The sequence below is a fragment of the Algoriphagus marincola DSM 16067 genome, assembly GCF_000429405.1.
GTDB lineage: Bacteria > Bacteroidota > Bacteroidia > Cytophagales > Cyclobacteriaceae > Algoriphagus > Algoriphagus marincola.
This window is the reverse complement of sequence record NZ_AUBU01000002.1, coordinates 517714-571549: the sequence shown is the minus strand read 5'-3', so window position 1 is coordinate 571549 and position 53836 is coordinate 517714. Positions and strand designations below refer to the sequence as shown.

At 41.8% G+C, this 53836-nt stretch carries 47 protein-coding genes, 1 tRNA gene and 1 riboswitch (1 of these 49 cut by a window edge); of the genes, 18 read left to right on the top strand and 30 right to left on the bottom strand.

Annotation, left to right across the window (positions count from 1 at the left end):
- Positions 1-172 precede the first annotated feature (172 nt).
- From G457_RS0105610 to G457_RS0105585, 6 genes are all read right to left on the bottom strand, one after another.
- A complete protein-coding gene (locus G457_RS0105610) occupies positions 173-1192 on the bottom strand; it encodes a PorP/SprF family type IX secretion system membrane protein (protein ID WP_026945589.1) in 1020 nt (339 codons plus the stop codon).
- Positions 1189-3516, bottom strand: a complete 2328-nt coding sequence (locus G457_RS0105605) for a PKD domain-containing protein (RefSeq protein WP_026945588.1) — start codon at positions 3514-3516, stop codon at positions 1189-1191. Before G457_RS0105605 ends, G457_RS0105610 begins: the two co-directional genes overlap by 4 nt.
- 92 nt (positions 3517-3608) lie before the next feature.
- On the bottom strand, positions 3609-4880 hold the full coding sequence (locus G457_RS0105600; RefSeq protein WP_026945587.1) for an adenylosuccinate synthase: 1272 nt from the start codon (positions 4878-4880) through the stop codon (positions 3609-3611).
- Between the two features lie 121 nt (positions 4881-5001).
- The gene (locus tag G457_RS0105595; protein ID WP_024281579.1) at positions 5002-5343 is read right to left on the bottom strand and encodes an STAS domain-containing protein; all 342 of its coding nucleotides are present in this window, start codon (positions 5341-5343) and stop codon (positions 5002-5004) included.
- A 313-nt stretch (positions 5344-5656) separates the two neighbouring features.
- Positions 5657-6130: a Fur family transcriptional regulator gene (locus G457_RS0105590; RefSeq protein WP_026945586.1), complete on the bottom strand. Its 474-nt coding sequence runs from the start codon at positions 6128-6130 to the stop codon at positions 5657-5659.
- Positions 6131-6181: 51 nt separating this feature from the next.
- A complete protein-coding gene (locus G457_RS0105585; protein ID WP_026945585.1) occupies positions 6182-8401 on the bottom strand; it encodes a RelA/SpoT family protein in 2220 nt (739 codons plus the stop codon).
- Between the two features lie 150 nt (positions 8402-8551).
- Here G457_RS0105585 and G457_RS0105580 point away from each other — a divergent pair.
- The 4 genes from G457_RS0105580 (at position 8552) to clpX (ending at position 12028) form a co-directional block, all read left to right on the top strand.
- Positions 8552-8633 (top strand) — tRNA-Leu (locus G457_RS0105580).
- Between the two features lie 89 nt (positions 8634-8722).
- On the top strand, positions 8723-10051 hold the full coding sequence (gene tig / locus G457_RS0105575; protein ID WP_026945584.1) for a trigger factor: 1329 nt from the start codon (positions 8723-8725) through the stop codon (positions 10049-10051).
- 76 nt (positions 10052-10127) lie between these two features.
- The gene (locus G457_RS0105570; protein WP_026945583.1) at positions 10128-10802 is read left to right on the top strand and encodes an ATP-dependent Clp protease proteolytic subunit; all 675 of its coding nucleotides are present in this window, start codon (positions 10128-10130) and stop codon (positions 10800-10802) included.
- Entirely contained in the window at positions 10802-12028 is a 1227-nt protein-coding gene (gene clpX / locus G457_RS0105565) for an ATP-dependent Clp protease ATP-binding subunit ClpX (protein ID WP_026945582.1), read from the top strand. Before G457_RS0105570 ends, clpX begins: the two co-directional genes overlap by 1 nt.
- An 86-nt stretch (positions 12029-12114) precedes the next feature.
- On the opposite strand, the gene G457_RS0105560 is transcribed toward clpX, so the two are convergent.
- Both G457_RS0105560 and G457_RS0105555 read right to left on the bottom strand, forming a co-directional pair.
- Positions 12115-13620, bottom strand: coding sequence for a S1C family serine protease (locus tag G457_RS0105560; protein ID WP_026945581.1), 1506 nt, complete (start codon positions 13618-13620; stop codon positions 12115-12117).
- A gap of 141 nt (positions 13621-13761) precedes the next feature.
- Complete coding sequence (locus tag G457_RS0105555; protein ID WP_026945580.1) at positions 13762-14190, bottom strand: Hsp20/alpha crystallin family protein; 429 nt, start codon at positions 14188-14190, stop codon at positions 13762-13764.
- Between the two features lie 184 nt (positions 14191-14374).
- Here G457_RS0105555 and G457_RS0105550 point away from each other — a divergent pair, with 184 nt between their 5' ends.
- Positions 14375-16912, top strand: a complete 2538-nt coding sequence (locus G457_RS0105550; RefSeq protein ID WP_081701381.1) for a mechanosensitive ion channel family protein — start codon at positions 14375-14377, stop codon at positions 16910-16912.
- Between the two features lie 48 nt (positions 16913-16960).
- On the opposite strand, the gene G457_RS0105545 is transcribed toward G457_RS0105550, so the two are convergent.
- Positions 16961-17152, bottom strand: a complete 192-nt coding sequence (locus G457_RS0105545) for a cold-shock protein (protein WP_024281570.1) — start codon at positions 17150-17152, stop codon at positions 16961-16963.
- A gap of 90 nt (positions 17153-17242) precedes the next feature.
- Between G457_RS0105545 and G457_RS0105540 the strand changes: the two genes are divergently transcribed.
- Entirely contained in the window at positions 17243-17734 is a 492-nt protein-coding gene (locus tag G457_RS0105540; RefSeq protein WP_026945578.1) for a SixA phosphatase family protein, read from the top strand.
- On the opposite strand, the gene G457_RS0105535 is transcribed toward G457_RS0105540, so the two are convergent.
- The 5 genes from G457_RS0105535 to G457_RS0105515 all read right to left on the bottom strand — a co-directional run bounded on the left by G457_RS0105535 (position 17731) and on the right by G457_RS0105515 (position 25168).
- Positions 17731-18465, bottom strand: coding sequence for an SDR family NAD(P)-dependent oxidoreductase (locus tag G457_RS0105535; protein WP_026945577.1), 735 nt, complete (start codon positions 18463-18465; stop codon positions 17731-17733). The genes G457_RS0105540 and G457_RS0105535 overlap by 4 nt on opposite strands.
- Positions 18466-18590: 125 nt before the next feature.
- Positions 18591-19985, bottom strand: coding sequence for an ATP-dependent protease ATPase subunit HslU (gene hslU / locus G457_RS0105530; protein ID WP_026945576.1), 1395 nt, complete (start codon positions 19983-19985; stop codon positions 18591-18593).
- Between the two features lie 58 nt (positions 19986-20043).
- Positions 20044-22515: an endopeptidase La gene (lon, locus tag G457_RS0105525; RefSeq protein WP_026945575.1), complete on the bottom strand. Its 2472-nt coding sequence runs from the start codon at positions 22513-22515 to the stop codon at positions 20044-20046.
- Positions 22516-22682: 167 nt separating this feature from the next.
- Positions 22683-24002, bottom strand: a complete 1320-nt coding sequence (rseP, locus tag G457_RS0105520; RefSeq protein WP_026945574.1) for an RIP metalloprotease RseP — start codon at positions 24000-24002, stop codon at positions 22683-22685.
- On the bottom strand, positions 24002-25168 hold the full coding sequence (locus G457_RS0105515; protein ID WP_026945573.1) for a 1-deoxy-D-xylulose-5-phosphate reductoisomerase: 1167 nt from the start codon (positions 25166-25168) through the stop codon (positions 24002-24004). The genes rseP and G457_RS0105515 overlap by 1 nt, the downstream gene beginning before the upstream one ends.
- 200 nt (positions 25169-25368) lie before the next feature.
- Here G457_RS0105515 and G457_RS0105510 point away from each other — a divergent pair, with 200 nt between their 5' ends.
- On the top strand, positions 25369-26817 hold the full coding sequence (locus tag G457_RS0105510) for a S1C family serine protease (RefSeq protein ID WP_026945572.1): 1449 nt from the start codon (positions 25369-25371) through the stop codon (positions 26815-26817).
- Positions 26818-26933: 116 nt separating this feature from the next.
- Positions 26934-27347, top strand: coding sequence for a nucleotidyltransferase substrate binding protein (locus G457_RS0105505; protein ID WP_026945571.1), 414 nt, complete (start codon positions 26934-26936; stop codon positions 27345-27347).
- 4 nt (positions 27348-27351) lie between these two features.
- Here G457_RS0105505 and dnaA read toward each other — a convergent pair whose 3' ends face one another.
- A complete protein-coding gene (gene dnaA / locus G457_RS0105500) occupies positions 27352-28782 on the bottom strand; it encodes a chromosomal replication initiator protein DnaA (RefSeq protein WP_026945570.1) in 1431 nt (476 codons plus the stop codon).
- Positions 28783-29090: 308 nt separating this feature from the next.
- Between dnaA and G457_RS0105490 the strand changes: the two genes are divergently transcribed.
- The 4 genes from G457_RS0105490 to G457_RS0105470 all read left to right on the top strand — a co-directional run bounded on the left by G457_RS0105490 (position 29091) and on the right by G457_RS0105470 (position 34426).
- Complete coding sequence (locus G457_RS0105490; RefSeq protein WP_026945569.1) at positions 29091-30491, top strand: methylmalonyl-CoA mutase family protein; 1401 nt, start codon at positions 29091-29093, stop codon at positions 30489-30491.
- Positions 30488-32611, top strand: a complete 2124-nt coding sequence (gene scpA / locus G457_RS0105485) for a methylmalonyl-CoA mutase (protein ID WP_026945568.1) — start codon at positions 30488-30490, stop codon at positions 32609-32611. The genes G457_RS0105490 and scpA overlap by 4 nt, the downstream gene beginning before the upstream one ends.
- Positions 32608-32949, top strand: a complete 342-nt coding sequence (locus G457_RS0105480; RefSeq protein WP_026945567.1) for a hypothetical protein — start codon at positions 32608-32610, stop codon at positions 32947-32949. Before scpA ends, G457_RS0105480 begins: the two co-directional genes overlap by 4 nt.
- 913 nt (positions 32950-33862) lie before the next feature.
- A complete protein-coding gene (locus G457_RS0105470) occupies positions 33863-34426 on the top strand; it encodes a dTDP-4-dehydrorhamnose 3,5-epimerase family protein (protein WP_026945565.1) in 564 nt (187 codons plus the stop codon).
- Here the strand turns inward: G457_RS0105470 and G457_RS0105465 are convergent.
- Both G457_RS0105465 and G457_RS0105460 read right to left on the bottom strand, forming a co-directional pair.
- Positions 34404-35237, bottom strand: a complete 834-nt coding sequence (locus G457_RS0105465) for a glycosyltransferase family 2 protein (RefSeq protein WP_026945564.1) — start codon at positions 35235-35237, stop codon at positions 34404-34406. The two genes, G457_RS0105470 and G457_RS0105465, sit on opposite strands and share 23 nt — an antisense overlap.
- Positions 35234-36145, bottom strand: coding sequence for a Gfo/Idh/MocA family protein (locus G457_RS0105460; RefSeq protein WP_026945563.1), 912 nt, complete (start codon positions 36143-36145; stop codon positions 35234-35236). Before G457_RS0105460 ends, G457_RS0105465 begins: the two co-directional genes overlap by 4 nt.
- A gap of 256 nt (positions 36146-36401) precedes the next feature.
- Between G457_RS0105460 and G457_RS0105455 the strand changes: the two genes are divergently transcribed.
- The gene (locus G457_RS0105455) at positions 36402-38285 is read left to right on the top strand and encodes a TIGR00341 family protein (protein ID WP_026945562.1); all 1884 of its coding nucleotides are present in this window, start codon (positions 36402-36404) and stop codon (positions 38283-38285) included.
- Here the strand turns inward: G457_RS0105455 and G457_RS0105450 are convergent, their stop codons facing one another.
- The 11 genes from G457_RS0105450 to G457_RS0105400 all read right to left on the bottom strand — a co-directional run bounded on the left by G457_RS0105450 (position 38286) and on the right by G457_RS0105400 (position 47696).
- Entirely contained in the window at positions 38286-38588 is a 303-nt protein-coding gene (locus tag G457_RS0105450) for an AtuA-related protein (RefSeq protein ID WP_026945561.1), read from the bottom strand. It abuts the gene before it with no gap.
- 106 nt (positions 38589-38694) lie between these two features.
- Positions 38695-40017 carry an acyclic terpene utilization AtuA family protein gene (locus tag G457_RS0105445; RefSeq protein ID WP_026945560.1) on the bottom strand — a complete coding sequence of 441 codons (1323 nt, stop codon included), beginning with the start codon at positions 40015-40017 and terminating at the stop codon, positions 38695-38697.
- Between the two features lies 1 nt (position 40018).
- Positions 40019-41302 carry a CitMHS family transporter gene (locus G457_RS0105440; protein ID WP_026945559.1) on the bottom strand — a complete coding sequence of 428 codons (1284 nt, stop codon included), beginning with the start codon at positions 41300-41302 and terminating at the stop codon, positions 40019-40021.
- Between the two features lie 165 nt (positions 41303-41467).
- Positions 41468-41848 carry a hypothetical protein gene (locus tag G457_RS21095; protein ID WP_051260714.1) on the bottom strand — a complete coding sequence of 127 codons (381 nt, stop codon included), beginning with the start codon at positions 41846-41848 and terminating at the stop codon, positions 41468-41470.
- A 67-nt stretch (positions 41849-41915) separates the two neighbouring features.
- Entirely contained in the window at positions 41916-42650 is a 735-nt protein-coding gene (locus tag G457_RS0105430) for a hypothetical protein (protein WP_026945558.1), read from the bottom strand.
- 67 nt (positions 42651-42717) lie between these two features.
- Positions 42718-43041 (bottom strand): 2Fe-2S iron-sulfur cluster-binding protein, encoded by a 324-nt coding sequence (locus tag G457_RS0105425; protein WP_026945557.1) that lies wholly within the window; start codon positions 43039-43041, stop codon positions 42718-42720.
- Between the two features lie 15 nt (positions 43042-43056).
- A complete protein-coding gene (locus tag G457_RS0105420) occupies positions 43057-44061 on the bottom strand; it encodes an NAD(P)/FAD-dependent oxidoreductase (RefSeq protein ID WP_026945556.1) in 1005 nt (334 codons plus the stop codon).
- A gap of 72 nt (positions 44062-44133) precedes the next feature.
- A complete protein-coding gene (locus tag G457_RS0105415; protein WP_035483180.1) occupies positions 44134-44583 on the bottom strand; it encodes a MarR family winged helix-turn-helix transcriptional regulator in 450 nt (149 codons plus the stop codon).
- A 54-nt stretch (positions 44584-44637) separates the two neighbouring features.
- The gene (locus tag G457_RS0105410) at positions 44638-45615 is read right to left on the bottom strand and encodes an ABC transporter ATP-binding protein (RefSeq protein WP_026945554.1); all 978 of its coding nucleotides are present in this window, start codon (positions 45613-45615) and stop codon (positions 44638-44640) included.
- Between the two features lies 1 nt (position 45616).
- On the bottom strand, positions 45617-46642 hold the full coding sequence (locus G457_RS0105405) for an iron ABC transporter permease (protein ID WP_026945553.1): 1026 nt from the start codon (positions 46640-46642) through the stop codon (positions 45617-45619).
- On the bottom strand, positions 46632-47696 hold the full coding sequence (locus tag G457_RS0105400; RefSeq protein WP_248602820.1) for an ABC transporter substrate-binding protein: 1065 nt from the start codon (positions 47694-47696) through the stop codon (positions 46632-46634). Before G457_RS0105400 ends, G457_RS0105405 begins: the two co-directional genes overlap by 11 nt.
- Before the next feature lie 166 nt (positions 47697-47862).
- A riboswitch (cobalamin riboswitch) is annotated at positions 47863-48064 on the top strand.
- 124 nt (positions 48065-48188) lie between these two features.
- Here G457_RS0105400 and G457_RS0105390 point away from each other — a divergent pair.
- Both G457_RS0105390 and G457_RS0105385 read left to right on the top strand, forming a co-directional pair.
- Positions 48189-50027, top strand: a complete 1839-nt coding sequence (locus G457_RS0105390) for a TonB-dependent receptor (RefSeq protein ID WP_026945551.1) — start codon at positions 48189-48191, stop codon at positions 50025-50027.
- Positions 50024-51076 carry a YncE family protein gene (locus G457_RS0105385; protein ID WP_035483178.1) on the top strand — a complete coding sequence of 351 codons (1053 nt, stop codon included), beginning with the start codon at positions 50024-50026 and terminating at the stop codon, positions 51074-51076. The genes G457_RS0105390 and G457_RS0105385 overlap by 4 nt, the downstream gene beginning before the upstream one ends.
- A 72-nt stretch (positions 51077-51148) precedes the next feature.
- Here the strand turns inward: G457_RS0105385 and meaB are convergent, their stop codons facing one another.
- Positions 51149-52138 carry a methylmalonyl Co-A mutase-associated GTPase MeaB gene (gene meaB, locus G457_RS0105380; RefSeq protein WP_035483175.1) on the bottom strand — a complete coding sequence of 330 codons (990 nt, stop codon included), beginning with the start codon at positions 52136-52138 and terminating at the stop codon, positions 51149-51151.
- Complete coding sequence (locus G457_RS0105375; RefSeq protein WP_035483172.1) at positions 52131-52559, bottom strand: hypothetical protein; 429 nt, start codon at positions 52557-52559, stop codon at positions 52131-52133. Before G457_RS0105375 ends, meaB begins: the two co-directional genes overlap by 8 nt.
- A 30-nt stretch (positions 52560-52589) precedes the next feature.
- Between G457_RS0105375 and G457_RS0105370 the strand changes: the two genes are divergently transcribed.
- The 3 genes in view from G457_RS0105370 to G457_RS0105360 are tightly spaced (at most 4 nt apart) and all read left to right on the top strand, a layout consistent with a single transcriptional unit that may run on beyond the window.
- Positions 52590-53123 carry a CopD family protein gene (locus tag G457_RS0105370; RefSeq protein ID WP_026945547.1) on the top strand — a complete coding sequence of 178 codons (534 nt, stop codon included), beginning with the start codon at positions 52590-52592 and terminating at the stop codon, positions 53121-53123.
- Between the two features lie 4 nt (positions 53124-53127).
- Positions 53128-53784 (top strand): SCO family protein, encoded by a 657-nt coding sequence (locus G457_RS0105365; RefSeq protein WP_026945546.1) that lies wholly within the window; start codon positions 53128-53130, stop codon positions 53782-53784.
- Positions 53781-53836, top strand: the start of a protein-coding gene (locus G457_RS0105360) for a c-type cytochrome (protein ID WP_026945545.1). It continues 394 nt past the right edge of the window; 56 of the gene's 450 nt are visible here — the first part of the coding sequence; it begins with the start codon at positions 53781-53783; its stop codon lies beyond the right edge, outside the window. Before G457_RS0105365 ends, G457_RS0105360 begins: the two co-directional genes overlap by 4 nt.

The following is a 53836-nucleotide window of genomic DNA, read 5'->3' as shown; positions in this document are numbered from 1 at the left end:
CCCGCTTTTCAATTCCCCCCGCGCCTTCCGCGCTTTCGGGAGGACAAATATCGCAGGATTTTATTTCTTAACAAATCACAACCGCAACCTTTTTTTACTTTGTCAAGTAAGTGGTTGAGGATAAAGCAGGAATAGATCAAACTTTTTTTTACCCAAGCAAAAAATCTGAGGATTAAAATCGAAAACCCGGTGGGTTGGACATATTTCGCTTGGCTGGATTTGGGGAAAGCAGATAGCGAATCGATATCTCATGAGCTCCTCCAGTAGCAATTTGACCCAACTTTGAAATCAAAAAATCATAACTATATCCAATTTCAATTCCCGACTCAAGACTAATTCCAACCAAGGCTACAATGGACTCACTATTCGGAAGTTGATATTTTGTCGGAAGACCTCGATACCAAACACCAAGGATTAGCGGCTCGAAATAAAACTCTGTCCCTATGTCCAACTGAGAAAACGCACCCTGACTTTTATAATTAAATGCGAAAGCCAGACTACGTTCCTGATCCGTGTTGTTGAAAAAATCATTGATATCACCTGGAGCCAAATCAAATCGTATCCCACCATGGGCGTTAAACCTGATTGGTAGCGTATTACTCTCTACATCCAAATAACTGATGGGCGGTTCGAGCAAATGGAAAGCCGAAAAACCAAACCAATAACGCTCTCCATAAGCCAAAATACCCGCATGAGCATCAAAAGCCCGTAATCGACTATCCCCCTCAAATCCCTCTCCGGGAGCCCCGACAATTAGTCCCCGATCAATATCTAGCTGCGTTCCTAAAATGATATCATCAAAAAGAGCATCTCGGGAATAGAAACTACCCTGCATTCCAAATTGTATAAAGTCAGATTCGGATAGCCGCAAACGATATGAATAAACCAGCCCAGCCTCCATTACCTGACTTTGAAGGAAACTTTCTCTAGAACCAGTAAAGATCAATCCAAACCCGCTGTTAATTTCTTCTTTGAAAAAATCGGCGTAAGCAGTGTAGGAAATAAAGCTTTCGTCCAAACCGGGCCATTGATTCCTGAAGTTCGCTCCAAGGCGTGTTTGATCTGTGCTGCCTGCAAAGGCCGGATTCAAATACAAAGGATTTGCATAGAATTGTGAATACTGAACATCTTGGCCTTTTGCAAAAAAGCTAATGAAGATAAACGCAAGGAAAATCCAATCTCGATGTCTCATCTTATTAATCGGAATTTTCCTGTCTCAGTAATTGACTCTCCTTCTACCGTTTCAGCATTTATCCTAAAGATATAAAGGCCCGCATCCAAAAGCTTTCCCTCTAGGGTTCCATCCCAACCTGGCCCCTGCAATTCATCTGATCGGAAGAGCAACTCACCCCAACTATTAAAGATCATCAAATCGACAGCAACCAAGCCTTTGTACTTGGGAGTGAAAGTTTTGTTTTCATCCGCATTAGGTGTGAAGCCGGTGGGTGACATTATTCGGTAGCTTTTGGTAATCAAAACTGTCTTTTGGAAAGATTCTTGGCAACCATACTGGTCCGTAATTGTCAATACAACCTGAAACTCACCCTTTTTTCCAAAAACATGAATGGGATTCTGCTCCGTGGATGTACTTCCATCACCAAAGTCCCAAGACCATTCAACCGCTCTTTCATCAGCTAGCTCGGTAAAAGCAATCGGATCGTCAGCAAAAATACCCCCGCTCTCATCATCTCTGATATCCGTTCCCTCCACTACAAAGTCAAAATCTACGGTAAGGGGAATTAATTGGATAAATACCTCCACCTCTGTTGACTGACTATTGTAACATTCAAAACCCTTTGGTTTTGCAGTCAACTCGTAAATACCTCCTAACGGAACTTGCTCGATCTCTTCATTGAATAATTCTAGACCGTTTCCTGTCAGTCGATAATCATATTCATCTGGGTCATAATTCAACAAAAAATCAAAAACATTTACCGGCTCGTTAATTTCACATCCTATGACCGTCCCGGACATTTGCAAGGAAGGATATTCAGGGAAAAGCACTTGTACTTGATTAGACTTAGCAGGGCAATTCTTTCGATTATATGCCCAAATCTCATAAAGGCCAGGTTCAAAAACCTCCAAATTCGCAGCCGTCTCTCCTTCGAGCAAAGCTCCATCTTTGTACCATTCGTAGCGCTGATAGGCTTCATCTCCTTCGGAAACAAAAACGACACTTTCACCAGGACAAAGATTAAAAGACTCTTCAATTGGGCTTTCAACCCCTTCGGCAAAAATTCTGACCGGAGCTGGTGACTCCTGAATATTCAAAGTAATCTTATTTCCCGATGATGCTTTACCATAATTATCTGTGATCGTATAAAAGACTTCTACCTGTTGATCTCTTGTACCCGGATTGGGGAAAAAAGTATATGAGCCGGCCTCTCCTGCACGAATCGTCCCTTGCGGTAGTACCAAAACCTGATTTTCTTCTAGGCATTTTCCTTGATTGCACACATCAGAACTATTCTCCTGAATATCCTCCAGCTTTTCAAAAAACTGCAAACAACGAATCTGAGAATCCTGATTGGGAAGCACTACCTCTTCATCCGTAATGAAATACTGGTTTTCTTGACCTTCACAAGACGCCACATCTTCAAAGTCCACTCCTTGCGGATCAACAAGATCATCATCTGCTGATACTTCTACCACTAGATTTCTGATTTCATGGAAGTTGGTAAATCCACCTGTAGAAGCTGAAAATCCGATTTTCAATTCTTTTGGTGGTTGGAAAGCATAGGCTCGATCAAAAATCGCGACCATCCGGGGGTTATTTGTCTCTGTCGTGACCATCATGTCAACTTTAAATTGATAGCCAACACCTTGCTCTACAGGCTGTAAATCTATAAACACTTTCCGATACCCTACTTGATTGGGATCTGTGACCCGTTGTGTACCGGTTCCTCCTGAACTGATTTCAAAAGTTCTTTCCGGGCTTAAGCCTAAGTTGCCTGCGTCAAGTGTTCTTCTGCCTATAATGAAAGGATAACCTGACAATCCATTCCCAGGACCCCGCACCACGACTGTGTTTGGAACTAGTGCATCACCGACGCCGGGAAATCCTCCATTTTTTCCTTCAGCAGTATTTCCAAAGTTCCCAAACTCATCAAAGCCAATTCCCATATAGGCATTGGTAAGTCCAGGTTCATTGTTTCGTTGTGCATAGCCAAGGGACCCTCCAAATCCTCCTGGAGCAAAATTTTGAGTCGCAGCATCAAATAAAAAAACAGCTAGGCCATCTGCACGATTTGCAATATCTCCCCCGTAGCTAAAATATTCGAATTCAACCTTAATACCATAAACAGAAGGAAAAGGAACATCAATATAAACATAGCCTCGCTGATTCAGCTGATTGTTCGTAAGCCTTAAAACTCCATCGACCAAAACCGCATCACCGCCAAAAACTGTATTAGCTTGAGTAGAGCTCGTCTGAAAAGTCTCACAATAGGGGAAACCAAACTGCCCCTGAGCTTTAAGTGAAATTAAAAATAAAATAATGAATGCTATCCTTCTCAATCCTTCAACTTTCTGCTAAAATAAGAACCCCCTCGGTGAAAACTAAAAAAGCCCCGAAGTTTTCACCTCGAGGCCTTCATTTTTTTCTTAGATCAACGAAGAATCGTCTGCATTCTATCCGGCCCTACCGAAACTAATCGAATAGGAACCTGTAATTCTTTTTCCAAGTAAGACACATAGCCTTTCAGTTCGGCCGGAAAATCATCGTATGATCTCACCTCATCCAAGCCACAATTCCACCCAGGCAAAGTCTTGTAGATCGGTGTGGCCTCGATGTCTGAAATCTCGAAGGTCAATTTATCTACCACGCTACCATCCTTCAACTGATAATGGGTACAAACTTGGATTTCCTCAAAGATATTCAGCACGTCAGCTTTCATCATAAATAGCTGCGTAACGCCATTGATCATGATGGAGTATTTCAAGGCTGGAAGATCCAACCATCCACAGCGACGAGGCCTTCCAGTAGTGCTTCCAAATTCATTTCCCTCCTTACGCATAGCCTCTCCAGTATCATCAAAAAGCTCTGTAGGAAACGGTCCACTTCCTACGCGAGTGCAATAGGCTTTGAAAATACCGAAAACCTCACCAATCCGAGATGGAGCTACCCCCAAACCAGAACAAGCTCCTGCCGTCATGGTACTGCTACTAGTCACGAATGGATAGGAACCAAAATCTATATCAAGAAGCGAGCCTTGAGCTCCTTCTGCCAAAATTTTCTTGCCTCCTGAAAGCGCCTCATTAACCACATATTCACTGTCAATAAGATTCAGGCTTTTGACGAAAGCGATCGCCTCAAAAAAGCTTTTCTCCAATTCCTGCAATTCATCTAAAGGAAAATCATAGAAGGATAAAATAGTCCTATGTTTTTCGAGAAGCGTTTGGTATTTATCATTAAAATCGGGACTTAAAATATCCCCAATCCGAAGCGCAGATCGACCAATTTTATCTTGATAGGTTGGGCCGATTCCTTTAAGAGTAGACCCGATCTTTTTATCGCCCTTGGACTTCTCGTAGGCCGCATCTAATAATTTATGCGTGGGAACGATGATTGTTGCCTTTTTGGAGACAACCAGGTTTTTCATATAATCTATCGAAAACTTCCCAAGTCCTTCGATCTCTTTCTTTAGGATTACCGGGTCTAATACCACTCCATTTCCAATGATATTCAATATCTGCGAGCGGAAAATACCTGATGGAATCTGATGAAGAACGTGCTTGATCCCGTCAAACTCCAACGTATGCCCTGCATTGGGCCCACCTTGAAATCTAGCGACGATTTCATATTCAGGAGCCAAAACATCCACAATTTTACCTTTACCCTCATCTCCCCATTGGAGACCGAGCAATACATCCATCTTCATACTGATGCGGGGATTACTTTTCTATCAAAGATTTTTTAAAGGCCGAAATTTGCGATTCAAAGAATCAAAACCAAGTGAAACTTGGGAATAATCATCAAATCATTCAAAATTCCTTGTTAAACTAAAATGCAGCTCTAAAATCCTCAACCGAATCATAGACTGAAAAAATATTATTCAACTTAGTAATGATCAAAAGTTTTTTGACATGCTCTGAAGGCGCAGTCAGATAAACTTCTCCGCCGGCATTCCGCATTTTTGTTAGCATGGTTATCAGTAAGCCTATCCCTGACGAGCTGATGTAGCGCACCTCTTTGAGATTTACCACAAAAGTTTTAGCGCCTTCCTGTATCGCATCGGATACAATCTCTACGAGCTTAGGCCCCATCTCATCACCTATCAAATCTCCCTGAATGTGTAAATAATGAGCCTTATCGTCTTTTTCTGATTGATAGCTTAGTTTCATGTGTTTATAATTTGTCTTTAAGCGGTCACATAGCCTGTCCCGAGAATCGGGAGAATCGCGCAATTATAGTCATCCCTCTGTGCGACGGGTACGTCATGCCTGTCTGCCTCAGGCAGGCTCGATTTCATGTGTTTATAATTTGATTTTCAAGGCCACATGGAATTTCGCACAATTTACAATCATCCCAGTGAGTATCGCTCGCGTCATGCTCGATTTCATCTTTTTATTTTGGATAGTAATCGTTTAGAATATGAACCTCAAAAAAGAAAAGATCTCAAACTGTGTAAAAGAATGTTTGAGATCATCCTTGATTTCATGCTTCTGGACTTGGTCTATTTTCGCAATTCTCCTTAGTACAGTTACCATACAAAATTAATGAATGATGAAGCACCTTGAAGTTCAAGATATCTCCAACGGTATTTTGGATATTTTGGATGCGTGGATCGCAAAATTCCAGAACTTCATTGCAATCAATACAGATCAAATGATCGTGCTGCTTGTATCCGTAGGATTTTTCGAATTGCGCTAAATTCTTCCCAAACTGATGCTTGGTCACCAAATCACATTCAACCAGTAGATCTAAGGTATTATAAACCGTAGCCCGACTGACCCGATAATTTTTATTTTTCATGCTGATGTAGAGCCCTTCTACATCAAAATGACCGGACCGACTGTATATTTCCTCTAAAATCGCATATCGCTCGGGCGTTTTTCGAAGCTTTTGATTCTCCAGATAGGCCGTAAATATTCTCTTGACTTCCTCGAAATGTGCGGTATTCAAAGACATTTATTTATTTTTTTGTCAAATATAACCCATGAAGCGGAGAATTAATTCACTCTAATCAAATCGAGTTACCTTAATGATCCCTTCAACCTCTTTGAGATTTTTCACTAAGGTCTCCAAATGCTCCGTACTGTGAACGTAGAGCTTGATGGTACCCTCAAAAATCCCCGCATCTGAATCTACAGTAATAGATCGCATATTTACTTTCAATTCACTGGAAATAACTTTGGTTACATCATTAATCAATCCTACCCGATCTGTACCAACGATATGAAGCCCTGCCAAAAAGGCTATTTCTTTTTGGCTGGTCCACCTAGCTTTGATCACACGGTTTCCATGATTTGAAAGCAGCTCTAAGGCATTCGGACAGGATGTTCGGTGAATTTTGATTCCTTCATTTACCGTAACAAAGCCAAATACATCATCCCCGGGAATTGGATTGCAACACTTGGCCAAAATATAATCAACCACATCCATATCCTCCCCGATCAACAACTGGTCATGATCTGGTCCTTTAAGGCTCTTGATTTCCTTGGTGAAAGTTGATTCATCCCGAACTTTCTCCTGAATAGCTTTATGCTTTAACTTTTGATTTTCTCGGAAATCTTTGAAGGATTTGATCGTAGTTGGATCAATAATTCCCTTTCCAACCTTATAATAAAAGTCGTTGGCCGTCTTTAATTCAAAATAAGCGCGAAGTTTTTCCACTGTCTCGGAGCTAAACTCCATTTTCATTTGCTTCAGCTTTCGCTGCACAATCTCTCTTCCATCTACAATTGCAGATTTTTTCTCTTCTCGGAGTGCATCTTTAATTTTAGCTTTTGCTCGCGAGGTGACTACATGATTGAGCCAATCTTCGGAAGGCTTTTGCTTATTTGATGTAAGAATTTCGACCTGATCCCCATTTTTTAGTTTATGAGTGATCGGCACTAGCTTTTGGTTGACTTTTGCTCCGATACATCTGGCTCCCACCTCTGTGTGAATTTCAAATGCAAAGTCCAAAGCAGTAGAGCCAAAAGCCAGCACTTTCAAATCTCCCTTAGGGGTAAAAACAAAAACCTCTTCCTGGAAAAGATTCCCCCTGAAGTCATCCATAAACTCTATGGCATTCCCTTCATTGGATTCGAGCATGCTTCTCACTTGGGTAATCCATTCGTCCAAACCTGAGGTAGTCTTACCGGGTGCATCTTTTTCTTTGTATTTCCAATGAGCCGCATAACCTCGCTCAGCAATTTCATCCATTCTGCTAGTACGAATCTGCACTTCCACCCACTGACCGAGATTACTCATGACAGTTGTATGAAGGGATTCATATCCATTTGATCGAGGTGTAGAAATCCAATCTCGAAGACGGTCTGGATTTGGCCGGTAAAAATCTGTCACGATTGAATACACTTGCCAACAGTCGGCTTTTTCATTTTCCAACTCAGACTCCAAGATGATCCGCACTGCAAAAAGGTCGTATACCTCTTCGAAAGGTATATTTTGCTTTTTCATCTTGTTGTAGATAGAATAAACCGACTTAGGCCTTCCTTTGATGCTAAATTTGAATCCTTGCCGATTGAGCTCCTCCTCGATGGGCTGGATGAACTGCCGGATAAATTTATTTCGGTAGGACTTAGACTCATTGATTTTATGAACGATCGCCTTGTAGGTGGTGGTATCGGTAAATTTTAGATACAAATCCTCGAGTTCGGATTTGATCGCATAAAGCCCCAACCTATGTGCAAGCGGAGCGTAGAGATACATCGTCTCAGAGGCGATTTTCAATTGCTTGTGACGGGGCATGCTGCCCAGCGTACGCATATTGTTCAGACGATCCGCTATCTTGATCAAAATTACCCGGACGTCATCAGATAGCGTCAGGAGCATTTTTCGGAAATTCTCCGCCTGCTGAGAGCTCCCATATTCGAATACTCCTGCAATTTTGGTCAATCCATCGATAATGGTCATGACCTTATGACCAAATTCCCGCTCAATATCTTCTAGCTCCCAATAGGTATCTTCCACTACGTCGTGCAAAAGCGCAGCTACTATGGATGTTGTTCCCAAGCCAATCTCCTCCACACATACCAAGGCCACCTCCAATGGATGATAGATGTATGGCTCCCCTGATTTGCGGCGCATATCCTTGTGCGCCTCCAAAGACACATTAAAGGCCTTTTTGATGATTTTCGCATCTCCTGGCTTTAAGATTGGTTTGGCTTGTCGGAGGAGACGACGATACCTTTTTAGGATTTCTTTTCGCTCTTCTTCTATATCAACTTGGATCATGGACATATTAGAAATTTAACACAAAAATGGTAAGGATGATTTCTATTTCAGAATCTAAAATATTTTTTTCTCGGATGCTTGCAAATATTCAGGAAGTACCTACCTTTGCATCCACAATTGACAGCCGTACGAAAGTGATACGGTCGAAAAGCGGATGTGGCGAAATTGGTAGACGCACTAGACTTAGGATCTAGCGCCGCGAGGCATGGGGGTTCGAGTCCCTCCATCCGCACACAAATCGAACCCTCAATCACTCCCTGAAAACACTCAGGAAAGCGATTGGGGGTTTTTAGTTCGAAATCATCATAAATATTTTATACGTTGGAAATTACACTAGACAAGCATTCCGCAAATCAAGCCTCTATTAAAATTAAACTAACGGAGGCAGATTATCAACCCAAGGTAGACGCCAAGCTAAAAGACTACGCAAAAAAGGTCAGCATTAAGGGCTTTAGACCTGGCAAAGCGCCTGTTTCTATGGTAAAAAACATCTACGGAACTTCTATTCTAGTAGATGAGATCAACTCCATTCTTGGTGATTCACTAAACAACTACATCAAGGAGCAGTCCTTCAGAATTCTAGGAGATCCACTTCCTGTCGAAAAAGTTGAAGAACAAATCGACTGGAAAAAGCAGAAAGATTTTGATTTCGAATACAAAATTGGTTTTGTTGAAAACTTCGAACTTCCAATTGACGAAAGTCTAGAAGCTACCAAATATCAAATCCAAGTAGATGATAAGCTTGTGGACGAGACTATACAAAACCTTAAGTCTCAGTACGGCGAAAGTACTAACCCTGAATCCGTAGAAGCTGGCGATCATGTTTACGGTGATGTTAAAGCTAAAGAGGGTGATTTTGAGCATACCGTTTCTTTGGATCTATCTAAAATCACAAAAAAACTGGCTGAAAAATTCATCGGAAAAGGCAAGGAAGACCTAGTAGACTTCGATGCTAAGGATGTCAAGAAAGGTCAGTGGGAAGAAGCATTTGGATTGACAGAAGAAGATGCGAAGGATCTTTCAGGAGCGCTTTCTTTTTCCATTAAGAATGTAAACAGAAAGGCAGAAGCTGAAATGAATCAGGAATTTTTTGATAAAATCTTTGGTCCTGATCAAGTAAAAACCGAGGAGGAGTTTGTCGCCAAAGTAAAAGAGACCCTTCAGTCTAGCTATGATCGAGAATCTCAAGTTTTCACAGAGGAGGAATTGAAAAAGACCTTGGTGGAGAAAGCTAATCTTGACCTTCCAGAAGAATTCTTGAAGGAATGGTTGCTAAAAGCCAACGAAGGCAAAGTGACTGAGAAAGATGTGGAAAATGAATTCCCTGCTTATTCAAGACAGTTGATTTGGTCATTAATCTCGAATGAAATCGCCCGGGCAAACGACATCAAGGCTGAGCATGCAGATGTGATTGAGAAAACTAAGGAAATGATTCGTGAGCAATTTGCTTCATCTGGCCTTGGTTCATCTATGGAAGAGAGCATGGAAATGTTTGTTGACAATTACCTCCAAGGTAATGAAGGTCAAAACTATATGAATATGCTGACCTCAGCTCAGAATGATAAGGTTCTGGCTTATGTCCAAGAGAAAATAAAACTTGTCGAAAAGAACCTAAGCATCGATGACTTTAAGGAACTTTTGGAAAAGTAAATTGCTTTAAAGCTTAAAAAAGTCCTTATTTAAGGGCTTTTTTTATTTTTAAGCAACCATATTCAAAAAACCAATTATGATTAACAAAGAGGAATTCAGAAAATTTGCGATTCACAATCAGGGAGTCAGTGGATCGGCATTTGACCAGTACACCCAACATATCGAAAATATGACCCGCGCGGTCATCGAAGAGCGTCCTTCTAACTTCCGCGAAATCGACGTATTCTCTCGATTGATCATGGACCGGATCATCTTTTTGGGAACGCCTGTAGATGATCATATTGCCAATATTATCATTGCTCAATTACTTTTCTTGGAGTCAGTGGACGCTAAGAAAGACGTATTGCTTTACATCAACAGCCCGGGAGGTTCGGTAACAGCAGGTCTTGGTATTTATGACACTATGCAGTATATCGGACCTGATGTAGCCACTATCTGTACGGGAATCGCAGCATCCATGGGAGCTGTATTGCTAGCAGGTGGAGCTAAGAATAAGCGATCTGCCCTTCAGCATTCGCGAGTGATGATTCATCAGCCTTCAGGTGGTATGCAAGGGCAATCTAAGGACATGGAAATCTCCTTGAAACTAATCCTTTCTATGCGTCAGGAGCTTTATCAGATTTTGGCAAATCACACTGGCAAAACTTACGAAGAAATCGAACGCGACTCGGACCGTGACTATTGGCTAAAGGCACCTGAGGCTAAAGAATACGGACTTATCGACGAAGTTCTAGTTAAAAAATCAGTTTAATGGCACAAGTTACCTGCTCTTTCTGCGGTAGAAACAAAAAAGATGTGGATCTGATGGTCTCCGGAATTTCAGCCCATATCTGTAATTTTTGTATCGAACAAGCACATATGATCCTTGGCGAAGAGGAAAAGACAAAGAAGTCTGCCCCTTCTAAACCAAAGTTCAAACTCAAAAAACCGAAGGAGCTTACCGAATTCCTCGGGCAATATGTTATTGGTCAGGAGGATGCAAAAAAAGTACTCACAGTAGCGGTATACAACCACTACAAAAGGCTACAGCAACAAATAGACCCAGATGATATCAAGATTGAAAAATCCAATATCATCATGGTGGGCGATACCGGTACAGGAAAAACCTATCTCGCTAAAACTTTGGCAAGAATCCTTGAGGTACCATTCTGCATCGCAGATGCGACAGTGCTCACTGAGGCAGGATATGTAGGTGAAGATGTGGAAAGCATCTTGACCAGATTGCTTCAAGCAGCAGACTACAATGTGGAAGCTGCCGAGAGAGGTATTGTGTATATCGATGAGATTGACAAAATCGCTCGAAAGTCCGACAATCCTTCTATTACCAGAGACGTAAGTGGTGAGGGCGTTCAACAAGCCATGTTGAAGCTATTGGAGGGAACGGTTGTGAATGTACCGCCTCAGGGTGGCAGAAAGCACCCGGACCAGAAAATGATCGCTGTCAATACTGAAAACATCTTGTTTATCTGCGGGGGAGCTTTTGACGGAATAGCGAGACATATCGCCAAGCGTCTAAATACCCAGCCACTTGGCTTTAGCAAGTCTGCAGGAGCGGCCATGGCTGATAGAGAAAATTTACTCCAATATGTAACTGCCCAGGACCTAAAAGCTTTTGGATTGATTCCAGAACTTATCGGTAGACTTCCAGTATTGACTCATTTGGACCCTCTTCACAAAGAAGCGCTCAAGCAAATCCTAACCGAACCAAAGAATGCCCTTGTGAAGCAATACACCAAACTTCTGGAAATGGAGGGCGTGAAATTGGAATTTAAGGAAAGCGGATTGGATTTTATTGTAGACAAAGCGGTAGAATACAATCTTGGAGCAAGAGGACTGCGATCAATTTGCGAAGCTATTATTACCGATGCCATGTATGAATTACCCTCAGACGATAGCATCAAAAAGCTAGTAATCGATGAAACCTATGCCAAGTCTCAATTTGACAAATCAAAATTCAAGCGACTACAAGTAGCTTAATATTAAGCTTGGTCTTTTCTACAAACCATATCAAAAAAAATCCCACTACTCATCGTAGTGGGATTTTTTATTGCCTATTTTCTCTTTCAATCTAGCTCAACTTCGAAGTAATACTCGGTACCATCATTAAACATACCCAATACCACGATTTCTTGACCGCTTAAAGAGCTTAGTTCCTCGAGAAGATTCTCTGCGTCTGAGATTCTAGTACGCCCATCTTCGCTTATAATGGATGTAATGATAAACCCTGGTCTCGCTCCAGCAGACCTCCATGCAGATCGTCCAACTGTGGCAATCATTGCTCCTCCAGAAATCCGAAGTCGCTCTTTCTGCTCATCAGAAATATTTTCAAATATAACGCCATCATATTCGAAAGTTTTCTTGACTTCTTTCTCTACAATTTTGGTATTGCCATCAAAGTTTCGAAGAGTAGCCATTGCCTCCATTTTCTTACCATCTCGAAGATACTCCACCTTCACTTGATCACCTGGACGCTTTCTAGCCACCATTTCTTGAAGGATAGAAACAGATGTAGTCTCTCTACCATCCACGCCTACGATGATATCACCTGGCTGCAACCCTGCTTCTTCACCACCACTATTTGGATTTACTCCATTGATATATACGCCTTGATCAACTGGAAACTCCTTGTTCAATTCCTCCGCTAATTCTGGACTGACATCTCTGATGGTTACTCCTAATAAACCACGCTGAACAGTTCCATACTCAAGCAGATCATCGACTACTTTTCGAACGAGCGAACTAGGCACAGCAAAGGAATAACCATTGAAAGTACCCGTACGGGTAGCAATCGCTGTATTTATCCCTATCAATTCTCCTGCTAAGTTGACCAATGCACCTCCAGAATTACCCGGATTGACCACTGCATCAGTCTGAAGGAAGGATTCTATTTGAAGGTTATTTTCTACTCCACGAAGAATCCCGATGTTTCGGGCTTTTGCCGAGATAATCCCCGCTGTCACGGTGGAATTTAGATTGAATGGGTTTCCAACGGCAAGGACCCACTCTCCTATTTTTGTTTGATCAGAATTACCAAACCGCACAAACGGAAGACCGTTAGCTTCAATTTTCAATAATGCTAGGTCAGTAGTAGGATCAGTTCCAATTACTTTGGCGACAAATCGCTTATTGTTATCTAAGGAAATATCAATTTGAGAAGCTCCTTCGACCACATGATTATTGGTCACGATATAACCGTCAGAAGAAATAATTACACCTGAGCCTGAACTCATTGGATTTCTGGATCCAGGGCCTTGCATTGGGTTTTCATCTCCAGGGGGAAAACCAAATAGCTCTTCGATTGGATTCCTTGGTCGGGAAGCTGTATATCCTAGTGTACTTTTGACGTGTACTACTGCAGGCGTGACGATCTCGGCAGAAGCCACAAAATTAATCCCATCAGGAATCGTAAAGTTTTCTCCTGCAAGTAGGTTTACGAAACTTGCATTTTGCTTTTCTTCAAATGTGGTAACTCCCTGTGGCTGGAGGAAATAACTAACCCCTGCCAAAGCCACCATGCCTCCAATGAGGGAGGCCAATAGCATTCCTAGAAAGAATTGTCTTTTGCTCATAGTTTACTTTCTTCTTGTTTTGCTGATTTAACTCAAAAATTATTCAATCAGGTCCATTTGGAAAATCAATTTAACCAGTTTTAACCGGCTTCTATATTATTCTAACCCGAAAAAAAGAGTGGGGTTCACCCACTCTTCAGATTATTTTACCTCAATCAAGGCTTTATTGACTTTTTTCTCAGCTTTTGGAAGGGTTATTTTCAAAATTCCATCTTCATAGATAGCCTCGATCTTATCTGCCTCCACGTTATCTGGGACATAAAACACTCTTGAGAATGCACCAAACTGAGATTCAAGGGAGTGAAAGTTTTTACCCTCTTTCTTTTCCTCAATTTTCCGCTCTCCAGATATAGTCAGACGGCCATCAGTAAGGTCTACCTTGAAGTCTTGCTTTTTCATTCCAGGGACTACAACCTGAATTTCGAATTGAGACTCATCTTCTGAAATATCCACTGCTGGGCTAAATCTTTTGTCCATCTCTCCAAATGAATCTTGGAGAAATCTATCCAACAATCCTCCAAAAGCTGAAGGATAAATGGAATTTAAGTGATTATGTTTTACTAGTTTCATAATTGTTTATGGTTAAGTTTCCGATTTAAAACTCATGCAAGAAATATTATACCAAGTAAAAAATCCTGTCATTTTGACTCAAAAAATTAATCAACAAACCAATAAACAGTCATTTTGACATTAAATTCATTTTATTAAAAACAAAACAAGATTTTTTATAACTTCCCAAAAACTAACAGGGGCTATGAACTTGCGCCAATTCATCCTATTCCTACTTATTTTTTGTGTGTCTTCAACCGTGTTGTACTCTTTTCAGGAACAAACGAGTGGAGACTCTTCGCTCGATTTGGCAAATCCTCAAACGCCAGCTACCAGCCAAAATTCTACGCTTCAGAATTTTGAAGAACTGAACAATGTAGAAGTCAAAGAGGAACGACTGAGCACCGTCCTATCTCAACTTATCTCCAAGTCAAAAAAATATGCTATTGACTTGAGTAAAATCCAATTGGGCCTTCAAGAGCCATTGGACACTTTGGAAATGATGGAAAACATTCCTGAAATAAGGAATGCTGTCAACTCCCTGGGGCAATTGGTCCAAGATACCCTGAGGCAAGACAATGTCCGATACATTAAAGGAGTTCTTAATTTATTAGAAGGGGTTAATGCTGAAGTTGAAAAATTTGAAGAAATTATTGATAGCCGTGTAAGCCTAATTGTAAGTTCGGGAGATAAACTCAATGAGATTCAACAGGATTCTATCTTCAGCCTAAATGAAGAAATACTCACAATCGCGCCTGAGTTAAATATGGAGATTCGTTTTCTGCAAAATCAGATCATTGAATTGAAAAATGAAATTTTTCAGCAGGAATTGACCCTTACAAGATTTCAGGCTCAACTGAATGAGCTATACGGAAAAATCATCACGATAGGACAATACTTTCGGATCAGATCCAAAGAGCTGAACCGAAGGATGTGGCAAAAGGAAGCCAATTATATATGGGAACTCAGAGACCCAGAGTTTGGATCCCATAAATCTACCTTTGAAATCACGAAAGAGTCCTTTTTTGCTAACAGCACCTTTGTATTGTATTTTCTGGAGCGAAACCTCGTTGATCTCACCTTTTACTTTCTTTTAATTTTAACCGTGGGTTTTTTACTCAAGAGAAACATTTGGAAGATCAAAAACCAAAAAGACTTCAGTCAATCCATATTTGCAAAAACTAGCTCCATCACCAAATTTCCTTTCATTGCCTCCTTTTTGATTATCACTCCTCTCTTTTTTGTCTTGTTTGATAGACCTCCTTTGGCCTTCAACTCGGGACTATCCTTTGCTTTTGCATTTTTTAGTTCATGGATGATTGGAGAGTTCTTTCCTAAGCCATTCAAGCGAATTTGGTGGATATTTTTACCACTGAGCTTAATTGGACCTGCTCTTGGTGTCAATTGGGAACAAAATTATGAAGAACGTTATCTTTTTTTAGTAGTAAATTTTATCACTATTCTCTTCGGATATTTTACCTATAAATCCATTCAAGAAAAAACTTTCAAGGGTAAACAGATTCTACTTTTCTTAATTGGATTTATGGTTTTAACCCAGCTTTTTTCACTTGGCGCAAATATACTTGGACGAGCAAGTATTACTAAGCTTTTTACAATCACTGGTATAACGAGCTTCTTCAGGGGAATATCCCTTTATATTTTCACCAACTTGGTGATGCAATTTTTTTTCCTCACACTTGAAACAAAAAAGAGCTCGGATATTATTTCTAGCTTTTTAGACTTTAAAGAGCTTGAAAAGCGGTTTTTAGGAATATTACAGTTATTTGCCTTCGGGATTTGGTCATATGGGATTCTGATTCACCTTGGCTATTTCGATATTTTCTATGAGCGAGTTTTAAACTTCCTCACTGAGGAGTATACACTTGGAAACAGCACATTTACTTTTGGAACGATTCTGCTGTTTTTGGTAATTCTTCTGATATCATCATTTTTAGCTAATAGCATCGCCTATTTCTTTTCAACCTTTGACCAAAAGAACGCCACATCCCGAAAAAACCGATTGGGAAGCTCCGTCCTTTTGATACGGTTAGCTGTGATTACCGTAGGTTTTTTCATAGCACTCACGGCAGCCAAAATTCCACTGGACCGAATCACCATTGTTTTAGGCGCACTATCAGTCGGTATCGGCTTCGGACTTCAAACTATCATCAATAATTTGGTTTCAGGAATAATCCTTGCCTTTGAGCGTCCGATTCAGATAGGAGATGAGATCGAAGTAGGTATCAACAAGGGGACTGTCAAAGAAGTCGGAATCAGGGCAAGTAAGATTCAAGCTTATGATGGTTCCGAAATAGTCGTTCCGAATGGCGATCTACTTTCTCAAAGCCTGATCAACTGGACACTTTCTGATAAAAGACGTCGGGTCGAACTGATCATTGGAGTGGCTTATGATTCCGACATGAAGAAAGTCAAAGAAATATTGACAGAGGTGCTGAATAGAGAAAATATCTTAAAAATCCCTCAGCCAAGAGTTTTTATGCAAAACTTCGGAGAATCATCGGTTGACTTCAGGCTGCTTTTCTGGGTAGGGAGTATGGATATATGGCTGGAAATGAGATCTGAGGTCATGACTTCGATCTTTGAAGCTTTTCTGGAAAATCGGATCGAGATTCCTTTCCCAAAAAGAGATTTGTACCTCAAAACCATTCCTTCCAACTGGCAAGAAAAAGTCTCTAATCCATATCAGGAAAAACCTGAGGACAAATCAGAATCTCAAGCATAAAAAAACCCCGGCCTAACCGGGGATTCATTTTCAAAATCAAAATGGCATTTATGCTTTTTTGACGTTGATGGCATTAGGACCTTTCTTGCCATCTTTGACGTCATAAGTGACTTTGTCATTCTGGGCAACTTTGTCCACCAATCCGGTTGCGTGTACGAAGACGTCACTTTGTGATTCATCGTCCACGATAAAACCGAACCCCTTGGCTTCATTGTAAAACTTTACTGTACCGGTAAACATAATAAATTGATATAAATTGTAATTGAACGTGCTGTTAATGTAAATATTTGTTTATAAATATCAAAAATTCCAAAATTCTATTTTGTTGCTATGAAAAAAATTTTTCTAATCCGACATGCAAAATCTTCCTGGGACGAGACTTGGCTAAGAGACCATGACAGACCGCTTGCCCCAAGAGGTCTTAAGGCTGCTCCCATCATGGGAAAGCGACTTTTAAAAACAGAAATTTTCCCTGATTTAATTATTTCATCTACAGCAAAGCGGGCAAAAGAAACAGCAAGCCTTATCGCAAAGGAACTAGGCATTGCCAATCAAAAAATAGTATTGGACTCAAGTCTTTATCATGCTCCGCCCAGCACCTACCTCAAAGTAATCAGACAACAACCCGAATCCATTCAAACCTTATTTTTGGTTGGACATAATCCGGGGATGACAGATTTGATTCAAAATTTAGGAGTGCCTCTTGATAACTTGCCGACGGCTGGTATTTGCGGATTTACCTGCCTAGCCAAAACTTGGAAAGATTTTTCAGAGGAAAATAGCCAATTGATTTTCATTGATTATCCAAAGAAGAGCTCTTAAGGGGCCTCGTACTTGCGGACATCTTGCTGCACATGCTGAAACTCCTCTGGATTACTCAACAAATACTCGATTTTACGAGCAACTTCTTCTGCCTTTACAAGCTCTCCCTGTTCTTTGAACTCCAAAAACTTCTGTAATTCTGGAAAATCACTTTCTGCTGCCTTCCGGATTTCTTCTTGCATGTCAGTATCTACAATTCCTGGCGCCAAGCTAAAAAATCTAAAGTCAGAAGCCCCACTTTCTTTGTCGGCCACCATGGTAAACATGGCTAAAGCAGCTTTGGTACTGCAATATCCACCCCAACCTGCTACCGGTCTTGTGGCTGCTCCTGAAGAAATATTACAGACCACTTTCTTTGCCGGGTGGTTTTTATAGGCCTTGATAAAAGCATTTGAAAGGTACATGGGAGCCAGCAGGTTGAGATTGACTTGCATTCGCATTTCGCGGGGATGCATCTTACCGATAGGTTTGATCTCTCCTATCCAGCCGGCATTATTTACCAGGATGATTTGTTCGTAGGAATTTTCTGGAAAAAGCCCCTCCAATTCATTTTTCAACACATCCAGATCCGAAAGATCTAAACTAACCTGAGTTAAGTTGGGTGAATCTATATCTAATCTACTCCTCGATATTCCGATTATCTCAACACTTTCTAAACTCAAGTAATGCTCTAAAAGGGCTTTCCCCAAGCCTTTGGAATGGCCGGTGATTACCACAAGTGACTTATTCATATTTTAATTGATCAGGGTGATGAGTCAATTCTAACAAGTATCAATCCAAATTACAAAACCAGATAAAAAAGTTCCGGTTTGACCATTCAAAGAAAAAAGCCCCGGGTTATTTCGGGGCTTGTCATTTACAGAATGTATTGGGAAAGGTCTCGGTTTTTCACCAAGGTACTTAGACGCTCTTGTACCATTTCCTTTGTCACCATTATCTTCGAGTTAGGTTCGATGGTATCCGGCACATCAAAAAGGAAATCATTTAATAAGTGGGACATGACGGTGTGCAATCTACGTGCACCAATATTTTCCACTTCCTGATTGATCAGAAAAGCAATACGAGCGATTTCCTCGATGGCCTCATCATTAAACTCTAAGGAAACCTCCTCTGCATCGAAAAGAGCTTGATATTGCTTGGTAAGCGCATTTTTGGGTTCACGAAGAATACGGGAAAAATCCTCCTGCGTCAGACTTTGCAGCTCCACTCTGATGGGGAATCTACCTTGGAGCTCAGGGATCAAATCTGAAGGCTTACTGACATGAAATGCACCTGCTGCTATAAAAAGCACATGGTCTGTATTGATCACTCCATATTTGGTATTGACGGCAGACCCTTCTACAATTGGAAGCAGGTCACGCTGCACACCCTCACGACTTACATCCGGTCCTCCTCCATTTTTTCCGGATTTAGAAGCCACTTTATCGATCTCATCTATAAAGATGATTCCGTTATTCTCGGCGAGTTTGATTGCCTCTTCTTTTACTTCGTCGAAATCTACCAACTTCGCCACCTCCTCTTCCAAAAGGATTTTACGGGCTTCGGCTATACTTACTTTTCGCTTTTTGGTCCGCTTGGGCATCATTCCGGAGATCATATCCTGAAGCCCCTGCATACTGGCATCATCCATCATGCCATTTCCAATCATACCTACTCCGACCGGAGGTGCAGACTTCACATTGACCTCAACCTTGCGGTCATCTAATTCACCATTCCGAAGCTTTTCTCGGAATCGCTCTCTAGTCCGCTCATTCAACTCACTATCATCCGATGGTTCATCGTCCACATTTACTGCTACGGGAGTCGTTCTAAATCCAGCACCTTTGACTGGAGGGATCAAAATATCCAGAATTTGCTCCTCCACAGCTTCAGCAGCCCGAGCTTTCACCGCCTCATTTTTGACCTCTCTCACGAGATGGACAGACTGCTCAACCAGGTCCCTGACCATGCTTTCGACGTCTCGACCCACATAGCCTACTTCAGTGAATTTGGACGCTTCCACCTTGGTAAATGGTGCCTGGGCAATTTTTGCCAAGCGGCGTGCAATTTCGGTTTTACCTACACCGGTAGATCCAATCATCAAGATATTATTTGGAACGATGTCCCGCTGAATATCGGATTTGACCATCATCCGGCGTATACGGTTTCGAAGTGCAATAGCTACATTTCTTTTTGCATCGCCTTGTCCGATGATATATTTATCAAGCTCTACGACAATTTGTCTAGGAGTGAGAGATTCAATTTTATTCATTTCAATGTTCTTTTAGTAAACAACCGGATTGATTAGCGGCTGTTTGGATGATTTTCAATCAGCCTTTCTTCTCATCTGGAAAAGAAAACTGTAAAGGCCTATCCACTTTTGACTTCAAGAGCGCAATGTCCAATACCTCGCTGACTCGATCCACAAAGTGAAATTCCAGTCCTTTGAGATAATTTTCATCGATCTCATCTATATCCCGCTTATTCTTCTTACAAAGGATGATTTCTTTGATTCCGGCACGCTTAGCCGCTAAGATTTTTTCCTTAATCCCTCCTACAGGCATGACCTTTCCAATAAGGCTGATTTCTCCTGTCATAGCGAGCTTCGTTTTTACCTTACGCTGAGTGTAGACAGATGCCATTGCAGTTAGCATGGTGATGCCAGCTGAAGGACCATCCTTAGGAACAGCTCCAGCAGGAACGTGTACGTGCAAATCATAATGCTCAAACACCCGATGATCGATTCCAAGCTCTTCTGCCCTTGATTTGAGATAAGAAAGCGCCGTCATCGCTGACTCCTTCATTACATCTCCCAATTGTCCGGAGAGGGTAAGTTTTCCTTTTCCTCTGCTCAAGCTTGATTCAATAAAGAGTATTTCCCCTCCTACACTCGTCCAAGCCAGACCGGTAACTACTCCGGCAATCGTATTGTCTTGATAGGTCTCCTTATCAAAAATTTCCGAACCCAATATCTTACGAACTGCCTCAGCGTTAATCTTTGGTTCATATTCCTCCTCCATCGCAATGGATTTGGCGATATTCCTAACGACTTTACCGATGGCTCGCTCAAGATTTCTCACACCAGATTCGCGGGTATAATCTTCAATTATTTTCACCAAGGCAGCCTTGTCAAAACGAATCTGACTGGTCTTTAGACCATGCTCTTTCCGCTGCTTAGGCACCAAGTGGCGTTTGGCTATTTCCACCTTTTCCTCCTGGGTATAGCCTGTCACCTCGATGATTTCCATTCTATCCCGTAGAGCGGGCTGTATCGTGTCAAGCGAATTAGCCGTAGCGATGAAAAGGACCTTACTCAGGTCATACTCCACTTCCAGAAAATTATCCATGAAAGCAAAGTTTTGCTCGGGATCCAAGACCTCTAGAAAAGCAGAACTTGGGTCACCACGGAAATCAGAAGAAAGTTTATCGATTTCATCCAATACGAATACAGGATTGGAGGTTTTGACCTTTTTCATATTCTGAATCACCTTGCCTGGCATCGCACCGACGTAGGTTTTCCGATGCCCACGAATCTCTGCCTCATCATGAAGACCACCCAAAGACATTCGGATATACTTTCGTCCCAAGGCTTTTGCGACTGACTTCCCAAGGGAAGTTTTACCTACCCCTGGAGGGCCATACAGGCAAAGAATCGGTCCTTTCAGATCGTTTTTCAACTTCAATACAGCCAAGTACTCGATGATCCGTTCTTTGACTTTATCCAAACCAAAGTGATCTGCGTCCAATACTTTTCGAGCATGCTTAAGATCAAAATTATCTTGGGTGAACTCATTCCAGGGTAGTTCGACCATAGTCTCAGCATAGTTCAATGCAATTGGATACTCTGCTGCGGATGGGTTAATCCGTAGAATTTTATCAAGCTCTTTTTCGAAATGCTTTTTGACTTCGGTCGGCCAGTTTTTCTTTTCCCCTCTCATCCGAAGGTCTTCTACTTCTTTCTCCGGCCCTTCTTCACCCAGTTCTGTCTGGAGGACTTTCATCTGCTGTCGCAAAAAGTAATCCCGCTGCTGCTGATCGATATCGGTATGCACCTTCTTTTGGATTTCGGACTTCAGCTCCAGCATCTGAATATCCTTCATCATATACTCCAAAAGTAGCGTAGCTCTTTCTACTCCATCGTTGATTTCCAAAAGTCGCTGCTTTGACTCTACAGGGGCATTGATGTTGGAAGATAGAAAATGAGTTAGAAATGGCGTATTATCGATGTTATCCAGGGCTACCTGTGCCTCACGAGGAATTTCCGGATTGAGGTGTAGGATACGTACCGCGGCATCCTTTAGTGACTCCTCCAAAGCTTGGATTCGCTTTGAGCTTTTAGGAAAGTTCTCCTCCAAGTATTTTACTTTGGCAATAAAGTAAGGGTCTTCTGTCACTTGCTCTGTGACCTGAAATCTTTTTTTACCCTGAATAATAATTGTCGTATTTCCATCGGGAAGCACGATCATTTTGACAATTTTCGCAACGGTCCCAACCTGATAAATATCCTCCCAGCTTGGGTCGTCCGTATTGGGATTAATCTGGGCACAAACTCCAATCAGTTTATCGCCTTTTTGTGCTTTTTTGACCAGCTTGATAGAGCGCTGTCTTCCCACCGTGATCGGAATGACCACCCCAGGAAACAGCACCGTGTTTCTCACTGAAAGTATTGGAATCTCTTCCTTCAAATTATCTGACACCTGCTGACTGTCATCCTCCTCAGTGATTAATTGAATAAGGTCACCCTCATTCGCAAAGTCACTGACCATCAAATTTTCAAGCAGGGATTTTTCGAATTGACTCATATAGACATTTTGACAGGCTAGCTGTCCGTTTTGGCTTAAATAAAAGAAGAACCTTCAATCTACAAAGGTTCTTCCATAAAGTTCAATGGCTGTGCCAAAGCTTATTCGGGTCAGATTGGCAGCTTAGAAAAAGAAACCCACCACCTAAAAGTAAATTCTTGAGGCTATCAACCTCCTGTAAATATTTTCAAAATATCATTTCCTATTGCGAAAACCATCAAAACCAAAAGGATTACCATCCCTACCTTTTGAGCATTTTCCAGGAATTTATCAGAAGGAGCTCTTCCGGACACCATCTCATACAACAGGAACATCACGTGTCCTCCATCCAAGGCCGGAATCGGCAATAAGTTCATAAAGGCCAAGATCATGGAAATCAAGCCAGTGATACTCCAAAATTTACCCCAATCCCAAGAATTGCCATAGATTTTAGCCATTCCGATAGGACCACTTACATTCTTCGCAGAGACCTCACCAGTAAACATCTTACCCAAAGCCTTGGCGTTGATGATCACAACTCCAAATGCTCGCTCCGTTCCTTTACTCAAAGCTTCAGCGAAACCAAATTTTCGCTTCACAGGCTCAATCAAGGGATTGGCTGCAATTCCGATCGTTCCTTCAGCTGATACCGGAACTGACACAGTGTCTCTTACTCCATCGGATTCAATTAAAAGTTGCGCTTCTTGGGTTTTTAAGTCAGCTAGGGCTGACTGCAATTCATCAAAATAATAAACCTGCTGACCATTGACAGCTAAAATCTTATCCCCTTCTTCCAGTCCTGCTGTCTCAGCAGCCTCTCCGGGTGCCACATCCAAAATCTCAAAAGGAAAGCGGATGGAAACAAACTTAGCGAAAGCTTCTTCGGAATTGAATGAATTGATAAAACCTCTCGGAATTTCGATTTTGACCTGCTCCCCATTACGATCTACCGTGTAGTATCCATTTTCTGAAAGGAGTACACTGCCGCTGCTCAGTTCATTTAGGCTTTGGTAAGGTTGACCGTTTACATCTAAGATTTTGTCTCCGGTCTGAAAACCTATGGATTCACCGTATTCATATGCAACAATTCCGTTTTCGATAATCTGATCCCTGGAAAAATAGGTCTCTCCGTTATTGTAAACCAGGATCACAAAAATGATTATACCTGTAATCACATTGACTATAATTCCTCCTAGCATTACGATCAGTCTTTGCCAGGCTGGCTTAGATCGAAACTCCCAAGGCTGAGGTTCAGTAGAAAGTTGCTCTGTATCCATGGACTCATCCACCATACCGGATATTTTCACAAAGCCCCCTAAAGGAATGGCTCCAATGGAATACTCTGTCTCTCCCCACTGAAATCCCGCAATTTTAGGAGGAAAACCAATCGAAAATTTTTCTACCCGCATGCCAAACATTTTGGCAGTCAATAAGTGACCCAACTCGTGCAAGCCTACCAGGATTGATAATCCCAATAAGAGCTGGCCCACCATAATCAATGTATCCATTATTTATACTTTTTAATTAATTCATAAGAAATAGCCCGGACTTCTTCGTCACTCGACACATAGTCTGATAGGCTTGGGTGGCTGATAAAATCAACCCGATTCATGGCATCCTCGATCAAATCAGACATTTGGAGGAAACCAATCTCATCTTTTAGGAATGCCTCGACAGCTACTTCGTTGGAAGCATTGAGAAGGCAGGCAGCATTTCCACCCTTATGCAAAGCGTCAAAGGCCAATTGAAGGTTCCTAAAAGTTTTCAAATCCGGCTTTTCAAAAGTCAAATTTGGATAGTTTAAGAAATCAAATCGTTCGAAATCGCTTTTCAATCGATCCGGATAGCTCATCGCAAACTGAATGGGGATACGCATATCCGGAAGTCCGAGTTGTGCTTTGATCGAGCCATCTTCAAACTGCACCAAGGAATGAATTATACTTTGAGGATGAACAACTACATCGATTTGCTCGGGAGTCAATCCAAAAAGCCATTTTGCCTCGATGACCTCCAAGCCTTTATTCATCAATGAGGCCGAATCGATAGTAATTTTCGCACCCATATTCCAATTCGGATGTTTCAGCGCCTGCTCCTTGGTTACGCTTGCCAAAAACTCTCTGTCTTTGCCACGGAATGGGCCACCTGAGGCAGTTAGGATAATCTTCTCAATCGGATTGTGCCACTCTCCTACCAAGCACTGAAAAATTGCTGAGTGTTCCGAATCGACTGGATAAATGTTAACCGCATGCTCTTTGGCCAATTGGGTAATAATCTCTCCGGCTACCACCAAGGTTTCTTTGTTGGCTAGCGCAATTTGCTTCCCTGCTTTGATCGCATGAACTGTGGGAATCAATCCGGCATAACCCACCAAGGCTGTCAAAACCACATCGATGGTTTCCATTTCCACCACCTGAGCAAGGGCTTTCGGCCCAGCAAAAACTTTGATATCATGTGGAATAAGGGCGTCTCGCACCACTTGATACTTGGATTCATTGGTGATCACTACCGCATTTGGCTGGAATTCTAGCGCCTGCTTGATCAGCAAGTCACAATTATTTTGGGCCGTGAGTACTTCGACTTGGAAGTTTTCAGGATGCTGACGGATCACATCCAAGGTTTGTGTACCGATGCTACCCGTACTCCCTAGGATGGCTACGCGCTTTACTTCGCTCATTTTCTTGATTTGATGAAAAAACCGACTCCGAATTGGAAAGTTTTTAGAATAGCTGACAAAATTACAAGATGCTGAGAATTTACAGGTACAAATCGTCAGTTTTTACCAAAAGGAAAAGTTTTTGAGTTAGGCAAGCTTAAAATATGTGAATTCGCCCAACAGAAATGAATTTTGGTCGTCAAGTTGAGAAAAGAAAGCGTATGGAAAATTTACTCAAAACTACCCTAGTGGGTTTTTTGGCAGGCATTTCTGGAGCCGCATTTTGGACACTTGCAGATATCGCCCCAGAAAAAGAAACCTACACTTCCCCTAGCCCAATGGCAGAGAGTTCGGAAGTCCTGAACACCGCAAATACAGAATCTACACCTAGAAGTTTTGCGACAAACCCTCCCATCTCTTTCGTAGCTGCTTCTGAAAATAGTACGGAGTCAGTCGTTTTTATCAAAAACTTCTCTGGTAGTGATCCCCGCCGATACAGCATGTTTGATTATTTTTTTGGCACTGGCCCTACCCAACAAGTAAGTACTGGCTCAGGCGTAATCATATCGGATGATGGATACATTGTCACCAACAATCACGTGATAGACCGAGCAGAAACCATTGAGGTGATTCATAAGAAAAGAACCTATCAAGCGAGACTGGTAGGAACTGACAAAAACACAGATATCGCGGTACTCAAGATTGAAGCTGACAATTTACCGGCAATTAGAAAAGGAAGTTCTCGAGACCTTCAAATCGGAGAATGGGTCATTGCCGTCGGCAATCCTTTCAATCTTACCTCCACCGTGACTGCAGGGATTGTCTCTGCCAAGGAGCGTCAAATCAATATTTTGGGAGGTGACTTTCCTCTGGAAAGCTTTATCCAGACAGATGCACCCATCAACCCTGGAAATTCAGGCGGAGCACTCGTCAATGTAAATGGAGAGCTGGTGGGAATCAATACAGCTATCCTATCCCGAACGGGTTCCTATACAGGATATGGATTTGCCGTGCCGGTGGACATTGCCATGAAAGTAGCCAATGACCTAATCAAATATGGAGAGGTACAAAAAGCCATTCCCGGAATTGAGGCGGTAGAGATAACTCCTGAGTTGGCGGAGGAAATGAATATTCAATCCCTCGATGGAGTGATTGTTACTCATGTCATTCGAAATGGAGCTGCTGAACAGGCTGGCATGAAGCGAAATGACGTGATAACCCGAATCGGCGATCAAGTCATCACGGGGATGGGATCTTTCGAAGAAGCGCTTTCATATCACTATCCCGGAGATAAAATTCCTGTTACCTACACCCGAGATGGAAAAGCCAACAACACAACCTTGACATTACAAAATCTGGAAGGTGGCACAGGAGTCTTGAAGAGGGAATACTACAGCTCAAGACTGCTAGGTGCCCGGCTCGAAGCGGTCAATACAATTGAAAAGGATAAGTTGGGTATTTCCTACGGAATTAAAATTACGGCTCTTTCAAGAGGTTATCTCAGAGATTTAGGACTTCGCAATGGTTTTGTCATCACAGAGATTAACAGAGAGCCCGCAAACAGCCCGGAAAAGGTGGGTAAATTTTTGGAAGATTACAGCGGAAAATTGCTAATAGAGGGGGTGGCATCCAATGGCCAACCGTTCATGCAAAGCTACACAGTACGATAAAAAGAGGGCTTCGGTCCTCTTTTTTTTGAAGACTTGTTGATTTATCCTTAGCTTTAATAAGGTCTCAGAAAATATTTCGAAAAGAATTAAAAGACCAAAACCTAAACGATAATCCAATGAAATCCATGCCGCCATCCTGTGAGGACTGCTTTCATGAATTCAAAATAGCTTTGGAAGATTTACAGATTTTTGTCAAGCAAGCGCGATTGAGAGAGTTATCTGAATCTCGGAAAAGGGAACTGATTGCCAATTTTGAAGTGGCGCATGAATTGGCTTTGAAAGTCATAAAATCTTATCTAAAAAGATGCGGAAAAGGCCCTTTTACAGGTTCCCGAGATCTGACGGTTGAGGCATTTCATGCAGATCTGATTGATGATGGCAAAGCCTGGCTTGATATGGTCATAGACAGGATTCAATACAATCCTATTTACGAATTAGACAAGCAGCCTGAATTTTTCGAAAATATTGTCAAGAAATATACCCGACTATTGGATAGGTTTGAAGATACGATGGATAAAATACTAGCTTGAGAGGTTAGTAAGATCTCATTTTAAACTTCTTCTTCAGCTCGTTTATGGAGTTTTTGAACTGATTGTCCGTATCAATCATGTCATTAACGGTTGTAAGGGCATGAATCACCGTCGAATGATCCCGACCTCCAAAGTGATAGCCGATGGATTTCAATGAGTGATTGGTGAACTCTTTAGAAAAATACATAGCCACTTGCCTCGCAATTACAATTTCCTTTTTCCTTGTTTTTGCTTTCAGATCATCCAAAGCAATTCCAAAATATTCGGAAACCGTTTTCTGAATGAAATCAATACCAACCTCAGTTTCGATGTCTTTGATGATATTTTTCATCACCGTCTTCGCCAACTGCAGGTCAATATCTACGCGATTCAACGAAGCATGTGCAATCAGTGAAATCAGTATTCCTTCCAGCTCTCTTACATTGGTATCCACCGTGTAAGCCAAATATTCCACCACATCATCAGGAATAAAAATCCCTTCCGACTGCATTTTCCTTCTGATAATCGCAACCCTCGTCTCAAAATCAGGCATTTGCAAATCAGCTGTCAAGCCCCATTTGAATCGGGAAAGAAGACGCTCTTCCAGACCTTTCAGATCCCTTGGGGGACAGTCTGAGGTCATGATGATTTGCTTTTTACTCTGATGCAAGTGATTGAAAATGTGGAAAAACATCTCTTGCGTTCTATCCTTTCCTGCCAAGAACTGGATATCATCGATAATCAAAACATCCACCTGCATATAAAAATTGGTGAAGCTTTTGACATTACCATCCTTGATAGAGTCCATGAATTGGTTCACAAACTTCTCTGAAGACACATAAAGCACGAACTTATCCTCAGGACCATTTTTAATCTCATTCCCTATGGCTTGCACCAAATGAGTTTTTCCGAGACCAACTCCCCCATACACCATCAACGGGTTGAAAGAGGTAATCCCGGGCTTGGTAGCAACAGCAAAGCCAGCCGACCTCGCCAAACGATTACAGTCCCCCTCAATATAAGTACTGAAGGTGTAAGTCGGATTCAAGTTACTTTGGGTAAGCATCTCATCGCCCAAACTATCCATCTGGAATGGACTTCTTTGAGATTCATCTTTTCCATTCGGTCCTACAGGGACTTTTTTAGCCCCATGATTTCCTTGGGGATAAGAGACCATGTAAGGTTGATTGGAAGAGTTGCCTCGGTCCACGACCACAGCATACTCTAGACGACCACCTTGTCCTAGAATGGTCTTAATCGCAAGCTTAAGCTCCTGAATGTAATTGTCTTCTAGCCACTCATAAAAAAATTGGCTTGGCACCTGAATAGTCAAGGAGGTACCCTCAAGCTTAACCGGGTTGATAGGCTTAAACCAAGTAGAAAAGCTCTGCTCGCTAACGTGCTGTTCAATCACACGTAAACACTCATTCCAAACTGCGCTAGCTTCTGAACTCATTTGAGAAGATTTCTGAAAATTGGTAACCGGTCAGGCTTTGACAAGGAGGTCAAAATTGAAGAAAAATCATATAAATAAAAAATGTATAAGCTCTTGAAAAAGTGATTTTTTTTGCTTTCCCCAATTACTAAGAATACCTGCATCAATTCAAGAATAATTCTTTAAACTGAAAACTAAAGCTATTGCTCTCCTACATTGAATGAATTATAGCTACCTAAAGGTTTTAAGAAAGCTTATCCTTGCAAGGAATCTCATTCGATTCCTTAATTTTGAAAAGAAGTCTTATCGATTTAACCAGATACCCAAATATGACAAATCCAGATTTTTTTCCTTTTCAACCTACAAGCAAATCTGATTGGAGAAAGCAGATTGAAAAAGACTTGAAAGGAAAAAACTTTGAAGAAACATTAGAAAGCAAAATTTGGTCGATTATTAAGCAGTCACCATATTATGATTCTTACGACTCACAAGGATTAGCTACCCAGTTGAGATTTCATCCCGAACCAGAACTTTCAGTTTTGGGACCACGGATTTGGTCAAATGCAGTAGAAATCACTGCTCAATCGCCAAAAGAAGCTAACCAAAGCATACTAAATCATCTCCAAAATGGGGCCGATGCTTTGATCATCCATTCCGAAGAATCCACAAATTGGCCGATTTTGCTGAAAGGAGTTCTTCTGGAATATATTTCCCTTTTCATTCAGTCAAAAGACGGAATCCTCGGAGCCATCTCCTTTTTGAATTTTATAGAAAAAGAAGCGCTTAACAAAGAAAACCTTCGCGGAGCGATTCTTTGGTCGCCCACAGGCAGCTTATTTGAGGAAGAAAGAGACTGGACAAAGGCTTTGAAAGATGCTCATTCTTTAACTGAGAAGACAAAGCCATACCCCAATTTTTCGCCCATGACCTTTGATTTTGCGAGATATGCAAATGCAGGTGCTACAGGCCTGACCGAAGTTGAATATGGCCTAGGAGAAATCATTGAGACAGCTTCCGGACTAAAAACGCAAGGCGTAGAATTGCAAGAGTGGTTTAGTAAAATATGCATTCACACAGCAGTTGGAGAGTCTCATTTCCCAGAAATGGTCAAGTTAAAGGCGATTCGGATTTTGACTTCAGAATTGGCGAAAAAATTTGATGTGAATTTGGGAATTGAACAGATTCAGGTCATTGCATCAAGCAGTCTTTGGACCAAGTCACTTATTGATAAAAACAATAATTTCATCCGGCAGACCTATGAGGGTCTAGCTGGAATTTTAGGTGGCTGTAATGTTCTTTGGGTCCGAAAATGGGATAGTAATGAATCAGATGCACTTAATTCGAGAATTGCACGGAATGTCTCTTCTGTCCTGAAAGAAGAGAGTTATTTAGATAAGGTTATGGATCCTATGGCAGGCAGCTTTTATCTGGAAAGCCTTCAGAAGGAATTTATCGAGCTTATTCAAGCTGCAATTTCCAAACTGGAAAAAGAAGGCGGCTGGCTTTCTAAATTTCAGGCAAAGTCACTTCATCAAAGAGTCAAATCGGAAAGGTTAGCAGCTCAAGAAAAAGTAAAGGAAAATCAACGAAGCAAAGTGGGGGTAAATCGCTACCAAGCAAGTGGAAAATTGATTAATAATTCGGCTTTCCAGGCTATCCAAGAAAGTGGCTACGAACTACAGCCAAGCAGAGAAACATACCTGATCGAACAAGAAATCCTGAAAAAATGAGACCTGACTTTTCTGACTGGAATATAAATAAGCGATCAACCACGACAAGCCAATCGGATGCTCGATGGAAGGCACCCGAGCAAATTGAGGTTCCTCCATTTTTTGATCCTGAGTCTATCAAAAAACTCGACCATCTTAAGTTTTCGGCTGGAATCCCACCATACCTAAGAGGCCCCTATGCTTCCATGTATGTGATGAGACCCTGGACTATCCGGCAATATGCCGGATTTTCTACTGCGGAAGAATCCAATGCATTTTACCGGAGAAATTTAGCAGCAGGTCAGAAAGGGCTTTCGGTAGCCTTCGATTTACCAACCCACAGAGGCTATGACTCTGACCATCCCCGGGTAGTCGGAGATGTGGGAAAAGCTGGAGTTGCCATCGACACAGTGGAAGACATGAAGCTTCTTTTTGATCAGATTCCTTTGGATCAAATGTCCGTTTCTATGACCATGAATGGGGCAGTCATCCCGATCTTGGCATTTTACATTGTGGCAGCTGAAGAACAGGGAGTAAGTCCGGAAAAACTGAGTGGAACCATACAAAATGATATTTTGAAGGAGTTTATGGTTCGCAACACCTACATCTATCCACCGGTGCCAAGCATGCAGTTGATCGCTGATATTTTCGAATACACATCGAAATACATGCCTCGATTTAACTCTATTTCCATATCTGGCTATCACATGCAAGAAGCTGGTGCTACGGCTGATTTGGAGTTGGCCTATACCTTGGCAGATGGTTTGGAATACCTTCGAACGGGAATTAAAGCTGGTCTGGATATTGACGAATTCGCTCCGAGGCTTTCCTTCTTTTGGGCCATCGGGATGAATTACTTTATGGAAATCGCGAAAATGCGTGCCGGAAGATTGCTTTGGGCTAAAATCGTCAAGCAATTTAATCCCAAAAATTCCAAGTCCATGGCTCTCCGGACCCACTGCCAAACCTCAGGATGGTCGCTCACTGAGCAGGATCCCTACAATAACATCACCCGGACAGCGATTGAGGCATTAGGTGCTGCCATGGGCCATACACAGTCACTTCACACCAACTCTTTGGATGAGGCGATTGCATTGCCGACCGATTTCTCTGCTAGAATTGCACGGAATACACAGCTTATTCTTCAGGAGGAAACAGGTATCACCGATGTGGTAGACCCTTGGGGAGGTTCTTTGTATGTGGAGTACTTGACAGATCAATTGGTGGATAAAGCTTGGAAACTAATTGAGGAGGTAGAGTCATTGGGAGGAATGGCTAAAGCGATCGAGGCGGGAGTACCTAAGCTTCGAATCGAAGAGGCTGCTGCCAAAAAACAAGCACGAATCGACAGTGGTCAGGATATCATTGTCGGAGTAAATCGCTATCAGATCGATGAAGCGTCTACGATTGAGCTTCTTGAAGTGGATAATCAAGCTGTACGCGAATCGCAAATCAAAAGACTGGAACAAGTCAAGTCATCCAGAAATGAAGCTAAGGTCAAAGAATCCCTAGATCGAATCACGGAAGCCGCTCAAAGCAAATCTGGAAATTTATTAGCTTTAGCAGTAGATGCAGCCAGGAACCGAGCTACCCTTGGAGAGATTTCTGATGCCATGGAAAAAGTTTTTGGAAGGCATCAAGCACAAACTAAATCCGTGACCGGCGTGTATGCAAGTGAAGTAAAAAATCAGGATTCATTTAAAAAGGCACTTTCCCTTTCTGACGAGTTTGAAAAACTGGAGGGAAGAAGACCCCGGATTCTGGTCGCAAAAATGGGTCAGGATGGACATGATCGAGGTGCCAAGGTAATTGCAACAGGCTTCGCCGATATGGGTTTTGATGTGGATATCGGACCACTCTTCCAGACTCCAGAGGAAGTTGCCATGCAGGCAGTTGAAAATGATGTCCATATTGTCGGCGCTTCCTCTTTGGCAGCTGGGCATAAGACACTCATTCCACAATTGATTCAGGAACTAGCCAAGCTTGGTCGAGAAGATATCATGGTGGTAGCAGGTGGAGTTATTCCTCCGAAAGACTATGACTTTCTTTACCAACAAGGTGTGGCTGCTGTATTTGGCCCTGGCACAGTACTTTCTGAAGCGGCTATTAAAATTCTTGAGAAAATCATGAGAAGTGAATGAAGAATAAGCATAGGTCTATATTGCTTTTCCTATTTTTTGGTTTACAAGTTTTAGGAATTGTAGTGGCAAGGTTTCATGAATACCGTTTTTTTTCCTGGGCTCCTTTTGATGAGTTGTCTTCGTATGAAATAGAATCAGTCCTAGCAGGAAAAAAATTGACAGACTCAGAAATTAGGGATAGGTATTTCATTCCTGCTAATGGAAGAGAAAATAGATCTATCACACATATTTTTAGAATTGTTGAGAAAGCAGAGGAAACCCAACCTCAAAAAGCCAAGGTAAGTGTCAGGTATTCAACAAATGGAAAAGCTGAAGAAATATGGGAATTAAAAAGGTAAACTGGTGGAGAGAAGCTTCACAGGAAACGGTCCCTCTGAGATTTGCTTCTGTTATGCTGGTGATTTTTTTATTGGGGATCAGAGGAACAAAACACATTTTACCTCCCCGGTTTCCCTTTATTAATGGATTTCAAATATTATCCGAATTCCCTTCTCTTTTTCTCATTTTAGACATCATTTATTGGTCATGTCTAATTTTGATCGTTATTGGCTTTAGATATAAATATGCCGCTTTCACGTTGGGATTAATTATTTTTTTTCAGATCGGCGCTAATTCATTATTATTCTCAAACAGTTTCCTTTTTGCTGGCTGTTTGCTATTGCTTATTGGAGTTTATCGTCAAGGAAATGAGTGGACCTTTCGATGGCAAATTTGCCTTCTTTATGCAGGTGCAGGCCTTAATAAAGCATTAGAATTTGACTGGTGGAATGGAAACTATTTCAAAGCCTTTTTTGAAATCTATTATCCAAACCCACTGATTAGTTGGGTCTCTGACATCTTTCCTGAAGCATCATTTTATACTTTGCTAGGGGTTTTTACTATTTTCATGGAAATCGGGTTGGCGATTTGGGTCATTGTAAATCGGAGAATGGTTAGTTTTTTTATTGCTACCCAAGCATTTCATTTGACGATGTTAATAATGACCTTGGGAGAGCTTTCGTATATCTTTTATTTCCTCATTTCCATAGCTGCCTACTTGGTCCTTCCTTGGAATGAAATATTTTTACACGAATCAAAAAACCAAGAGAATCTCTTCCATGATCAGAAAAGCCTGCCTGGTAGAAGAATTTCATTCAAAGAAGAAATTATAATTAATTATTTAAAAAATTCAATTATCACAGGAATTTTGATTGTTATTATTAGCTTTAGCTGCAAATACAACCATTTAATTTTTAACTTTTTAGAAAGAATATGATTATTGAAGAAGCTAAAAAATCGAGATTAATAGCTGGTCAGGAGATTGAGGGAGTAGTACTTAAAACACTCAAGGAGAATATAGATTATAGAGGCTCCTTTACTGAAGTTTTCAATCACCGCTGGAACCTTGACTTGAATGCTGTACAATGGAGCTACGTGAAGTCTGAGTCTAATGTCTTCAGGGGATTACATTTTCACAAAAGACATGATGAGTATTTCTGTATAGTATCCGGTCACTGCGAATTAGGCCTAAAAGATATGAGGCCTGATTCACCAACATATTTGAATTGGCAACTGTATGAATTATTCGGAGACGATTTAGCTGCACTTGTGTTCCCGAGAGGTTTGCTTCACGGATGGTATTTTTTCACCCCTTCAGTTCACTTGCAATCAGTATCCGAATCTTATGTCGACTATGGAAAAGATGATAATTGGGGCGTATACTGGAATGATAAAGACCTTGGTATCCCTTGGTCCTTTACCGATCCAATCATTTCTACCAGAGCATCAGACTTCCCTGACCTCCCTTCCTTCATCAACGCGATAGGAGCTTTTTGATCTTTTTCAATACCTCTCGGGGTACTTGTGAAGGCTTTCTTCCCTTTATCAAAATAGGGTGATTGCGATGAAGGAAATTATAGTCCCACATCATTTCATGCAGGGCTTGATCCTTTTTGAATTGCCATTCGAGGGGATCATTCAAGATTTTTTCCCATTTTATCAAAAGCTCTTTCCTTTCTAGGGTTGACAGCCCTGGGTGATCTCCTCTTTTGATCCAGAGCACTGTAGGTTCCAGCCCGCAATACGACTTGCATTCCTGGTGAACAAGAAACTGTTCCCACATATATCGATCTGTATAAAGTTCTTTGGGCGTGGTTCTCCAACCGTAAGGAAGCTTCCTATACATATCGAGCGTATGGCCCACGCACGAAAGCAACCAAGATGGGGCGTCCCAAGCATCCAAATTCTTATGACCAAATACTAGAAAATCATCCTTTACGTCATAATTCAAAGTAGAAGCAAAGTCATATCGTTGGAGATAACGATCGAGTGTTTCCAAATGATGTGGCAACCAATAATCTCTGTCCGTGAGGTAGGCGATGTTCCTAGAATTAGCTTTTTGTAAAACCTCATGTCGATTTTCCTCCCCTCTCCTAGGGTGTTTCGGAAAATCAAAAAAACGGATTCGCTCATCGGCTTGCATGAGTTCCTGAATGACAGATCGAGTAAAGTCATTTACACCGTCCCCAATTATCCAAATTTCAAAATCCTGAATTGTTTGATTTTGAGCACTTCGAATAGAATATGGAAGTAGGTGGCCTCGATCTATTGAGGTTGGAAGCAAAATGGTGAAAAGTGGTTTTTTCATTTTAACCTGGATAGTTCTTTTAATCGAGCGATTGTTTTAATTACCATTATTCCCTCAGAAAGGGATGTTGGAGGTTCCTTGCCTCCAAATAAAAAATCAATGAATTGTGATAGCTCTTCTAATAAAGGAGCCCTAGCTTCAAACTTTCTCTTCTCCATTTGAACAGAGTCTGGCTTTGATCGATCATCTCCAAAATAAATTTCTATATAATCCACTTTCTCATCTGGAAGGACGGCTACACCCTTTTCAAAATGCAATCGCACCTCTCGTCTTTTGTCAAAATACCGGTTAGAAACTTCAAAAACACATGGAATAGATTTTCCCAAAATTGCTGTCATTCCTCTTGCTATGCCTCGATAAGTCTCTTCAACCGCAGAGATAGGTTCAGGAAAATGACCCAGAATGCTGTAAGCAATCGTGATATCATGGGGTATTAGAGTCCAGACACTATCGACATCAGATCGTGGACTAGTCCAGTTGCACCTATTGGATTTCAAAAATCTCAATTCACCCAATTCTCCACTTTTTACGATTTCGGAAAGTAATTTTATCCCCCCATGATACCGCCAATTATGCATCACAAAAATTGTTCTATCAACATACTTTTCAAGCTCAATGGCTTCCTCTAAACTACAAGTAAGAGGCTTTTCTACGAATATTGGTTTATCCGAAGGGATTAAATCAATCAAAACTTCAAAGTGTGTAATCGCTGGAGATGAAATTATCCAGGCATCCACCTGATGAGACGGATCCCAATTAATAGAAAAAAATGAAGCCCCAAGTTCGCCTGCCTCCTTTTCCTTACTCTCTTCTGGATCAAATACCAATACTTCTACTCCAAGTGAAATAAGATCCCTTAGAATATTTCTCCCCCAAATCCCGAAACCTACGAGACCGACTTTTTTCATGTATTTATGATTTGTTTTTTTAAATGCCACATAGCCTGTCCCGAACACGATTCGGGAGAATCTCGCATGATGACCCCGATCCATCGGGAAATCCCTCTGTGTATCAATTCCAAGATGCTCGATTTCATATCGGTTAAAAATTTTCTTGTAGAAAGATGCGAAATTCTAAATGAATTATACCATTACAAGAGATCCCCGCCTTTTGTAACGGAAAAAAAATTAAACTAGATTGAAACTTATACTGCCTTAAAAGAAAATGAACAACTACCTCCTCATCTACGATCCAAATTTGGATGAAAGCGAGCGTCAGAATTTTTTCGAGAAACTGGAGCCCCAACCTCAGCAATTTATCGCTTACGAATCTGAGAATTGGGATCAGTTTTCAGAGTCTGACGTACTTCTTCTTTGGGTAAATGATGAGCAGGGCTATTCCATCCTTCGATCGATTCCCGATCAGGGACCTAGCTTGGTATTTTTGCCACACCCAGATCTCAAGATGATCGCTCGATCCTTGAATATCCCGAGCTCAAAAGAAAAGGCTTTTCGACTTTTCTCAGAAAGTGAATCGATTCCAAACTTCGATTTACTCAAGATCAATGAGAAACTCTGTATGAACTCTCTTGTCATCGGAGATTCGCTCAGTGTGCTCTATGATTCATTTGGAAAAAGCTTTTTCGGAAACCTGAAGGATCGATTTTCCAGGTTTTTTATGCTTTTCAGAAAAGTAGATCTCAAGCAAGTTAAACTAAGCTACCTCTCCGGAGAGGAAGAAAAAACTATAGAAACTGCGGCGATGGGCATTTTAGCTGTGCCGCATTGTGAGAGCAATTTGATTTTCAAGCGTGTCATCAAAGATAGTGGACTCGATGACGGGCTCATTCACGTAATTTTAGTATCACCCAAAAGTCTCTTTTCCATCATCCAATTTGGAATTCAGCACCTTTTCTTTCCGATCAAAGGATCTACCATACCTGAATTTTTGACCTATATCTCCACTTCAAAAATGACGATTGAAAGCCATTCTGCCCTGACCTTTGCGATAGATGGAGAAGAACTTCAAGGTGAAAAAATTGAGCTAAATATCGATGAAAGAAAGGTCAAGATTCTTCCAGGATTTGAAAAGCTGAAGGAAAAGGAATTCAAGCAAAAAGAAATAAATGTCCAAAAGCTGCCTACTGGAAAACTTCGAGAGGAGCTGACGCGTCGACACTTACCTTGGGTCAGGCATGCTACCACGGAGGAATTCAAAGAGCTTTTTACCACTCTAAAACAGAATGCTCAGGCTTCATCTAGCTATTTGGTCTTGATGGCACTTTCTACATTGATTGCTACGTTTGGGCTTTTTGGAAACTCCACACCTGTAGTAATCGGAGCCATGATCCTAGCGCCCCTGATGGGTCCGATTATTTCGCTTTCCATGGGAGTGCTCAGACAAGATGATATTTTGATCAAAAACAGCCTGATCACGCTATTTTGGGGGATAGTGATCGGTCTTTTTTTCGCAGTAATAATTACCTGGATCACTCCCCTCAAAGTCCCCAATTCTGAAATTGTGGCTCGAATCCGTCCTAACTTATTGGATTTGGGAATCGCTATTGCATCGGGTATTGCAGGTGCCTATGCGCATTCCAAGGAAGAAATCGCCAAAACCTTGGCAGGAGTAGCCATATCAGTGGCTTTAGTGCCACCTTTGGCCGTGGCTGGAATAGGCTTGGGCTGGGGTGATTGGAATATCTTCTGGGGCGCAAGCCTGCTACTCGGCACCAATCTAGCTGGTATTGTAATGGCCGCTGCAGTGACATTTCTGATCCTAGGCTTCAGCCCCTTCCGATTGGCAAAAAAAGGAATCCTAATTACGATATTGATGTCCGTTTTGGTGACTGCTCCCTTGGCTTTGAGCTTTAGAGATATGGTCAAAGAAAACAGGCTGATTCAAGATCTCAGCGGAAAAGAAATCCCTCATGGATTACTGAGAAAAGTGGATGTGGTAGGGTTAAATCCTTTGCGCTTATCGGTGACTATTTTGTCTGACAAGGAACTTAATCAGGGTGATTTTCAAGCAATCAAAAAAGAAATTGAGGAAAAAATTAATCAGCCCATTGAATTGGAATTAACTCTTGGAGTGAGGGTTTTTGACTAATTAGATTTCCATTTCTAAAAGCGCATAACTCAGACTTTTTCCGTGCGCATCCAAAGCCAAAGAGGTAGTGACCCCACCTGCTAATGCATCTTCGCAGGTGAATTGCAATGCATGTATCGATGGCAATACATAGCGGGTTACATTTCCTTTAATCTGCCCTTTAAGATGGCTTTTTACCCGGTCAGCAGTGATATTCTCCACGAGCCAATCAAAGTCTTTTGAATCAAAGGGGATCAGCGAAAGTACAAGTATATTCCCTTTATCACCTGCTCGACTGTGGGCTATGTCCGCTAATTTTTTCATATGTTTATTTTTGCTTTTCAATGGTCATATGGAATCTCGCAGGCTTGATAGTCATACTAGTGTGAGATGCCAACATCATGTCTGCCTGCGGAAGGCAGGCTCGATTTCATGTTGAAAGTAGATTAACATCAGGTTTAACTTGATCTCTATTTAGAAGAGTGGATACCACACCCACCACTTGAGTGACCATTTTTCTAGCACCTCCCCCACCTGCAGGTCCATTGGTATAAAGCGCCTCTACTTCCTCACCGATGAGTTGGGCTAGCTCCATGGTTTCGCAGATTCCGGCCACACGCAGTCTTACTTCGTAAGGGCTGGAATTCTTGGATAATTCAGCGGGATGAAGGGAATTCAAACCGATAAAATCAACCCTAAGGTTTGGAACCAGACTTTTTATTCGCTTTTCGATAATCTCACCTGCCAAACGGGCTCTTTCAACAGCATGGCTTCCAGCATAAGAAATTTCGCCTTCACCTTTGAATCCTGCCTCATACCCAACACTGACTTTATATTTTTCTGGTTTTTCCATTCCACCGCCGCCAGTGACTTGAAGTTGATTGGAAGCAATTTTTTCAAATTGGACACTCGAAAAATCAGCAATCACATCGGGAGTGATATATTGATAAGGATCTAAGACCTCATACAGCAGCTGCTCTTTTGCAATCCGTTCAGAAATGATCCCTCCAGTCCCTTCAACCTTGGAAATAATCCCTCTTCCATCCGGAAACACATCCACAAAAGGATGCCCTAATCGGTCTAAATCAGGAACAGGTTTAGAAATAGGATCGGCAAAATAGCCGCCTGTCAATTGTCCTGCACATTCCAAAAGATGCCCCAAGACCGTACCTTTTCCCAATAAATCAAATTGGTCCAATTCCCAACCAAATTCATAAATCATCGGTGCCAAAAAAAGCGAAGGGTCAGCAACTCTTCCTGTGATAATTATATCAGCATCAGTGGCCAAAGCTGATAAAATTGCCTCTACACCCAAATATGCATTGGCTGAAACAAGTTTCCCTTCAGATTGAAGGGGCTGATTATTTTCAAGGGAATGCTCCTCGCCGGAAATAAATTCTAAGACATCATCTCCAATGACCGCCGCAACTTTTATGGAAAGATTTTGAGATTTACCCAGCTCTATGATTCTCTTAGCGCCTGCTACCGGATTTGCAGCACCCATATTGGTAACAAGTCGTGTTTTATGATGAAGCAATAAAGGAAGCAAGTCCTTGAGCCGTTTTTCCAAAAGCACATCATACCCAGACTCAGGATTTTGCAGCTTCCTTTTTTGAGCTAAAGCAATCGTCCGCTCAGCTAGGCATTCCAGGACTAAATAATCCAGATTTCCTTTTTCCGTAAGAATCAATGCAGGCTCGATCCGATCTCCCGAAAAACCCGCTCCACAACCGATTCTGATTTTGTCTTTCATATCAAATATGGATTACTCCGATTAGTATGGCAACGGTCAACATCACCAAGCTTACCAAGAAAGCCAGAGGAATGGTCTTTTTCTGATGATCTCCTAAATCAACACCTGCCAAACCTACTAATAAGTAGGTGGAGCCTGTCAAAGGACTTACCGGAAAACCGGTGGTCATTTGACCAAAAATAGCTGCCTGTCCTACTTCAAGGCCACTAACTTGGAAAGATTCAGCAGTGGATGCAAGTAGCGGTAAAATCCCAAAATAGAATGAATCCGGATCAAAGATCAGACTGGCAGGCATGGAAATAATTCCCGTCAAAAGTGGAAGTTGTTTTCCTAAAAATTCAGGAAGAATCACCTGAATTCCATCTGCCATCGCTTCCATCATACCACTCCCTTTTAAAATACCTGTAAAACATCCCGCTGCGAATAAAATACTTGCCATCAGCAAGGCTTCCTTGGCATGCGCATCGACTCGTTCCTTTTGATCCGAAACTTTGGGGAAGTTAAAAACAAGGGCTATCCCAAAGGCAATCATGAATACCGCATAGGGAGGAGCCCAGCCCAATACAATGGAAGTAACAGCTAAAAGGATCAACCAGATATTTACCAAAAATTTCCATTTTGGAAGCCTGATATCATCTGCATGAGAACCATCAATTCTGATCGAATCTGAGAGTGGTACGTTTATTCGTTCTTTTTTTCCCAAGAAATAGGCAATCCCCAAAACTGTCAGTAATCCCGCTAAAAAGGGAATAAATACTGGATTGAATAACTCTGTAACGGAAACCTCCAAAGCTGATGCGGCACGAATAGTAGGACCACCCCAAGGCAAAATATTCATAGTACCTGCTGCCAAAGCAGTGGTCGAAGCCAAGGTGAGACGACTCATTCCCAACTGATCATATACTGGCAACATAGCTGGGATTACGACAAGGAAAGTAACCGCACCAGAACCATCCAAATGGACAAGCATAGCCAAAATAGCCGTAACCATGACTATTTTCAAGGGATCATTTCCTGCCAATCGAAGGAGTTTGGAAATAATGGGTTTGAATGTACCTGCATCCATGAGTACTCCAAAAAACAGGATGGCAAAAACGAACATCACGCCAGTTGGCGCTATGGATGAAATCCCTTCCGAAATCATCTGAGGAAGTTCGCTAGTTTTCCCTGCAATAATCCCCGTCAGCACAGGCACTAATATCAATGCAACAACCGCAGAGGTCTTTTTGGTAAGAATCAAAAAAAGAAGCAAAGAGATAGTCAGAACACCTAAGAGTGCGAGCATGGAGTATTGATTGAAACCTTGAATAACAATAGAATCTGAATTGCCCTAAAGTTTAAGCTGGCGGTTAGCCAAAATAATTAAAGGGGTAGCTGTCTATTTTTACCCATACTGGATTAGCTCCTCAAGAAAATCAAAAAAAATATTGTTTCAAAACGAAACAATAACCTATTCATAGACGAAAACTGGTTTTCCTTCCTGGCATATCACGGATTTAGGGGGAGAAACATACATGCAGTCCGAAAAACGATTGTTCTGAATATTATCCTGTTCCTGAAGCTCATTGTATCGCTTGACTTTCGCTAAAAACTCTGGAACATTGATACTTTTAGGATAGGCAATGTATTCCCACGGGTCTCCACAAGGCTTACTTCCTAAAGGGGTAAAATTCCACTCTTCAGCATCCAAACAGGTCTTCGATTGGGCAAGCTCATCAATTTCTTGTCGAAGAAGAGCCATTTCAGTGGCAAGATCTACCTTTTGCTCGCCCTCAAAAGCAAAGCAGGCAGAAAGAAAAAGCAAAAGAACTAAACCGTAATTTATTTTCATGATTATCTAAAAACCTTACCTTCAATACGATTTTGAGTCAAAAAACGATACAAACCCCCGGAAAATACTACATGCTATCATAGCGACCAATCGAATAAAGATTTCCATAAGAATCATAGCGACGCAAAACCAATAAAAACGTAACGGGGAAATTTACTTTATTATCATACCAGGGGTCAAAATACCAAATAGACCTTCTAATCATCGATTCAATTTGTTTATCTGCTGTCGTATTAAACCCTGTTAGTGTCTGAATCTCCAATAAATACTTAGAGTAATATTTAACTACATATACTCCAAAATCATTTATAGGCTTTGGAATTTTGAATACACTAATTTTATCAAAAAAATCATTCTTATAACTTTCGATCAAAAAGGTATCAGAAAAATCAATCCTTGTTTGTGAAACTATTTCAAGGATCTCCAATTCCCTTTTCAAAACATAATGATACCAAACTGGGAAATGCCTACCCAAACATAGATTTGTGATATGCCTCCCATTTTCTTTGGGCAAGTACATAAGGTATTTCTCCCCTTCTTCCAAGTCTCCTCCCATACACAAATTATTATTGTCAAAACCAAAGTAGAAATGGTCTATTTCTTTTCCTTTAAAAATTTTGGTGACTTTAAATTCTACCTTTTTGGATTTTGTAGCAGGATCTTGCTCGTAAACTTTTTCAACTAATCCAATTCCCACAAAATCCGAAACTCTAAAAGCATCATCAAGGGGCAAAAAGGTACATTCACATGCAAAAAGGCGAGTACTCATCCCCAGAAAAAACAAAACAAGAAGAAAACGCATGAAGTAATTTAACAAAAAAGCCACCTGTTTCCAGATGGCTTAGCGAAATTTATCATTTGTCTTTTGATCAGACTACATCCTCTCCACGCAACTTCAATACCGCTCCTTCTAGCATATCCGACACCCGGATTTGGCAGGAAAGTCGGGAAGTGGGAAAATATTCCGGTAGGTTTTCCAGTTGATCCAATTCCATATCGGTAGCCTCGCCTAGCTCATCCGGTCCCTCGAGAATCTCGATATGGCAGGTAGCACAAAGGGCCATTCCTCCACAAGTCGCCAAAATGGGATATTCTGAGGCTTTTAAAATCTCCATGAGGCTGAATCCCATATCGGTTGGAGCCTCTACTTCTTGGCGATTGCCGTCTTGATCTTCAACTGTAAACTTTACCATGCCGCAAAGATAGAATTAAAAGGCATTGACGCCATTCACGGTTGTGTATTTGAAACTTAATTTTTGATCCGGATACACGTATTTGAAGGCTGAATGCATCATGATCGCTGCTTCATGGAAACCACAAAGGATCAATTTCAATTTGCCCGGATAGGTATTGATGTCACCGATCGCATAGATTCGCTCCACTCCTGTCGAATAGTCTCGGGTATCCACCTCAATGGCATTTTTATCAATAGAAAGTCCCCAATCTGCAATGGGACCAAGCTTTGGACTCAAACCAAAAAGCGGAATCAAATAATCGGTTTCGATTTTAAATTCGGTCTTGGTTTTATCAGTGAGCGTCACCGAATCCAACTTTCCGTTTCCGGAAATCTCTTTCAGGTTTGCAGAAAGAATCAAATCGATTTTTCCTTCACTAGCCAAATCAAAAACCTTGGCAGCAGAATCAGGAGCACCTCTAAAGGTCTCATTTCGGTGAACAAGTGTCACTCTCTTAGCCACATCAGCTAAATAAATGGTCCAGTCCAGTGCAGAGTCACCTCCACCTGCCAAGACCACATTCTTATCTCTGAAAGTCTCCGGGTTTTTCACCATGTAGGTAACTCCTTTGCCTTCAAAAGTCTCCAAATTATCCAAAACAGGCTTTCTTGGTTCGAAGCAACCTAAGCCTCCCGCAATAACGATTACTTGAGCATGAACCTGAGTCTTATCGCTCGTGGTTACGATATAGCTTCCATCCTCTTGCTTCTCTAAGTGATCGACACGCTCTCCTAGAGTGAAAGTAGGTTTGAAAGGCTTGATTTGCTCCATCAAATTATCCACAAGTTCCTGCGCTTTGACCTCAGGGTACCCTGGAATATCATAAATTGGTTTTTGAGGATATATCTCTGAAAGCTGACCACCCACCTGCGGTAAAGCGTCAATCAAATGGCATCGCATTTTCAATAAGCCTGCTTCAAAAACTGCAAATAGGCCTACCGGGCCGGCTCCGATGATACAAAGATCTGTCTGAATCATGATAGGTATTTTTTGGGAAAACCCCGTGTTAATCCAATTTGTTCGTATAAATATTATTAGTATGCTAAATAATTATTCTTCCATCACCTGACCGCCAAGGTTCTGATAAATGGTATTCAGAATTCGCTTAAACTCCTCAAAATCCTCTTCGTTCAGATTCTCCCAAGCTTTTTCGCGAATTTGAAGGATTTTTGGACGTAGGGCTGTGACTTTGGACACGCCTGAGTCTGTCAAGTGCAACTGAAAGCTCCTTCTATCTTGAGGATGAGGAACACGCTTTACATATTCCTTTTTGCTAAGCAAATCAATGATCCTGGTCAAGGTCGGATGATCTTTGAACACCAAGTTTGCCAACTCGGTTTGGCTCATCGGACCAAATTCTGAAAGATTTTTCAGAACCAGCCACTGATCGACCGTCACATCAAAATCTCCCTGCTTAAACTGCTGCTGGGCATATTGTTTTACCTTTCGGGCAGTTCGATCGAGAAGAAATGAATACTTGGCAAATTGCTCCTGTGTCATACAAATAATTAGTGTGACAAATATATGAATTTTCTTTATGATTTAGATAATCACCTATCTCAAAGAAGAAGGGGACTCTTCAAAAAAATCAGCAATTGAATGATAGATTCGCTCCCCTACCTGAATTCGAAATGGATTATCTAGAACTTGGATTCGCTCATCGGTCCAAAAGCTAGATTTGCGTTTTTTGAGGGCTTTTTCCAGCCAAAAAACAAGGTCCTCAGAGCCTTGTATTTGCCAGCCTGAATCATCAGAGCGCAGGTTGACTTTCCCTCTTTTTGGATCAAAAAAGAATCTATCTTTTGGAAGCAACTCGTTGATCTGTGCATTCAGGATCAAATCTTCAGGCAGGCCTGCGATCAGCGGACTCCCACAATTCATCAACCATAACTGATGGGCTGTCTCAATCGCAATATCCAAATCATGGGTTACTACAAGGATAGCCTTATCTTGGCTTTTGGCGATCTCCTGAAGCAGGAACATAATCTCATGCCTATTCACCAGGTCCAAATGGGAGGTAGGCTCGTCCAAAATAATGACCTTCCCGTCTTGAGCTAAAGCCCGAGCAATCATTGCCTTTTGACGTTGGCCGTCGGACAACTCACCGAGTCTCTCTTTCCGGAGAAAATCCATTTTGGTAGCGACCAGCGCCTCATTCACATATTTCCTGTCCAGTTCAGACAAGGTCCCGCTCCACTTTAGATAGGGAGTTCTTCCCAATCCTACCAATTGCTCGACAGTCATCTGTGCCGGAATGATCGGTTCACTGAGTACTACCGATAATTTCTTGGAAAGCTTTTCTCTTGGATAGTCTACAGGTGATTTTTCCAAAAGTTTAATCTCCCCTTCAAAAGGCCTGATTCGACCCAAAATCGCCTTGACCAAGGTAGACTTTCCCACACCATTTGGACCCAAAAGACAGGTCAACTGTCCTGAGTAGAGCTGAAAATTCAGGTCAGATAAAATCACCTTTCGATCTTGGCCTTTTTCATAGCCCAGTGATAGATTTTTACCTGTTAATACCTGATCCATTTCAAAATTCTTTACTGAAGTTTCTTTTTAGAACCAATGCTATCACAACGGGAGCTCCTACCAATGAGGTGACCGCATTGATCGGAAGGGTCTGGGCCGAACCCGGAAGTTGTCCGATGGTATCGCAAAGTAAAAGAAGCCCAGCTCCTAGTAATGCCGAACCGGGAAACAATATCCGATGATCTGCACTTTTCCAAACCAACCTGGCCAAATGGGGAACAGCTATTCCCACAAAGGCAATAGGACCACAGAATGCGGTGATACTCCCTGCTAAAATCCCAGTACTAATAATCACCAACCAGCGTAATCGAACTGGATTGATCCCCATGCTTTCGGCATAGGTCTCTCCAAGAAGTAATGCATTAAATGAGCGTGTCGCCAACAGCAAAGGAAAAGCTCCAATTGCCAGTAAAAGTCCCAAAAGCCCAACTTGATTCCACCCAAGGCCACCCAGACTTCCCATCGACCAAATGGTGTAAAGCTTCAATGCCTCTGCTTCGGAAAAAAAGGCCAATACCGAAATGATAGCCGAAACAGCAGCTCCAAACATAATTCCTACGATCAAAAGTGTCATGCTATCCCTGACTCGCCAAGCCACCAAACTCACCAAAGCCAATACTGAAACTGCACCAAGAATCCCTGCTATGGCAGTGGCCCAAGAGGAAATCACTATTCCGGAAAAACCCAAAAAGGAACCCGCCAAAAGAAGTATCGCAACTCCAAAACCTCCTCCAGAACTAATTCCAAGCACGTAGGGGCCTGCCAATGGATTTCGAAAGAAGGTTTGCATCTGAAGACCACTTAGACTGAGTGCGATTCCAGCCATGACTGCTACCAGGGATTTCGGAAATCGATAATTCAAGATAATCTCACGATGAGATGATTTCTCCCATTCTCCCGTGAATAGGCCCGAAAGTATGGTGTCGACCGGAATGGAGACCGAGCCCAAGCCCAGGTTGATCAGAAACAGAAAGACTAGGGCTACTGCAGCTAAAATAAAAAAGAAAGCGTTTTGGTTAGTTTTCATCGAGTTGACGATAAAAATACAAATCATAGCCTGGCAAAAGCTGTGGATGGAGAATTTTGATCAAATCCTTCAAAACCAAATCAGGCCGAACATAACCCAACTCAAAATACTCCAATCCTCCTTTTGGTCCCTTCTTTTTGGTGTAGGTATAAATGGATCCATTCTGGAATGCTTGAAAGGCACGATACCTCGGCTCAGCATCTCCCATTTGCTCTACACTTTCAAAGTCGGCTGAGCCAATCCAATTTGGGGCCTCCATTGCATGATCGAGCACATATTCATAACTCAACTGTATGCTCCCGCTTCCTCCTTGATCCGAAAAGACATAATCTCCACCTGCATTTTGGAGAATTTTCGCACCCCAGCTATCCGCTCCAGGTACGTACCAGACATCTTCATAAAGCACTCCTGACAAGACTTTTGGCCTTTTCAAATTAGTTTGGTTTTTGATTAATGCCTCAGCTTCTTGGTAGGCCATTTCGATTTCTTCAAAGACCCTGATAGCCTCCTCATATTTACCCAACATAATTCCAGTAAACTTGATCCACTCTGCCCTTCCCAGTGGATGCTGCTCCACATATTCTCCGTTAATCAGTGCAGGAACGCCTGATTGCCCCAACAAATCCAATTGCCTTAAATCCTCACCAAGCGTAGAAATCATCACCCAATCAGGCTGTAAATCAATCATCATTTCAAGATTGGCAGATGGTCCTGAGCCTAAATCAGTCATCATTCCTGATTCAATTTGTCCCCAAACCTTTTGGGAAGAAATCAGATCAAAATTGGGAAAGCCAATCAACTTATCTGTGTCACCTAGCAAATCCAAATGTGGAATTTGAGTGGTAGAAGTCAAAATCACCCGCTCGACAGGGAGCTTCACCACTGCGTCAACTTCAAGCTCAGGCTTCTCAACCTCTTCATTTAAAATCAAATAACGATAAGATTTATCCGCTCCTGTCCAAGGCTGATTGACTTCCAAAATCCAAAAACCTTCCCCCTTCTGAACTTCAAAGCCTTTGGCATAGGTCAAGGGGACAGTTTCTAAGCCAATCATCTCAGTTTTTGGAGACTGACAGCTGCTAAAAACTATGACTAAAAAGAAGAAAATTTGGTGAATCGGTCTCAAATTCATGTCATTAATCGATTCAAAGTAAGTGTATTGCCTTTCATAGAACAAAATTTTTTTCAACTACTTCTTTTCACCCGGCAAAAAGTCGCTTATGTTTGTGAAAGAATAAGGTTCCTGATTTTCAGCGAAAATCCAGGATTAAAAGGGAATCCGGTGAAATACCGGAGCTGTCCCCGCAACTGTAAGTTCTGAAGAAGCTTTTGCAAACCATGCCATTGAGTCGATTGAACATGACTTGAGAAGGCCGTAAAAGTAGAACGAGCCAGGAGACCTGCCTAATTCTGACAAGATTCTGTGCTTTCGGAGGAAAAGCGAAGAAGACATGCATTCAAAGGCTCTTTGGATCCTTTGCAAGATTCATATCTTCCCATTTCTCTTCAAGCCCGAATCGATTGAACCATTTTCATTCGATCAGGCATGATTTTATTTGTATGGGTACTTAGTCTGTTTGGCTTCCAAGCCGAGCAGCAAGACACGGTACGACTTCAGGAAATTGAGGTAAATGCGGCTGTTTTTGAAACATTTGGGCTAGGCAAAAAGCAGCTCAACTGGGACAAAGCCGCACTTGAAAACTATCAATCAAGGAGCCTAAGCGAACTGTTGCAGGAAAAAAGCCCTCTTTTTATCCGTCAATATGGACCAGGAATGCTTGCTTCACCCAATTTTCGTGGGACTTCTGCTGGGCACACGGCCGTTTTTTGGAATGGGATCCCAATCAATAGTCCTTCTTTGGGCCAAAGTGATCTTTCAATCATCCCATTGGCAGCGCCTGACCGAATCGACTTGATCTTCGGCTCAGATGGTGCTCTTTTGGGAAATGAAGCATTGGGAGGTTCTATTCTCCTGCAAAGTCAAGCCAATTTTCAAGAAAGTCCAACCGCCTCAATCAGCCAGGAAGTTGGTAGTTTTGGACAAAGTGCCACTGCATTTCAAGCTGGATTTTCTGGAGAAAAATTAGCTTTTCAGACAAAGATTTATTCCCAAAAGGCTGAAAACGATTACACTTTTAGAGACCTATCTTTACCAGGAACACCCGAAAAAACCCAGACGCATGCCGCCTTTTCCCAGAAAGGAATCCAACAGGATATTGCTTGGAGAATCAATCCCAGCCAGAGATTAAATACCTCCTTTTGGTACAATGAAGCCGATCGGAAAATCCAACCCCCCATGGGTTCAAGTACTCAGGACATCCAAGAGGATCAAAGCTTTCGACTATCCCTAGCGTATTTAAAATTCTGGAACAAAAGTAGCTTAGAAATACGCTCAGGTTGGGTCAGAGACGATCAAGTCTTCAACCAATCCTTCATCCAAACCTCCAGCTTTTTCCTGAGTGGTGATTGGGAAGGGGAAATCGGCAAAGAATGGAAAATCAGGCTAGGGAGTCGGGGAACACACATTCAAGGAAACCTATCTACCTATTCATCTACAGACCAAAGACTGGAGACCTATCAATTCATCAGGTTTTCCGGGCTAAATAATATCAACCTTTTCTTGAACCTTCGGCAATTGGTGGTGGATCAAAAATGGCAGCCTTTGCTTCCTTCATTGGGCATGGATTGGATTTTAAGCCCATCTTTCTCGCTAAAAGCATCTGTTTCCAAAGGACTGAAAGTACCCACGCTCAATGATCGTTTTTGGGAACCTGGCGGCAATCCAGAATTACTTCCCGAAGAAAGCTGGCAGGGAGAAACTGGCCTGAGATGGAATAAAGGCTTTTTCCATTCAGAACTTACATTTTTCGCCATGGATGTAGAAAACTGGATCATCTGGATACCAAAGGGAGCCATATGGTCTCCCGATAATATTCGACGAGTAAGAAATACCGGAATTGAATGGGCAGGCGGGACTGAATTCGCTATGGGTTCTACTAGACTTAAAATCGATTTGGCATACAATTACACCCAAGCCATCAATCAATCGAATTCAGAAGAATCTCCAACGTTTTGGAACAGACAGCTCCCCTACACTCCCGTACATCAGGCGCAAGGTGGTGTAGAATTGATTCGGGACGGATACTCATTCCGTCTGAGCTCCCAATATATCGGCCAGAGGGCGACAACGCTCGACCATTCCAGAATCATGGATGCATACTCGCTCACCCAGCTGCATTTGAATTACAAAAAGCTCTGGCTTGGCCCTGTACAAGTGCCTATTTCTTTGAGAATCGAAAATTTATTCAACAAATCATATCAAGTGCTCTACCTGAGACCTATGCCGGGTAGATCCATTCATTTAAACTTAAAAATCCAACTATGACAAAGAATCTATTCAAACCATTTTTGATCAGCTTTTTAGCAGTATCACTTTTCGCTTGCTCTGAATCAGAGCCTGAAAGACCTCTAGGCGAATACGAACAAGGCATACTTATAATGAATGAAGGTGCCTTTGGTGCCAATGATGGGGAAGTTTTCCATTTGAATACTAACACCGACGAACTAAAGAGTAATATTTTTGAACTGGAAAACGGCCGTCCTTTCGCAGGTCTTTTGCAGGACATGATTTTAGAAGAAGATCGCCTCTATCTAGTAGCCAATACTGGAAAAGTAGAAATTGTAGATGCGCGGGATTTCAAAAGTATAGGTTCAGTGACTGAAAATTTGGATGTACCCCGGTCTTTAGTAGCGAATAGCGACAAACTCTTCATTTCTGATTATGGGCCATATGAGTCTGATTTCAGTACCCCTAACTCTTACATTGCCGTGGTACAAAGCCTTGATGGAGGGACTGTTTCGAAGAAAATTCCTGTTTCCAGAAAACCAGAGGATATGATTAATGCCGGCAGGTATATTTTAGTGGCTGGCTCAGAGGAGGGTAAAGTAGAAGTGATTGATGCTCAGACAGAAGAAATCTTCAAAACAATCGACGTGGAAGGTAGACCAATGATGTTTTTTGAAGCAAATGGATTGGTTTACCTTTATTCCATCGCAAGTGAAGAAGTAATTTTTTACAGTTTCCATTTAGATAATTTCACTTTAAGGACTACCAATTATTACCCAATTGTCAATGCGACGGGAAAAATTGCGATTTCCCCCGAAGGTGTCGCATACATGCTGACTAGTTCAGGATGGCCTGATTACCAAGACGGAGTAGCTAAACTTGCTCTTTTTGATTCGGAAATAGATCTGGATTGGCACAACGGTTCGGGTTTTTATGGTATTTCCTACGATCCCTTACTGCGTGAGATTTACCTCACCAATTCAAATGGATTTCAAGGAAATGGAACAGTGACTGTTTTGGATGAACAGGCTATAGAAAGAAGAACTTACGAAGTGGGTAGAGGACCATCGGGCTTCCTTTTTAGATAAAAAAATAGCGCTGTCAATCCTATTAGGAGTGGCAGCGCTTTTTATTTTAAATATCATTTATTATAGAACCTTCTACTCTTTGAAGAATAGGCCCGTCAGTTCTTTTGCAAAAGCGATGGGATTAAGGGTGCCATTTTTGACAGCTTCCTTTCCTTCCGGCAATCGCTTCTGGATCTCTGAATGCTCCAAAAAAGCTTTTCCTAGAATAGACTGAATACTTTCATCTAACCAATTGAGGCGTTGCTTGGCTCGATTTTCATTCCAGAGTCCTCGCTCTACCATATGATTTTGGTATTCATAAATCTTCTTCCAACAATCGAACAGCCCATCACCTGTCAAAGACGACCCGATTGTGACGCTAGGATACCAGCCACTTTCTGATGGAGGAAAAAGATGCAAGGCATTCTGGTAGTGATTTTTGGCTCGTTTTGCAGCAGGAATAGTATCTCCGTCAGCCTTATTGATAAGAATTCCGTCTGCCATTTCCATGATCCCCTTTTTGATTCCCTGCAATTCATCGCCAGCACCTGCAAGCATCAAGAGGAGAAAAAAGTCCACCATGCCTTTCACGGCTGTTTCAGATTGCCCCACTCCTACTGTTTCAACTAGAATTACATCAAATCCAGCTGCCTCACAAATCAGCATGGATTCCCGGGTTTTGGAGGTGACCCCGCCTAAGGTTGTCCCGGAAGGGCTTGGCCGAATAAAAGCTCTGCGGTCTGCTGCCAATTTTTCCATGCGGGTTTTGTCCCCCAATATGCTACCCCCAGTTTTTTGACTGGAAGGATCTACAGCCAAGACAGCCACTTTCTTCCCTTGATCCAATAAAATCCTGCCAAAAGCCTCGATAAATGTACTCTTTCCCACCCCCGGTACTCCAGTGATTCCAATTCGAATCGAGTTACCCGTGTAGGGTAAAATTTCTTGAACCAATGCACTCGCCAAATCTGAATCAGCACTCAAATTACTCTCTACCAAGGTAATTGCCTGCGCCAAAACAGCTCGATTTCCAGCCAAAATCCCCGCTTTGTATTCCTCTAAAGATTTCCGCTTTTTAATCATTGTCATTAAAGGTAAATCGGCTTTCTCCAAGAATAGACTTCTCATAGCTCGCAAATAAATACTTTTCCCACTCTTTTGGAAAATGGGGTTCCTTGGGTGTTAGTGTCAATGATTCGCTAGGAGTATCCTTGAAGAAAAAAACCTTGGTCTTACCGTATTTAGTATGTTGCTGAGCTTCGCCAAATTCCTTCATCCAGCTTGAATCTGCATCCAAGACTTTTATTGCATAAATACGCAGCACCGGACCGGTATTATTTTCATTTCGGTAAAAATCTATTTCCTCATATTTCCCTTCGAATCGCTCCATTCCGGGCTGAGAAAAGCTTTCCATCATAATGTAGATAAGGAGTGCTGTTATAGCCAGAGAAATAAACAGAATCAGTCGACGAGAGTTCTTCAAATTATTAGGGGTTATTGGCATTTGGCCTTAATTTAGCCCAAAATTCTGACAATGGGATTCGAATACATCAAGGCCCTTCACATCATTTTTGTAGTCACTTGGTTTGCAGGGCTTTTCTACATCGTCCGCCTTTTCATCTATCAAACGGAAGCCATGGAGCGACCAGAGGCCGAGCGAGCGATTCTCAAGCCTCAACTTGACCTGATGGCCTCTCGACTATGGTACATTATCACTTGGCCATCTGCTGTTTTAACACTCATTTTTGGATTCTGGGTTTTGACCTATCGAATGGGCTACCTTCAGCTGGGATTTATGCATGCCAAGCTTGGCTTTGTAGCCCTACTCTACGGATATCACATAGGCTGTCATATTCTTTTCAAAGAAATACAAAAAGGCCGAACTCGCTGGACATCCACACAGTTAAGAATCTGGAATGAGGCTTCGACCCTACTCTTATTTGCCATTGTTTTTCTTATTGTGCTGAAAAGCACAGTCAGTATGCTATGGGGCATTGTAAGTTTGGTTGGGTTAGGCGTCACATTGATGCTGGGAATCCGCATTTATAAAAAATTCAGAAAAGATTAAAAACATGCATAAAGTCAAAATTCTCTTTTTTGCTTTGGGAGCCATACTCTTCTGGCAGTGTGAAAGCCCTCAATCAGGGTCTGATGGAGGAGGAAGCTTACCGATTTTAGGAAATCGCCATGTGGATCAAATTGAGCGGGATGGAAAAATGGTTGAAGATACCGTATATCATGAAATCGCTGATTTCGAATTCGTCAACCAACTGGGTGATACCATTTCCAATGCGGATGTTGAGGGGAGAATTTATGTGGCAGATTTCTTCTTTACTACTTGCCCCACCATCTGTCCGATCATGAAAAAGGAGATGCTGAGGGTTTATGAAGCTTATAAGGACAACCCAAATTTCCTCATTTTAAGCCACTCCATAGACCCTACACATGATACCCAGGAAGTATTGAAAGTCTACGCCGAAAAGTTAGGGGTGAACGATGCCAAAACTTGGAATTTCCTAACCGGAGATGCTGAAAAGATCTATGAGATTGGTCAAACAAGCTACCTCACCACTGCTATGGAAGATCAAAATGAACCCGGTGGTTTTCTACACAGTGGAGCTTTTGTGCTTGTAGATGGCGATGGTCACATCAGAGGAGTGTATGATGGAACCAAATCTGATCAGGTAGATCGCTTGATCCGCGATATTCCAAAATTACTCGAGCAATGAGAAAATTCATCTTTGCTTTTCTGATTTTGGCAGGAATCGCGTGCAGTCCAAA

Bases quoted from the DNA above. Each gene is read 5' to 3' on its own strand.
- G457_RS0105455 (WP_026945562.1), top strand. From the start codon at position 36,402: ATGAACAACTACCTCCTCATCTACGATCCAAATTTGGATGAAAGCGAG.
- G457_RS0105415 (WP_035483180.1), bottom strand. From the start codon at position 44,583: ATGACACAGGAGCAATTTGCCAAGTATTCATTTCTTCTCGATCGAACT.
- G457_RS0105375 (WP_035483172.1), bottom strand. From the start codon at position 52,559: ATGCCAATAACCCCTAATAATTTGAAGAACTCTCGTCGACTGATTCTG.
- G457_RS0105590 (WP_026945586.1), bottom strand. From the start codon at position 6,130: ATGTCTTTGAATACCGCACATTTCGAGGAAGTCAAGAGAATATTTACG.
- scpA (WP_026945568.1), top strand. From the start codon at position 30,488: ATGAGACCTGACTTTTCTGACTGGAATATAAATAAGCGATCAACCACG.
- G457_RS0105505 (WP_026945571.1), top strand. From the start codon at position 26,934: ATGAAATCCATGCCGCCATCCTGTGAGGACTGCTTTCATGAATTCAAA.
- G457_RS0105450 (WP_026945561.1), bottom strand. From the start codon at position 38,588: ATGAAAAAATTAGCGGACATAGCCCACAGTCGAGCAGGTGATAAAGGG.
- G457_RS0105400 (WP_248602820.1), bottom strand. From the start codon at position 47,696: ATGATTGGCTTAGAAACTGTCCCCTTGACCTATGCCAAAGGCTTTGAA.
- G457_RS0105545 (WP_024281570.1), bottom strand. From the start codon at position 17,152: ATGTTTACCGGTACAGTAAAGTTTTACAATGAAGCCAAGGGGTTCGGT.
- G457_RS0105570 (WP_026945583.1), top strand. From the start codon at position 10,128: ATGATTAACAAAGAGGAATTCAGAAAATTTGCGATTCACAATCAGGGA.
- G457_RS21095 (WP_051260714.1), bottom strand. From the start codon at position 41,848: ATGAAAATAAATTACGGTTTAGTTCTTTTGCTTTTTCTTTCTGCCTGC.
- G457_RS0105465 (WP_026945564.1), bottom strand. From the start codon at position 35,237: ATGAAAAAACCACTTTTCACCATTTTGCTTCCAACCTCAATAGATCGA.
- G457_RS0105390 (WP_026945551.1), top strand. From the start codon at position 48,189: ATGATTTTATTTGTATGGGTACTTAGTCTGTTTGGCTTCCAAGCCGAG.
- G457_RS0105460 (WP_026945563.1), bottom strand. From the start codon at position 36,145: ATGAAAAAAGTCGGTCTCGTAGGTTTCGGGATTTGGGGGAGAAATATT.
- G457_RS0105490 (WP_026945569.1), top strand. From the start codon at position 29,091: ATGACAAATCCAGATTTTTTTCCTTTTCAACCTACAAGCAAATCTGAT.
- G457_RS0105610 (WP_026945589.1), bottom strand. From the start codon at position 1,192: ATGAGACATCGAGATTGGATTTTCCTTGCGTTTATCTTCATTAGCTTT.
- meaB (WP_035483175.1), bottom strand. From the start codon at position 52,138: ATGATTAAAAAGCGGAAATCTTTAGAGGAATACAAAGCGGGGATTTTG.
- G457_RS0105420 (WP_026945556.1), bottom strand. From the start codon at position 44,061: ATGATTCAGACAGATCTTTGTATCATCGGAGCCGGCCCGGTAGGCCTA.
- G457_RS0105540 (WP_026945578.1), top strand. From the start codon at position 17,243: ATGAAAAAAATTTTTCTAATCCGACATGCAAAATCTTCCTGGGACGAG.
- G457_RS0105480 (WP_026945567.1), top strand. From the start codon at position 32,608: ATGAAGAATAAGCATAGGTCTATATTGCTTTTCCTATTTTTTGGTTTA.
- G457_RS0105370 (WP_026945547.1), top strand. From the start codon at position 52,590: ATGGGATTCGAATACATCAAGGCCCTTCACATCATTTTTGTAGTCACT.
- G457_RS0105385 (WP_035483178.1), top strand. From the start codon at position 50,024: ATGACAAAGAATCTATTCAAACCATTTTTGATCAGCTTTTTAGCAGTA.
- G457_RS0105585 (WP_026945585.1), bottom strand. From the start codon at position 8,401: ATGATCCAAGTTGATATAGAAGAAGAGCGAAAAGAAATCCTAAAAAGG.
- rseP (WP_026945574.1), bottom strand. From the start codon at position 24,002: ATGGATACATTGATTATGGTGGGCCAGCTCTTATTGGGATTATCAATC.
- G457_RS0105365 (WP_026945546.1), top strand. From the start codon at position 53,128: ATGCATAAAGTCAAAATTCTCTTTTTTGCTTTGGGAGCCATACTCTTC.
- clpX (WP_026945582.1), top strand. From the start codon at position 10,802: ATGGCACAAGTTACCTGCTCTTTCTGCGGTAGAAACAAAAAAGATGTG.
- G457_RS0105515 (WP_026945573.1), bottom strand. From the start codon at position 25,168: ATGAGCGAAGTAAAGCGCGTAGCCATCCTAGGGAGTACGGGTAGCATC.
- hslU (WP_026945576.1), bottom strand. From the start codon at position 19,985: ATGAATAAAATTGAATCTCTCACTCCTAGACAAATTGTCGTAGAGCTT.
- G457_RS0105600 (WP_026945587.1), bottom strand. From the start codon at position 4,880: ATGAAGATGGATGTATTGCTCGGTCTCCAATGGGGAGATGAGGGTAAA.
- G457_RS0105550 (WP_081701381.1), top strand. From the start codon at position 14,375: ATGAACTTGCGCCAATTCATCCTATTCCTACTTATTTTTTGTGTGTCT.
- G457_RS0105555 (WP_026945580.1), bottom strand. From the start codon at position 14,190: ATGAAACTAGTAAAACATAATCACTTAAATTCCATTTATCCTTCAGCT.
- G457_RS0105595 (WP_024281579.1), bottom strand. From the start codon at position 5,343: ATGAAACTAAGCTATCAATCAGAAAAAGACGATAAGGCTCATTATTTA.
- G457_RS0105445 (WP_026945560.1), bottom strand. From the start codon at position 40,017: ATGAAAGACAAAATCAGAATCGGTTGTGGAGCGGGTTTTTCGGGAGAT.
- G457_RS0105430 (WP_026945558.1), bottom strand. From the start codon at position 42,650: ATGCGTTTTCTTCTTGTTTTGTTTTTTCTGGGGATGAGTACTCGCCTT.
- G457_RS0105560 (WP_026945581.1), bottom strand. From the start codon at position 13,620: ATGAGCAAAAGACAATTCTTTCTAGGAATGCTATTGGCCTCCCTCATT.
- lon (WP_026945575.1), bottom strand. From the start codon at position 22,515: ATGAGTCAATTCGAAAAATCCCTGCTTGAAAATTTGATGGTCAGTGAC.
- G457_RS0105405 (WP_026945553.1), bottom strand. From the start codon at position 46,642: ATGAAAACTAACCAAAACGCTTTCTTTTTTATTTTAGCTGCAGTAGCC.
- G457_RS0105510 (WP_026945572.1), top strand. From the start codon at position 25,369: ATGGAAAATTTACTCAAAACTACCCTAGTGGGTTTTTTGGCAGGCATT.
- G457_RS0105410 (WP_026945554.1), bottom strand. From the start codon at position 45,615: ATGGATCAGGTATTAACAGGTAAAAATCTATCACTGGGCTATGAAAAA.
- G457_RS0105440 (WP_026945559.1), bottom strand. From the start codon at position 41,302: ATGCTCGCACTCTTAGGTGTTCTGACTATCTCTTTGCTTCTTTTTTTG.
- G457_RS0105535 (WP_026945577.1), bottom strand. From the start codon at position 18,465: ATGAATAAGTCACTTGTGGTAATCACCGGCCATTCCAAAGGCTTGGGG.
- dnaA (WP_026945570.1), bottom strand. From the start codon at position 28,782: ATGAGTTCAGAAGCTAGCGCAGTTTGGAATGAGTGTTTACGTGTGATT.
- G457_RS0105425 (WP_026945557.1), bottom strand. From the start codon at position 43,041: ATGGTAAAGTTTACAGTTGAAGATCAAGACGGCAATCGCCAAGAAGTA.
- G457_RS0105470 (WP_026945565.1), top strand. From the start codon at position 33,863: ATGATTATTGAAGAAGCTAAAAAATCGAGATTAATAGCTGGTCAGGAG.